The organism is Amycolatopsis eburnea, from assembly GCF_003937945.1.
GTDB lineage: Bacteria > Actinomycetota > Actinomycetes > Mycobacteriales > Pseudonocardiaceae > Amycolatopsis > Amycolatopsis eburnea.
In genome coordinates, this window is the sequence record NZ_RSEC01000021.1 from 283,787 (window position 1) to 339,832 (window position 56,046).

Here is a 56,046-nt window from a genome sequence, read left to right on the forward strand (position 1 = left end):
GGAGGCCGAGTACGAGTCCGTCCACGCCGTCATCCCGCCCGAGCTGGACACCGCGCTGCGCGAAGCCGGCGTCCGGACCTGGCGGATCTGGCGTAACGGTCTCGACCTCTTCCACGTCGTCGAAGTCGACGACTACGCGGCGATGCGGGCGGCGTTGCGGGACCACCCCGCCAACGTCCCCTGGCAGGCGAGGATGGCCGGGCTGCTGGCCGTCGAAGACGACTACTCCGGCGGTGACACCGGCATCGGGCTGGTCTGGGAACTGCCGGCGAAGGAGTGACGCGGTGAACCTGTCCCCGCTGGGTCTCGGCTGCGCGCAGCTGGGCAACCTCTACCACGCGATCACCGACGAGACGGCGGCCGCGACCGTGCACCGCGCCTGGGACGAGGGCATCCGGTACTTCGACACCGCGCCGCACTACGGCCTCGGCCTCTCGGAGACCCGCCTCGGCGCGGCCCTGCGCGCGTACCCGCGCGACGAGTACGTGCTGTCCACGAAGGTCGGCCGCGTGCTCGAACCCGATCCGGACGGCGCCGGGCGGCAGGACGACCAGGGCTTCGCCGTCCCGGCCGCGTACCGGCGCCGGTGGGACTTCAGCCGCGACGGCGTCCTGCGGTCCTTCGAGGACAGCTTGACGCGGCTCGGGCTCGACCGCGTCGACATCGTCTACGTCCACGACCCCGACGACCACTTCGAGGAGGCCCTGCGTGGCGCCTTCCCGGCGTTGCGCGAACTGCGGGAGCAGGGCGTGATCCGCGCGTTCGGCGCCGGGATGAACCAGGCGCCGATGCTCGCCGAGTTCGTCCGCCGCACCGACCTCGACGTCCTGCTCGTGGCCGGCCGCTACACGCTGCTGGACCAGCCTGCCCTCGACGAGCTGCTGCCGCTCTGCCTCGACCGCGGCGTCCGCGTGGTCGCCGGCGGCGCGTTCAACGGCGGCATCCTGGCGACGGCCGAGCCGGGCCGCGTCTACGACTACGCCGAGGCGCCGCCGGAGCTGGTCGAGCGAGCCGGCCGGATCGCGGCGATCTGCGCGCGGCACGGCGTCGAGCTGCCGGAAGCGGCGCTGGCGCTGCCCATGGCGCACCCCGCGGTGGCGTCGGTCGTCGTCGGCGCGCACGATCCCGCCCAGGTCAGCGTCAACGCGCGGCGGGCCGCGGCGGTCGTGCCGCCTCAGCTGTGGACCGAACTGGTCGGCGCGGGCCTGCTGCGCGCCGACGTCGTCATCGCCGAAGGGGTCTCATGATCGACGCGCACCACCACCTCTGGGACCCGGCGCGCCGCGATTACCCCTGGATGGCGGGGGCGGCGCTCGACCCGATCCGCCGTCCGTACACCGTGGACGACCTGCGCGCGGTGACGAAGGCGGCGGGCGTGCACGCGACCGTCCTGGTCCAGACGGTGTCCTCGGCCGAAGAGACGGCGGAGTTCCTGGCGATCGCCGCCGGAGAGCCGGTGATCGCGGGGGTCGTCGGCTGGGTGGACCTCGAAGCCCCGGATGTGGCGGACCGGCTGGCGGTGCCGGGTCCCTTGGTGGGAATCCGGCACCAGGTGGAGACCGAACCGGACGAGCAGTGGCTGCTGCGGCCCGCCGTGCTGGCCGGGCTGGAGGCGGTGGCGTCGGCGGGCCTGGCGTACGACCTGCTCGTGCGCGTCGGCCAGCTGCCCGCGGCCACCGCGCTGGCGGACCGGCTGCCGCAGCTGCGGCTGGTGCTGGACCACGCGGCCAAGCCGCCGATCGCGGCGGGGGAGTGGGAGCCGTGGGCGTCCGGGGTGGCGGAGCTGGCCGCGCGCGAGAACGTCGTGTGCAAGCTTTCGGGCCTGGTCACGGAGGCGGACTGGACCGGCTGGGAGGTCGGGCACCTGCGCCGGTACGTGGACCACGTGCTGGACGTGTTCGGGCCGTCCCGCCTGCTGTTCGGCTCGGACTGGCCGGTGTGCGAGCTGGCAGCGTCCTACGAGCTGGTCGTGGACGCGGCGGTCGCGCTGACGGGCGGGCTGTCGGACGCGGAGCGCCTGGCCGTCTTCGAGCACAACGCCCGGGCGGTCTACGGCTTGGACGCGGGCGGGGAGCCCCCTCCCAGGGGGTAAAAGGGGGTTCCCCGCCCGCCGCTAGGGAAGTTCAGAACTCGTCGTCGCTGATCATGCCGCGCAACCGGGTCAGCGCGCGGTGCTGCGTCACGCGCACGTTGCCGGGGGAGATGCCGAGCGCTTCGGCGGTCTCCTGCGCGGAGAAGCCGACGGCGATGCGCAGCGTCAGGATCTCCTGCTGCACCCGCGGCAGCGAGGCGAGCAGCCGGCCGAGGCGCGCGCCGAGGTCGAGGTGCAGGGCGTGGGACTCCGGCTCGTTGCCGGCGACCAGCGGGCGCTCCGGGAGCTCGGGGACGGGCTCGGAGCGGTCGCGGGCGACGGCGCGGTAGGCGTCGGCGACCTTGTTGGCCGCGATCGCGTGCACGAGGTAGAGGAACGAGCCGCCGCGGTCCTGGTAGTCGGGGAGGGCCTTCAGCACGGCGAGGCAGACTTCCTGGGCGACGTCGTCGGCCGACAGGTAGGAGAGGTCGCGCCCGCCCATGCGCGCGCGGCAGTAGCGGACCACCACCGGCTCGATCATCTGGAGCAGGGAGTGGATGGCCGCGGGGTTCCCCTCACCCGCGTCCTTCACCAGGGGGTCGAGGTCCTCCTTGGTGAGCCGTCCGCTGGGCCGGGGCAATGACTCCGGAGTGCGATAATCGCGAACGGCGCTGGCGGGTTCCCCGGTGGTACTCGGCGGTGCTGTCATGGTCGTCTCCCCGGCCGACCCTCGACCGCCGCTGCCGGGGGGCTCCACTCTCCGTGACTTTCCGGTTGCAGATACTCCGGGAGACCCGGGCTGATCTGCGCTCCGTGCGACGCTGGGTAATCGTAAGCACCTCCGAGGCGGTCAGTCCAGATTTCAACGACCAATACCCCGTTCGCAGCATCGACCGTGATGTTCCCGCGACCAGCCCCCGCACATTGCGATTAATCTGTTTCAGGATGTGCCGAGTTCACTCGTCAGTGGAAGACGAGCACGGAAGCGGCAGTGGTGGTCACGGCGAGCGACGCGATCGCGGGCAGTACGCGCCGCGCGGGCCCCGGTTCGGGCGTGCGCAAGGCCCGTTCGCGCAGCGTTCCGAACGCCGCTAGCAGGGCAGACGTGCTCGCGGCCAGTACGACGGGCACCAGGGTGACACCCCAATGGCGCTGGGCGGCCGAGTGCAGGAGCAGTACCGTGCAGGCGGCGGCCGCCAGCGCCGTCCGCCGCCAGGCGAGCCCGGTGCGCTCGGCCTGCGCCCCGCCCGCCGGATTCACGACCGGCTCCGGGGGCCCATGACGGTATTTCTGACCTGGTGATAATCGCGAGGAAGCGGTATTCGCGGCGTCACGAGACGGCCAGCAGCACCGCGGCGGCGACGATGAGGAGCAGCAGCCCGCCGGTCAGCACGAGGATCATCAGGCTCCGCGGCAGTGGCTCCCCGGCACGCATCGCGACCTGGACCCGCCGCCAGCGGGGGTACGCGGTCGCGGCGAGAACGGCGGCCAGCACGACGCACAACCCCGCGAGGACGGCACTGGCGGCGGCGGGCGAGGGCACCAGCTGGTGCACCGCGACCCCGCCGGCGAGCAGGCCGAGGGCGGTGCGGAGCCAGGCGAGGAAGGTGCGTTCGTTCGCCAGCGTGAACCGGTAGTCCGGCTCGGTGCCGCCGGCGTGGGGCTTGATGTCGTCCGAGGCCACGCCTGCAGACGCTAGCCGCTGTGCGCGGGAGCGGCCGCCCGGTGTGCGGGCGCCCACTCGTGTCGGTGGTGCTTGGGGTCGGCTGTCGTCGCGGGGATGGCTGCCGGTGTGCGGGTGCCGGGCCCGGTGGCGTCAGCTGCTGTGCGCGGGAGCGGCCGCCCGGTGCGCGAACACCCACCACCGCAGCACCGCGAACCGCACGAACCCCCCGACGAAGCTGGCCAGCAGCAGCGTGCCCGTCTCCTCCCACGACGTCGGCCGCTCCACCAGCGCGTCCAGCAGGGCGAGCACCGCCGAGCCGTACCCGGCGTAGAAGGCGAACGTCAGCAGGTCCTGCAGGTGCCGCTTCCCGGCGTTGCTGGGCCGCCCGGCGAAGGTGACGCGGCGGTGGAACTCGGTGTTGCCCACCGTCGTGAGGGCGATCGCGACCAGGTTCGCGACCTGGGAACCGAGTTCGTCGCGGAACAGGAGGAACAGGAGGGCCTGGACACCGGTCGTCACGACGCCGGCGACGACGTACCACGCGGCGTGCGTGCCGAGCTCGTGGTGGCGGTCCGGGTCGGTGGCGAGCAGCCGGCGCTCCGGTGCGCACCTGGTGGTGGCCATGATCCCAACCTACCCCGCGTTCACAAACTTGTGAATGTGTTAAACCGGTTGAAGAAATGTGATCCCCGTGACACCGCCGGGGTTTCGGGCCCCCGACATCCGGGGTAGGTCACCGGGGACGACGAGTTCCCGAGCGCGAGGAGACGACTGGTGAGTGACCGTGACTCGGCCGAACCGGACAGCTTGAGCCCCAGTGAAGCACTGGACGAGGACGAGCTGCGCGTGGATCCGCTCGAGGAGGGCGTCGAGCCGCCGGAACACTGGAGCGCCGCGAACCGCTACGGCACCACGCCGAGCGAGATCCGCGACGGCGAGCCGATGAAGCAGCGCCTGGCCGAGGAAGAGCCGGACACCGAGCCGGAGCGGGTCCCGGAACGTCCCGTCGCGGCGACGCCGGCCGCGGAGCTCGACGAGACGATCGAGGACGCTCCGCCGGACTTCGAGCCGGTGAGCCCGGGAGACGAGGTGCCGCACCGGCACGCGGACCCGGATCCCGGTGAGCGGGCGGACTACGCGGGCGGCTCGGTGGCGGACGCCATCCGCGAGGCCCGGCAGGGCTGATCCGCTCAGACTGCGCGTCCGTTCGGCCGCCTCTAGCGTGGGGCACCAGTGCATCGGACCGCGACGAAGGGAAGGCCGAAAATGCTGACCGTGACCGAAGCCGCCGCCGAGGCGATCACCGCACTGACCAGCCAGGGGGAGGGCGACGCCGGGCTCCGCCTGGCGGTGCAGAACGCCGACGGCGAAAGCGCCCAGCTGGCGCTCTCGGTGGCGCCGGAACCCGCGGAGGGCGACAGCGTGCTGGGCGCCGACGAGGGCCCGAAGGTGTTCCTGGAACCCCAGGCGGCGGCGCTGCTCGACGACAAGGTGCTGGACGTCCAGGAGGACGAAGCGGGCGGAGTCGCTTTCGCGGTGCTGCCCCAGCACACGAGCTGACCCCGGCGGACGGGCCTTTCGCAGTGCCGCGAGAGGTCCGTTCGCCCGGTTGCTAGCGCGACCGCCACTCCCGCACCAGCTCGGCCGCACGGGCCCGCAGTAGCTCCCGGGCGTTCGCCTGCGCGTGTTCGAGGGACGGCGCGTGGTCGATCAACGCGCTGCTCCCCACCACCCCGAGCCGCGCCAGCCCGGCCGGATCGAGCTGGATCCGCCCCGCGAGCGCCAGCAACGGAATCCCGCGAGCCCGCTCCGCGATCCCGGCCGGGGCCTTGCCGTTCAAGCTCTGCTCGTCGAGCGACCCCTCCCCGGTGATCACGAGATCGGCGCCCGCCAACGCGGCGTCCACCCCGGTCAGCCCGGCGATCAGGTCGAACCCCGACTCCACGCTCGCCCCCAGCCCGGCGATCGCCCCGGCCGCGACCCCGCCGCCCGCGCCGGCCCCCGGCACCCGCGAGACGTCCGGGGCCCCGCCGACCTGCAGTGCGTAGGCCCACCGGCCCAGTGCTTCGTCGAGCAGCGCCACCTGCTCCGGCCCCGCGCCCTTCTGCGGCCCGAACACCGCGGCGGCCCCCGACGGGCCCAGCAGCGGGTTGGTGACGTCGGTCGCGACCGCGACGCTCACCCCTTCGACGCGTTCCCGCACCGGGGTCAGCTCGGTGGCCGCGACCCGCGTCAGCGTCCCGCCGCCCAGGCCGACCGGCGCGCCGAACGCGTCCAGCACGCCGGCGCCGAGCGCGCCCAGCATCCCGGCGCCGCCGTCGGTGCTGGCCGTGCCCCCGACGGTCAGGACGAGCCGGCGCGCGCCGTGCACCAGCGCGTCCATCAGCAGCTCGCCGACGCCCCAGGTGTGCGCGGCGAGCGCGGTTTCCGGGGTGGGGTCGACGAATTCGATCCCGCACGCCCGCGCCGATTCGATGTACGCCGTGCCGTCCAGCACCGCGTACCGCGCCTTGACCTGCTCGTCGAGCGGGCCGCGGACGGACAGCCGGACGATCCGGGCCCCTGCCGCTTCGAGCACGTCCAGGGTGCCTTCGCCGCCGTCGGCGACCGGGCACGAGACGACTTCGGCGTCCGGCAGGGCATCCCGGACGCCGAGGGCGATGGCTTCCGCGGCCTCGACCGCGGTGAGACTGCCCTTGAACTTGTCGGGTGCGATCACGACCCGGGTCACGGCTTCACCTCCGTCAGCGGGGTCCGCCCGGCGAGCACGGCCACGACGTTGCGGGCGGCCAGCACGGCCATCGCGGTGCGGGTTTCGACCGTCGCGGACCCGAGGTGCGGGCTCAGCACGACGTCGTCGCGGCCGAGCAGCCGCGGCTCGACTTCGGGTTCCTTCTCGAACACGTCCAGCGCGGCGCCGGCGATCTCCCCGGCTTCGAGCGCGTCCGCGAGCGCGGCTTCGTCGACGACCGGGCCGCGCGTGGTGTTCACCAGGTAGGCGCCCGGTTTCATGGCGCGCAACGCGGCCGCGTCGATGAGGTGCCGGGTTTCCGGCGTCAGCGGGCAGTGCAGCGAGACGACGTCCGAGCGCGCCAGGAGTTCCTCGAAGGGAACGGAACCCCGGTTCGACCGTCCCGAGTGGACGATCTCCATGCCGAACGCCTCGGCGCGTTTCGCCACCGCGCGGCCGATCTGGCCGTACCCGACGATGCCGAGCGTCTTGCCCTGCAGGCCCGAGCCGAGCAGGAAGCCGAGGTGGAACGACCACGGCGTGCGCGACCGCAGCAGCCGTTCGCCCTCGCCGAGCCGCCGCGTGACGGCGAGCAGCAGGCCGAAGGCGAGGTCGGCGGTCGCGTCGGTGAGCACGCCCGGCGTGTTCGTGACGACGATCCCGCGTGCGGCCAGCGCCGGGACGTCGACGTTGTCGTAGCCGACGGCGACGTTCGCGACCACCTTCAGCCCGGGTCCGGCGGCGTCGGCCAGTGCGCCGTCGAGCCGGTCGTGCAGCATCCCGACCACGGCGTCCGCGCCGGCCACGAACTCGTGCAATTCGTCCGGGGTCAGCGGCCGGTCGGCGGGCGACACCACCACGTCGCCCGCTTCGGCGAGGAGCTTCACCGCGTCGTCGGGAATCCATCGGGTTACCACGATCTTGGCCACGCCGACAGCCTAGTACCCCCGGACGGCCCCGTGTCCGAAGTGGACTGCGGGAAGGAGCGATCAGACCCTGGTCAGCCGCACCACCGCGCTCGCGTACCCGCTGCCCGGGAAGTCGACGTCGAGGCCGTGGCTCAGCAGCACCGCGCCGTCGTGCACGACGCCGCCGGAGTCGCGGTAGCGCCCCGCCGGGTCGAGCCCCGCGAGCCGCGGCGGCGTGAACGGCCGCGCGAACTCCGTGGGCCGCCGCCAGAAGAAGACGACCACTTCACGGCCCAGGACGTACTGCACCGCGGTCAGCGCCGACGTCGCCGGGTCCGCCAGCCGGTACAGCTCGCCGTGCTGCACGACCGGCCGGATCTCCTTGTACAGCGCGACGAGTTCCGCCGCCTCCGCCAGTTCGGCGGCGGACCAGCGAGGCAGGTCGCCGCCCAGCCCGAGCACGCCCGCCATGGCGACGTGGAACCGGAAGCTCAGCGGCGCTTCGCGGCCGGTCGTCGGGTTCGGGCTGTCGGTGACCCAGGCCGACATCGTGCCCGCCGGGTAGACCTGCCCGTAGCCGTGCTGGATGGCGATCCGGTCGGCCGCGTCGGTGTTGTCCGACGCCCAGATCTCGTCGGTCCGGGCCAGGATCCCGAGGTCGGTGCGCCCGCCGCCGCCCGCGCAGCCCTGGATCCGCAGCGCGGGGTGGTCGGCCCGCAGCCGGTCCAGGATGGCGTGCACCGCGCGGACGTGGTCGACCCACACGCGCCCGGCCGCCCCGCCGGGCCAGCCGGCTTCGGTGAACGCGCGGTTCATGTCCCACTTGAGGTAGTCGATCCCGTGCTCGCCGACCAGCCGGTCGAGCCACTCGTGCGCCCAGTCCGCGACGTCGGGGCGGGCGAAGTTCAGCACGAGCTGGTTGCGCAACGTCGTCCGCGAGCGGTTCGCCATGTGCAGCACCCAGTCCGGGTGCGCGCGGTAGAGGTCGCTGTCCGGGTTGACCATCTCCGGCTCGACCCACAGCCCGAACTTCATGCCGTGCGCGTGGACGGCGTCGACCAGCGGCCGCAGCCCGGCCGGGAAGCGCTGTTCGCTGGGGGTCCAGTCGCCCAGCCCGGCGGTGTCGCCGGTGCGGGCGCCGAACCAGCCGTCGTCCATGACGAACAGTTCGGCGCCGAGCTTCGCCGCGGCCGCCGCGAGGGACGTCTCGGTGGCCTCGTCGACGTCCCAGCCGGTGGCTTCCCACGAGTTGTAGACGATCGGCCGCAGTTCCCCCGGGTGCGGCTGGACGAACTCGCGGACGTAGGCGTGCCAGCGCCGGCTGGTGCCGCCGAAGCCGTCGGCCGCGTAGAGCCCGGCGAACACCGGCGTCTCCCAGGTTTCGCCCGGCTCCAGCGTCCACGCGACGTTCTCGTGGCCGAACCCGCCGGTCCACGTCACGCGCCCGGTGTGCGTGCGTTCGACGGTGATCCGCCAGCTGCCGCTCCAGGCGAGCGCGGTGCTCCAGACCTCGCCGGACGTCTCGGTGGCGTCGCCGGCGTCGAGCATCACCCACGGGTTGACCTGGTGGCTGGACACGCCGCGCCGGCTGGTCAACGTCGTCTCGCCGACCGGCAGGGCTTCGCGCCGGACGCCGTACTCCGCGCTCCACGCGCCCGACGTCCGGGTCAGCCGGGCGCCGTCGCGGCGGGGGAGTGTCCACGCGGCGGAATCCGTGCGCAGCAGGGAAACCGGCTCGTCCGCGCGCAGCGACGTCCAGCGTTCGACGACGTCGCCCCGGACGCGGTAGTGCAGTGAGAGCCGCAGCGGGTAGTGCCGGTCGGCGAGCCGCACGACCAGCGTTTCGTCTTCGATCGCGAAGCCGTCGTAGCGCCACTCGAGCGCCGATGTCCCGTCTGCGTACCGCACGGCCAGTGCCGCGACGCCGAAGAAGGCGCCGCCTTCGGCCGGGAGTTCCTGCCGCTCGTCGCCCGGCTCGTCGAAGCTGCTGCCGGCCGGGTTGCGGCGCGCGGCGACCTGCGTGGCCTGGGCCAACGTCAGCGGCGGGCCCCAGTGGACGTGCCGCGGCCGGTCGTCGGCGTCGAGCCGGAAGGCGTAGGAGCTCTCGGGGGTGCGCAGCAGCCAGAGCCGGTGCGCGGGGTCGTGTTCGACGAGCGACATGATCCCGAGCGTAGGCATGACCAGGCGAAAAATAAATTCTTGACGAAGTTAATTAATGCTGCCTACCCTTCCGGCCATGCCTCGCAGTGCACCGGCAAGGGCGCCGATCACCAGTCCCGCGGCAGCGACCGTGTTCACCACGGTCCTGACCGAAGGGCCGGTCTCCCGCGTCGACGTCGCCCGGCGCACGGGTCTGTCGTCGGCCGCGGTCACCAAGGCGGCCCGGCCGTTCATCGAAGCCGGTTACCTCGAAGAGCTCGCCTCGGAAGGCCGCACCACGCCCGGGGCGGGCCGTCCCGCGAACCCGCTCGCCATCCGGCCGGACCGCGAGTACTTCGTCGGGGTCAAGATCACCGGTGACGACCTGATCGGCGTCGTCACCGACCTGCGCGCCGACGTCCGCGCCAGTGCCCACCACGCTTTGACGAGCCACGACGTCGAGCACGTCGTCGGCGCGCTGGCCGACCTGGTCGGCGAGCTGCTGACCGGCGACCTCCGCGACCGCGCCTACTGCCTGGGCGTCGCGGTTTCCGGGGACGTCGACCGGGCTTCCGGCGTCGTCCGGTACTCGCCGTTCCTCGGCTGGCGGGACGTCCCCCTGGCTTCCCTGCTGGAAGACGCCACCGGGCTCACGGCGACGCTGGAGAACGACGTCAAGGCGCTCGCCGTCGCCGAGCAGTGGTTCGGCGAAGGGGTCGGGGCGTCGTCGTTCGCGCTGGTCACGGTGGGGACCGGGATCGGCAGCGCGCTCGTCGTGAACGGCGACCTGGTCCGCGGCGCGCACGGCGTCGCGGGCGAGATCGGGCACGTCCCGGTCGCCGACGGCGGCCCGGCCTGCCACTGCGGCGGCCAGGGCTGCGTCGAGGCGATCGCGTCCACCGAAGCGATCCTGACCCTCGCTCGCGAAGTCTCCGGAGAACCCGCGCTGAGCATGGAAGACGCCGTGACGCGCGCTCGGGGCGGCGACGAGCCGCTGCGCGAGGTGTTCGCGGGGGCCGGGCACGCGATCGGCCTCGGCCTGGCCGCGCTGGTCAACCTGTTCGGCCCCGAGCGGGTCGTCGTCTCGGGGGAAGGCGTCGCCACCTACGACCTGTTCGAAGACCAGATCCGCCGGACCTTCGCGGTCCAGGCGTTCGGCAGCGCCGCCCGCTGCGGCCTGGTGATCCGGCCCCTGCCGTTCGAGGAGTGGGCGCGGGGCGCGGCCGCCGTCGCCATCCAAAGTCTTTTCGTCGCCGAGAGCGTCTAAGGAGTCCCTGGTGAGCCCCATGAATCGCAGAAGCTTCCTGGTCGGTTCCGTCCTCTTCGCCGGTGGTGCCGCCCTCGCGGGCTGCACTTCGGACCCGTTGAACAAGAACGCGGGCGCCGCTTCGGGCGCGAAGGTCACCATGCAGCAGTGGTACCACGCGTACGGCGAATCCGGGACGCAGCAGGCGGTCCAGCGCTACGCCCAGGAGTTCACCAAGGCCAACCCGGACATCGCGATCAACGTCAGCTGGATCGCCGGCGACTACGAGACCAAGCTCAACTCGGCGATGCTCACCGCGCAGGCGCCGGACCTGTTCGAGCTGGGCGACTTCCGCTACCAGAACGTCAAGAACGGCCTGCTCGCGCCGCTTGACGACGTTGTCGGCCCGGTCAAGGCCGACTTCAGCCCGGCTGCGCTGGACACGGTGACCGTCGACGGCAGGATCTACGGCGTCAAGATGATCGACGACGTCATGATGCTGTACTACCGCAAGAGCGCGCTGCAGGCCGCGGGCGTCCAGCCGCCGCAGACGTTCGCCGAGCTGCTCGAAGCGACGCGGAAGCTGAACACCGGCAAGCAGAAGGGCCTGTACGTCGGCACCGACGGCGTCGGCGAAGCGGCGACGCTCCTGCTCTGGTCGTCCGGCGGGGACTTCTTCGATTCGAGCGGCAAGAAGGTCGCGTTCGCGTCGCCCGAGGCGATCGCCGCGATCGGCGGGCTCAAGCAGCTGCACGACACCGGCGGCCTGCTCCAGGGCTACCCGACGGACTGGTCCGACCCGGGCGCGTTCACAGCAGGCGCCACCGCGATGCAGTGGGGCGGCCTGTGGTCGCTGCCGGACATCAAGAAGGCACTGGGTGACGACTTCGGCGTCGTCGCGTGGCCGAAGTTCGGCGACGCCGGCAAGCAGGTCGCCCGCGTCGGCGGCTGGTACCAGCTGGCCAACGCGAAGTCGCCCAACCTGGATGCCGTCAAGAAGTTCATCGACTGGCTGTGGATCAAGAACGCCGACCTGCAGAAGGACTGGTGCGTCAAGTACGGCTTCCACATCCCGGCCCGGAAGGAGGTCGCGGCGCGGACGACCGAGTTCTCCAGCGGTCCCGCGAAGGACGCCGTGACGATCTCGCAGCAGAACGGCAAGTCGTATGCGGGCCTGTGGAACAAGGCGTCGGCGACGCTGTTCCTGCAGGCCGCGACGAAGATCGCGAACGGGCAGGCCGACCCGGCCGCCGAACTCGGCGACGCGGCGAAGAAGGCTCAGGCCGAAGTCGACAAGCAGCTGGCATGAAGCATCGCGACTGGCGCGCGATCGGCGCGTTCGCGGTGCTGACCGGGCCGGTCGTGCTCGGGCTGGGGCTGTTCAAGTACGTCGCGATCGGCTGGAGCTTCCTGCTCAGCTTCAACGACGCCCGCGGCACCATCACCATCGGCAACTGGGTCGGCTTCGACAACTACGCGTTCCTGCTGGGCGACGACGCCTTCCTGACGTCGTTGTCGACGATCGCGATCTTCACGCTCTTCATCGTGCCGATCACGTTCGTGGCGTCGCTCGGGCTGGCGGTGCTGGTCAACAGCATCAAGCGCGGCAAGGCGTTCTTCCGGACGGTGTTCCTCATCCCGGCGGCCGTGTCGTACGTCGTCGCGGCGCTGGTGTGGAAGATGGCGCTGTTCAACGGCCTGCCGTCCGGCGTTGCGAACGTCGTCGGGGGGCTGTTCGGCGCCGACCCGGTGCCGTGGCTGTCGGAAACGAGCCCGCCGGTGTACTGGGTCGCGGTCGTGACGCTGCGCCTGTGGCTGCAGGTCGGGTTGTACATGATTCTCTTCCTGGCCGGGCTGCAGGCGATCTCGCCGTCGCTGTACGAGGCAGGCGAACTCGACGGCACGACGAAGTGGCAGGCCTTCCGCTACATCACGGTGCCGCAGCTGCGGAACACGTCGGTGGCGGTGCTGCTGCTCATCCTGATCGCGGCGTTCCAGGCGTTCGACGAGTTCTACAACCTGTTCGGCACCGGCCTTTCCGGCACCGCGACCGCGCCCGTGAAGCCGCCGCTCGTCTACCTGTACGACTCCGCGCTCGGCGACCAGAACTACGGCGTCGGCTCGGCGGGCGCGTTCCTGCTCACCGTGATCATCGTCGTGATCACCCTGCTGCAGGGCCGGTTCGTCGGCTTCGGGAAGAAGGACTGATGGCCGTCCTCGCCGCGCCTCGCAGAGCGCCGAAGTACGTTCTCGCGTCGGTGCTCGCGCTGATCTTCCTGCTGCCGTTCTACATCATGGTGCGCAACGCGCTGATGACGCGGCAGCAGGTCAGCTCGCCGGACTGGTCGTGGCTGCCGGACCCGCTGTCGTGGGTCAACTTCGGCGACCTGTTCGCCGACGCGTCGGTGCCGATGGCGCACGCGCTGGGGAACTCGTTCCTGGTCGCGATCGTCACCGCTCCGGTCGGCACGCTGTTCGGGTCGATGGCCGGGTACGCGCTGGCCCGGATCGACGTCCCGGGCCGCCGTGCCGTGTTCACGTACGTGCTGGTCACGCTGATGATCCCGCAGTCGGTGACGTTCGTGCCGACGTTCGTCGTCGTCGGCTCGATGGGCGGGGTGAACACCGAGTGGGGCATCATCGCGCCGAACCTGTTCAGCGCGTTCACCGTGATCCTGTTCCGCAACTTCTACCTGCGGTTCCCCGCCGAGATCGAGGAGGCCGGGCGGCTCGACGGCCTGGGCTACCTCGGCGTCTACCGGCGGCTCGTCCTGCCGAACTCGGGCAGCATGATCGCCTCGCTCGGCGCGTTGATGTTCATCGAAAGCTGGAACGCGTTCCTGTGGCCGCTCGTCATCGGGCAGGACCCGTCGTCGTGGACCGCGCAGATCGCGCTTTCGACGTTCCTGACCGCGCAGTCGGTCAACCTGCCGGCGCTGTTCGCCGGCGCCCTCGTCACCATCGCGCCGCTGGTCGCGATGTTCCTGGTCGCCCAGCGGTTCATCGTCAGCGGGATCGCGGCGAGCGGGCTCAAGGAGTAGGTCCCTACCGAGGAGTGTTCCGTGAAGCGCCTCCTTTCCGTTTTTCTCGCCGTGCTCGGGCTTTCCGCTCTGGTCGTTTCGCCGGCCGGCGCCCGGACGCCGTTCGTCCGGCCGTTCATGGGCTGGAGCAGCTGGAGCCTGGAGTCCTCGACCCGCGCGGGTTACGGCACTTCGTGGCTGAACGAGTCGCACGTCCGCGACGCGGCTTCGGCGATGGCTTCGAAGCTCAAGTCCGCGGGCTACACCTACGTCAACATCGACTCGGGCTGGAACGCCTCGCTTTCCTGGGTGTTCCACACCGACGTCAACGGCATTCCCGACCCCGATCCGACGCGGTTCCCGTCCGGGATTCCCGAGTTGGCTTCATACGTGCACGGGCTCGGGCTCAAGCTCGGCCTGTACGCCGTGACCGGCCTCGAGAAGGAGGTCTACGACAAGAACGCGCCCATCCTCGGGACGTCGTGCCACGCGCAGGACATCGCGTACCGGCCGCTGACGCCGTCCAACGGCTGGGGCGGCAACTGGAAGGTCGACTTCACCCACCCGTGCGCGCAGAAGTACTACGACTCGATCGTGGCCCGCTTCGCGTCCTGGGGCGTCGACTTCGTCAAGGTCGACGGGACGACCGCGGACAACGTCGCCGACATCAAGGCGTGGTCGGCGGCGATCGACCACGCGCGGCGGCCGATGTGGCTGACGGCGAGCGCGTGGCCGGTGCCGCGGTCCATCGGCTCGTCGCTGGCGCCCTACGCGAACGGCGTGCGGATCGACACCGACGTCGAGTGCTACTGCGAGACGGTGTCCACCTGGGACAGCTCGGTGAAGGCGCGGTGGGCGGACCTGCCGGGCTGGCTGGGCGTGTTCGGGCCCCAGTACCGGCCGGACCTGGACTCGATGCCGATCAGCAACAACACCGGGTCCGGCATCCAGGACGGGATCTCCGACGTCGAACGGCAGAGCGTGATGACGTTCTGGTCGATGGCGTCGTCGCCGCTGTACGTCGGGGGAGACATCTACTTCCTGGACGGCTCCGCCGTGTCGATCCTGACCAACCCCGAGGTCATCGCGGTCGACCACGCCGGCTCGTACCCGACCCGGGTGACCGGCGGGGACCTGCAGGTGTGGCAGAAGAAGGCCCCGGACGGCCGGACGTACGCCGCCGTCTACAACCTGGGTGCCACGCCCGCGGACATCACGGTGGACTTCGCGGGGGCGCGGCCGGTGCGCGACCTCGTCGCCCGACGGGACCTCGGCCGGTTCCGCGGCTCGTGGACGGCGTCTTCGGTGCCCCCGCACGGCTCCCGGCTGGTCCGGATCGGCTGAGCGTTCTCCGTCGAAGGGGACTTTTCCCGCCGCGAACGGCGGGAAAAGTCCCCTTCTTCCTGCGTTGCGTCATCCATTGGGCGGAAGACGTCTGGTCCGGGGTCCGGCGGGCGTGCTATGTTCGGTTTCAGAACGAGTGTGCGTGATGCGAACAGTTTGGAGCACGTGATGGCGGAGCTGCTGTCGCTCGAGGAGGCCGTGGCCCGGCTGGTGCACGACGGGGACACCGTCGCGCTCGAGGGCTTCACGCACCTCATCCCGGTCGCGGCCGGGCAGGAGATCATCCGGCAGCGCAAGCGTGATCTCACGCTGGTGCGGATGACCCCGGACATCGTCTACGACCAGCTGATCGGCGCGGGCTGCGCCCGCAAGCTGATCTTTTCGTGGGGCGGCAACCCGGGAGTGGGTTCGCTGCACCGCTTCCGCGACGCCGTCCAGCACGACTGGCCGGTGCCGCTGGAGATCGAGGAGCACAGCCACGCGGGCATGGCGAACCGCTACGTCGCCGGCGCGTCCGGCCTCCCGTTCGCGGTCCTGCGCGGTTACACGGGAACGGATCTGCCGGCCCAGACCGACACGATCAAGCCGATCACGTGCCCGTTCACCGGCGAGCAGCTGACCGCGGTCCCGGCGCTGAACCCGGACGTCACGATCGTCCACGCCCAGCGCGCGGACCGGGCGGGCAACGTCCAGATGTGGGGCATCACGGGCGTCCAGAAGGAGGCGGTCTTGGCGGCGAAGCGCTCGATCGTGACGGTCGAGGAGGTTGTCGACGAGCTGGAGCCCCGCCCCGGCGCGGTGGTCCTCCCGTCCTGGGCGGTCACGGCGGTCGCCGAGGTCCCGGGCGGCGCGAAGCCGTCCTACGCGGCGGGCTACTACGAGCGGGACAACGCCGCGTACCAGGCCTGGGACGCCGTGGGCCGCGACCGCGAGGAGTTCACGAAGTGGCTGAACGAGCTGACCGGGGTGAAGGCATGACCACCGGGCACACCGTTCCGGCGTCCCGGCGGCCGAGCCACCCCGGCCTCGCGACCCGCCACGCTCGCGCCGGCCGTCCGGCACGTGCCGGAGCCTCGTCACCCGACAGTCGCCGCTTGCCCGCCTGCCATCCCGGCCTCGCGACCCGCCACGCCGGCGCCGGCCGTCCGGCACGTGCCGGAGCCTCGTCACCCGACAGTCGCCGCTTGCCCGCCCGCCATCCCGGCGCCTTCGTGGTCCTTCCCGCGCGGCCTCGGCCCGCCGTCTCCTCGACGCCCCGTCCCCTGCCGACCCACCCGCGCCCCGTCGCGGCCGACCTCGCGGAGGTCCGAGCGTGAGCACCGAGTACACCGCCGACGAGATGATGAGCGTCGCGGCCGCCCGCGCCCTCGCCGGCGGCAAGTCCTGCTTCGTCGGCATCGGCCTCCCCAGCAAGGCGGCCAACCTCGCCCGCCGCACGCACGCCCCGGACCTCAACCTGATCTACGAATCGGGCTGCCTCGGCGCGAAGCCCGCCCGCCTCCCGCTCTCGATCGGCGACGGCGAGCTGGCCGACACCGCCGACGCCGTGGTGAGCGTCCCCGAGGTGTTCAACTACTGGCTCCAGCCGGGCCGCATCGACGTCGGCTTCCTCGGCGCCGCCCAGCTCGACAAGTTCGGCAACATCAACACCACGGTCATCGGCTCGGACTACCACGACCCGAAGGTCCGCCTCCCGGGCGCGGGCGGCGCCCCGGAGATCGCGGCCTCCTGCGGCGAGGTGTTCATCGTCCTGCGCCAGAACCCCCGCGCGTTCGTGGAGAAGGTCGACTTCGTGACCTCGTTCGGCCACGGAACCGGCAAGGGCGACCGCGAGCGCCTCGGCCTCCCCGGCCGCGGCCCGACCCTGGTGGTCACCGACCTGGGCCTCCTGCGCCCCGACCCGGACACCGCCGAACTCACCCTCACCGAACTCCACCCGGGCGTGGAACTGGACCGCGTGGTGGCGGCGACGGGGTGGAAACTGAAGGTCGCGGAGGACCTGAAGACCACCCCCGCCCCGACCGACGAGGAACTGCAGGTGCTCCGCGACCTGGAGAAGGCGAGCGCATGACCATCCCGCCGCCACGTCGAAGCGCCGCACGCGCGGCCCACGCGACCAGCCCGGCTATGAACGGGGGAGCGAGCGCATGACCACCCCGCCCCCGCGTCGCGGCTCCGCACCCGTGGCACCCTCGACCCACGCGACCCCGAACCGGAAGGCGAGCGCATGACCGACGTCTACATCCTCGACGCGATCCGCACCCCGTTCGGCCGCTACGGCGGGGCACTGGCCGGCGTCCGCCCGGACGACCTCGCCGCCGGCGTCCTCAAAGCCCTCCAGGACCGCAACGACCTCGACCCGTCCACAGTGGACGAAGTCACCCTCGGCGACGCGAACGGCGCGGGCGAGGACAACCGCAACGTCGCCCGCATGGCCGCGCTCCTCGCCGGCTGGCCCACCACCGTCCCGGGCAGCACCGTCAACCGCCTCTGCGGCTCCGGCCTCGACGCGGCGATCCAGGCCAGCCGCGCGATCGCGGTCGGGGACGCCTCCCTCGTCGTCGCCGGCGGCGTCGAGTCGATGACCCGCTCGCCGCTGGTCATGCCGAAGCCCGAAAAGGCGTTCCCGGCCGGCAACCAGACCCTCTACAACACCGCCCTCGGCTGGCGCATGGTCAACCCGGCGATGCCGTCGCAGTGGACGATCTCCCTCGGCGAGTCCACCGAACAGCTCGCCGAGCGCTACGGCATCGGCCGCGACGAGCAGGACGCCTTCGCCGCGCGCAGCCACCTCACCGCCGCCAAGGCCTGGGACGAAGGCTTCTACGACGACCTCGTCGTCCCGGTCGAAGGCGTCGACCTGGCCCGCGACGAAGGCATCCGCCCGGACTCCAGCCCCGAGAAGCTCGCCAAGCTGAAGCCCGTCTTCCGCAAGGAAAACGGCACCGTCACAGCGGGCAACGCCTCCCCGCTCAACGACGGTGCCTCGGCCCTCCTGCTCGGCGACGAGGCGTCCGCGAACCGCCTGGACAAAGCGCCGCTGGCGCGCATCGCCGGCCGGGGCGCGGCCGGCGTCGACCCGGACGTCTTCGGCATCGGCCCGGTCCGCGCGGCCGAGATCGCGCTCGAGCGCGCCGGCATCGGCTGGGACGACCTGGCCGCGGTCGAGCTCAACGAGGCCTTCGCCGCCCAGTCGCTGGCCTGCCTGCGCGACTGGAAGGACCTCGACCCGGAGATCGTGAACACCCACGGCGGCGCGATCGCCATCGGGCACCCGCTCGGCGCGTCGGGCGGCCGGATCCTCGGCACCCTGGCCCACGACCTGCACCGCCGCGGCGGGGGCTGGGGACTGGCCGCCATCTGCATCGGCGTCGGCCAGGGCCTGGCCGTCGTCCTCGAAGGCCGGTAGAAGGAGAAGAGACGTGGCCACCCCGACCGAATTCAGGCTGCCGCGCTACGGGCAGGACCCCGAAGGCACGCACCCGCCGCTGGACTCCAGCGGCTACCGCTCCACGGCCCTGCGGCACCCCAAGCAGGACCTGGTGCTGCTCCCGCAGATGCTGACCGAGGTCACCGGCCCGCTGCTCGGCCCGGGCCGCCTCAACGAGCTCGACAACGACCTCACCCGCCAGCACGAGGGCGAACCGCAGGGGCAGCGGATCATCGTCACCGGCCGGCTCCTCGACGGCGACGGCCGTCCGGTGCGCGACTCGCTCATCGAGATCTGGCAGGCGAACGCGGGCGGCCGCTACCGGCACACCGGCGACCGCTGGCCGTCCCCGCTCGACCCGAACTTCGACGGCGTCGGCCGCACCCTGACCGACAGCGACGGCCGCTACACCTTCACCACCATCAAGCCCGGCGCCTACCCGTGGAAGAACCACGACAACGCCTGGCGCCCCGCGCACATCCACTTCTCGGTGTTCGGCTCGGCGTTCACCCAGCGGCTGGTCACCCAGATGTACTTCCCGGACGACCCGCTGTTCTTCCAGGACCCGATCTACAACTCGATCCCGGACGAAAAGGCCCGGCAGCGGATGGTCTCGCGCTACGACCACGAGATCACCCAGTCCGAGTGGGCGCTCGGGTTCCAGTTCGACATCGTGCTGCGCGGGCGCGACGCGTCGGTGTTCGAAGAGGAAGAGGACGAGGACGAATGACCAGGCTGCTCCCCACCCCGTCCCAGACCGTCGGCCCGTACCTGTCGATCGGGCTGCCCTGGCCCGACGGCCCGCACGTCGTGCCGGAGGGCACGCCGGGCGCCTTCTGGATCCGCGGCACCGTCCGCGACGGCAACGGCGACCCGGTCCCGGACGCGATGATCGAGACGTGGCAGGCCGACCCGGACGGCGGCTTCTGCCACCCGGACGACCCGCGCGGCGCGACGAGCGGCGAGTTCCGCGGCTTCGGCCGCTGCCCGACCGAAGCGGACGGCACGTACGGGATCCTCACGCTGCTGCCCGGCGTGGTCCCCGGCGAAGGCGGCACCACGCAGGCCCGGCACATCGACGTGTCGGTGTTCGCGCGCGGCCTGCTCAACCGGGTCGTCACGCGGATCTACTTCGAGGACCAGGACAACTCCGCGGACCCGGTGCTGGCGACCGTCCCGGCGGCGCGGCGCGGCACCCTGATCGCGGCCAGGACGGACGACGGCTACCGCTTCGACGTGCGCTTGCAGGGCGACGGCGAGACGGTGTTCTTCGCGGTATGAACGGAGGAGGCAGCGTGGGTGCCGTACGGGTGCACCGGGTCGTGGAAGGCCCGGAGGACGGGCCGGTCGTGGTGTTCGGCGGGTCGCTCGGCAGCGACCTCCGGATGTGGGAACCCCAGGTGGTGCCGCTGCTCGAACGCGGCTTCCGGGTGGTCCGCTACGACACGAGGGGCCACGGCGCCTCGCCGGTGCCGCCGGGCCCGTACGACATCGACGACCTGGGCGCCGACGTCCTGGCGCTGCTCGACGAGCTCGAGGTCGAGCGGGCGCACCTGGTGGGGCTCTCCCTCGGGGCGATGACCGGCATGTGGCTCGGCGTCCACGCGCCCGGCCGGGTGGCGAGCCTGGTGCTGTGCTGCACGTCCGCGAAGCTCGGCCCGCCGGAGATGTGGGTGGAGCGGGCCGCCAAGGTCCGCGCCGAAGGCACGGCCGCGGTCGCGGCGGCCGGCGTCTCCCGCTGGCTGACCCCGGGCTACGCCGAGCGGCACCCGGACCGCGCCGCCTACCTGCGCTCGATGATCGCCGGCGTCCCCGCCGAGGGGTACGCGGCCTGCTGCGGCGCGATCGAGCGGATGGACCAGCTCGACGCGCTGCCGAAGATCACCGCGCCGACGCTGGTGATCGCGGGCGCGGACGACCCGGCGACCCCACCGGAGGGCCACGCCGACCTGATCGCGGCGGCCATCCCGGGCGCGCGGCTGGAGGTCGTCGCGGACGCGGCGCACCTGGGCAGCTACGAACGGCCGGAGGAGTTCACCCGGCTGATCCTCGACCACTTGGAGCGAGCGTGACGGACCGCCACGAGCAGGGCATGAAGGTGCGGCGCGAGGTGCTCGGCGACGAGCACGTCGACCGCGCGGTCGCGGGCACGACGGACTTCAGCCGCCCGTTCCAGGACTACATCACCGAGGGCGCGTGGGGTTCGGTGTGGTCCCGCGACGGCCTCGACCGCCGGACGCGCAGCTGCGTCACGCTCGCGGCGCTGACGGCGCTGCAGGCGCACAACGAGCTGGCGATGCACGTCCGCGCGGCGGTCCGCAACGGCCTGACGGCGGCGGAGATCAGCGAGGTCCTCCTGCACACGGCCGTCTACGCGGGCGCACCGGCGGCGAACGCGGCGTTCGCCATCGCGCAGCGCACCCTCGCCGAGCTCGGCGAGCCGGGCGCTCGCCCGGCCGGCACCGGATAGGGTGCCGGTCATGGACGCGGGGAGGCCCATCGAAGCCGAGCTGGACAGCGAGCCGGCGCACCGTGGTGCCCACCACGTGCAGTCGCTGGAGCGCGGCCTGGCCGTGATCAAGGCCTTCCACGCGGGCGCGGCGGAGCTGACCCTGAGCGACGTCGCCCGCGCGACCGGCCTCACCCGGGCCGCGGCGCGCCGGTTCCTGCTGACCTTGACCGACCTCGGCTACGTCCGCACCGACGGCAAGTACTTCTCCCTGACGGCCCGCGTGCTGGAGCTGGGATACGCGTACCTGTCGAGCATGACGCTGCCCGAAGTGGCGCAGCCGCACCTCGAGAGCCTGTCCGCGACGGTCCACGAGTCGAGCTCGGTCTCGGTCCTCGAGGGAACGGACATCGTCTACGTGGCGCGCGTGGCGGTGTCGCGGATCATGACGGTCAGCATCAACGTGGGCACCCGCTTCCCGGCGTACGCGACCTCGATGGGCCACGTCCTGCTGGCCGGCCTCAGCAAGGCAGAGCTGGAGGCGTACTTCCTGGTGGCGAGCCTCGACCGCCTGACCGACCACACGGTCACCTCGCCCAACCCCCTGCGCACCGAGCTGGCGAAGGTCGCCGACCAGGGCTGGGCGATGGTCGACCAGGAACTGGAGGAAGGCCTCCGCTCGGTGGCGGCCCCGATCCACGACCGCAAGGGCCGCACGGTGGCGGCGGTGAACCTGTCCACCCACGCCAGCCGCACGACGGCGGAATCGGTCCGCGAGAACCTGGTCCCCCCACTCCTGGAGACCGCCCGCGCGATCGAAGCGGACCTGGCGATCGGAGCCCCGGGCCGAGCCCATGGCTGACCACCCACCCGCCACGCCCGTTGCCGGCGCCCGCTCCGTCACGGCCGGAACTGCGGCTGCCGCCGGGCCCGCCGGCGCCGCAGCCTCCGCCACCGCCACTGGCGCCGCCCCGCGGGTTGCCGGGCTCCTCCTGGCCGCCGGTGCCGGCCGTCGCTTCGGCGGCCCCAAAGCCCTCGCCGAACTCGACGGTGAGCCGCTCGTCCGCCGAGCCCTGCGCACCCTGTCCGAAGCCGGCTGCACCCCCATCCGCGTAGTCCTCGGCGCAGCCGCGGACCAGGTCCGCCCCCTCCTCCCAGACCCCACGGCAGCGGTCTACGCCGAAGACTGGCAAACCGGCATGGGCGCCTCCCTCCGCGCCGGCCTGACCGCCCTCACCGAAACCGGAACCGAAACCGACTCAGAAACCGACGGCCCGGTGGCCGCGCTGGTCCACCTGGTCGACCTCCCCTGGATCGGCCCCGAAATCCTCACCCGCGTCACCGCCGACGCAACCCCGCGATCCATCGCCCGCGCGGCCTACGACGGAACCCCAGGCCACCCCGTCCTCCTCGGCCGCGACTGGTGGCCGGAGATCGCCGCCACCGCGCAAGGTGACCGGGGCGCGCGCGACTGGCTGGCCACCCGCGCGGACCTGACCCTGATCGAGTGCGCCGACCTCGGCAGCGGCCACGACGTCGACCGGCCCACCGACCTCCCCGGACAGTCGCCGTCCTGACGGCCGTCCCGCCGCCGCCTACGATCGACTGCGTGACCGACTTGCTCGCCTCGCCCGAAGAACTCGCCGTCGCGCTCGACGGGACCGGTTACCTCGCCGATGACGGGCTGGCGACCGCCGGGTTCCTCGCGCTCAAGATGGGGCGGCCGCTCTTCTGCGAAGGCGAGCCCGGCACCGGCAAGACTTCGCTCGCCATCGCCCTCGCCACCGCGCTCGAACGGCCGCTCGTCCGGCTCCAATGCCACGAAGGCATCGACGCCGCCCAGGCGCTCTACGAGTGGGACTTCCCGCGCCAGCTCCTGCACCTGCGGGCCCTCGAAGCCGCCGGGGACGGGCACCTCGACGTCGAGGCCGCCGAGCGGTCGCTCTACACCGAACGGTTCCTGCTCGCCCGGCCGCTCCTGCAGGCCCTCAAGGCGCCGTGCGTCCTGCTCGTCGACGAGATCGACCGCGCCGACGACGAGTTCGAAGCGTTCCTCCTGCAGCTGCTCGACGAGAACGCCGTCACCATCCCCGAGTACGGCGAAGTCCGCGCCGCGCGGCCGCCGCTCGTGGTGCTCACCTCCAACCGGACGCGGGAGGTGCACGACGCGCTGAAGCGCCGGTGCCTCTACCACTGGCTGGAACACCCGGACCTGGTGCGGGAGGTCCTGATCCTGCGCCGTAGGATCCCTCGAATAGGTGAAGTTCTGGCTCGGCAGATCGCTGAAGCGGTGCATCGGCTCCGCGAGATGGACCTGCTCAAGCCACCCGGAGTAGCAGAGTCGCTCGATTGGGCGAGAGCTCTGCTGACTCTTGAGCGCGACGAGCTGGACGCGGCCACCGCGGCGCGGACGCTCGGGGCCGTCCTGAAGTACAGCGAAGACCTCGACCGGGTACGGGCGAAACTCGACGCCCTGTTCGCCTGACCCGAGGGCCGAGACGGGGGAGAACCTGCGGATGAGCGTGGCGGAGACGACCGAGACGAGACCGACGGCGGACACCGCGCCGGAACCGCCCCGGCCGGTCGGCACCACGACCGGGACGAGCACCTGGCGGGCCAAGCTCGCCGCCGTCGCCGCGGTGCTCGGCGGGACCGCGCTGATCGCCGTGCACGCCTCCTTCTACGGGCACTGGCTGATCGACGACGCCGCCATCACCTTCGCCTACTCGCGCAACGTCGCCGACGGCTTCGGACCGGTTCTGCAGCCTGGCGCCTCGCCGGTCGAGGGGTACTCCAACCCGACCTGGATGGTGCTGCTCGCGCTCGGCAAGCTCGTCGGCCTGTTCGACCACGGGACGCTGTTCGGGGTCAACGACCAGATCCTCTTCCCGAAGGCGCTCGCGCTGGCGTGCTGCCTGGGCGTCCTCGTCCTGTTCTACTTCGGCGCCAAGACGCTCACCCGCCGCCCGGCGCTGGTCACCTTCCTGACCGGGGCCGTGCTCGCCGCGATCCCGTCGTTCGTGATCTGGTGCTTCTCCGGGCTGGAGAACTCCTTCTACGCGCTGACCGTCGCCGCGCTCGCGGTGCTGATCCTGCGCGCGGTCCAGGGCGGCCGGCTGCTCGGCACCCAGGTCGCGGTCGGTACCGGGCTGATCGCGATGCTCGCCGCGCTGACCCGGCCCGACGGCATCATCTACGCCGGCGCGTACCCGATCGTCGTCCTGCTCTTCCTCAAGCGGGAACTGCTCGGGCGCAGCGTCCGCGCGGTCGTCCTCTCCGTCGCCGGGTTCGCCGTGCCGTACGGCGCCTACGTCGTCTTCCGCTGGTTCGAGTTCGGCCGGCTGGTGCCCAACACCGCCGTCGCGAAGGGGCAGGAGCCGCCGACCCTCGACGACCTCGCGCGGCCCGGGGAGATCGTCTCCTACGTCGGCTGGCTGGTCGTCGCGATCGCCGTCGCGTGCCTGGTCATGCTGATGATCCGGCCGTCGAAGCTGCGCACCGGCCTGATCGCGCTGCTGGCGCCGTTCGGGCTGACCGTCGTCGCCTACATCGTCCTCGAGTACGACTGGATGGGGCAGCTGCGCTTCGCCACCCCGGTCTGGACGCTCGGCGCGTTCGGCGCCGCGGTCGTGGTCGTCGAGGCGCTGGCCGCGGCCCGGCTGCGCGGCCGGATCGTGCTCGCCTGCCTGCTGGTCGTGGCCGCGATCAGCTCGGTGAGCGGCTTCTACACCCAGGGCACGACCTACCGCGCCAACGTCAAGACCGCGTTCTGCATCGTCGCCGAGCGCGACGCCCAGGCCGTCAACGGCTTCGCCGACATCCTCAAGCTGCCGGACACCGCGCAGGTCGGGCTGATCGACCTCGGCGGGACGTCGCTGGGCAGCCGCATCCGGGTGCTCGACCTGGCCGGCCTCGGCGACAAGCCGATCGCCGACTACCTGCACCGCGCCGACATGCAGGGCCTGCGCGACTACGTCTTCACGAAGGCCAAGCCGGAGCTGATCACGTTCATCGGCTCGTGGATCACGACGCTGCAGTTCGACAAGGACCCGCGGTTCGACCAGGACTACGTGACGATCTTCGTCAACCAGCCGATCGGGAACATGACCGTCGACTCGCGCAACTGGGTCAGCTACCACGTGCGGCGCGACCTGGTCGACCCGGCGAAACTCGCGGAACTGCAGGCGTACGCGCAGAAGACGCTGCCGCCGATCCTGGAGCTGAACAAGGCGGCCGGGTTGCGCGGCTGCGCGAACATCCAGCCCGGCATGAAGGTTTCCTGACCCCGGAACGCACCACGCCCGCTCGGTCCACAAAGGACCGGGCGGGCGTTTTTAATTGCGTTGCCCCACCGGCACCGCTCGGGCATCCTTTTTCCAGCACAGCAGAGAGGAGGAGATCGTGAACCGGCAACCGAACCACCGCGGCGCGATCTCCTGCGCCGTTCGCTGAAAACTTTCCGAAGGCTCTTCGCGCCCACCCGCCGCTACCTTGGGTCGGCCGCGGCGAAGAGCGCGGTCTGCGTACCCACCCGGGGAGGGGTGCGCGCGCAGACCGCCCCGTCCCGGTAGCTCAGCAGGACAGAGCGCGGCGCTACGAACGCCGAGGTCCGAGGTTCGACTCCTCGCCGGGACACCGAAGAAGCGCACAATGGGGGCATGACCACCGCCGCCGACCCCGTCGCCGGGTACGCCGGGTTCGCCGCCGCGCTGCGCGAAGCCGGGGTTGCCTGCGACGCCCACCGCGTGCAGGCCTACCTGGCGGCCGTCGCGGAGATCGACGTCGCCGAGCCCACGCAGCTGTACTGGGCCGGGCGGCTGACGCTGTGCTCCAGCCCGGACGATCTCCCGAGCTACGAAGAAGCCTTCAGCCAGTGGTTTTCCATCGAGACGCCGGCCCCGCAACGCGCCAAGACCGCCGTGCCGAAGCAGGCCCGGATCGCGCCGCTCGTCGACGCCGAAGGCGGGGACGCCGAGGGCGGTGACGGCCACGACCAGCTGAAAGTCGCCGCGAGCGCCCAAGAAGTCCTGCGCCACCGCGACCTCGCCGCCCTGACCGCGGCCGAGCGCGAACACCTCCGCGAACTGCTGGCCACGCTCCACCCCGCGCTCCCGCGGCGCCCGGCCGCCCGGCGGACGCCGTCGCGGCGCGGCCGGCTCGACCCGTCGCGCACGCTGCGCGCCATGCTGGCCAGCGGCGGCGAGCCCCTCACGCTCGTGCACGCCCGCCGGGGCACGCGCCCGCGCCGGGTGGTGCTGCTCATCGACGTCTCCGGCTCGATGAGTCCCTACGCCGACGCGCTGCTGCGGTTCGCCCACGTCCTGACGCGGTCCGCACCCCAGGCCGTCGAGGTCTTCACCCTCGGCACGCGCCTCACGCGGGTGTCGCGCCAGCTGCGCCAGCGCGACCCGGAACGCGCCATGCTCTCGGCGGGTTCGGCAGTGCCGGACTTCGCCGGCGGCACCCGGCTCGGCGAGACGCTGCAGGCGTTCCTCGACCGCTGGGGCCGCCGCGGGGTGGCCCGTCGCGCGGTGGTCACCGTCTTCTCCGACGGCTGGGAGCGCGGCGACACCGGCCTGCTCGGCGAGCAGCTCGCCCACCTGCGCCGGCTCGCGCACGCCGTATTCTGGGTGAATCCCCACGCCGGGAGGGCGGGGTACGCTCCGGTCCAGTCGGGCATCGTGGCCGCGCTGCCCCACATCGACCGGCTGCTGGCCGGGCACACCCTGGCCACTTTGGAACGACTGCTCCGGGAGATTGCCGATGCGTGACGTACTGGACGACGTGTTCCGCCGCTGGACCGAGGGCGAAACCGTCGGGCTCGGCACCGTGGTCGCCACCTTCTCGTCGGCGCCGCGCGCGCCCGGCGCCGCGATGGTCGTCGCACCCGACGGCACGGTCGCCGGCAGCGTGTCCGGCGGCTGCGTCGAAGGCGCGGTCTACGAGCTCGCGCAGGAGGTCGTCGCCGAGCGCAAGCCGGTGCTGCAGCGCTACGGCGTCACCGACGACGACGCGTTCGCGGTCGGCCTGACCTGCGGCGGGATCATCGACATCTACGTCGAGCACGTCGACCGCCAGTCCATGCCGGAACTCGGCGACGTCGTCGCGTCCGTGCGCTCGGGCGAGCCCGTCGCGGTCGTCACGATCATCGAACACGAGCGGGAAGGCCTGGTCGGCGAGCACATGATCGTCTGGCCGGACCGCACCGCGGGTTCGCTGGGGTCGTCGCGGATGGACGACGCGGTGGCCGACGACGCGCGCGGCCTGCTGGCCAGCGGCCGCACCGGCACCTTGCACTACGGCCCGGACGGGCAGCGCCGCGGCGAGGGCATGGCCGTGTTCGTCAACTCCTTCGAGCCGCCGCCCCGGCTGCTGGTCTTCGGCGCGATCGACTTCGCCGCCGCGATGGCCCGCATGGGCGCCTACCTCGGTTACCAGGTCACGGTCTGCGACGCGCGGCCGGTGTTCGCCACCACCAGCCGCTTCCCGGACGCGCACGACGTCGTCGTCGACTGGCCGCACCGCTACCTGAAGGCCGAAGCCGACGCGGGCCGGATCGACCAGCGCACGGCGATCGCGGTGCTGACCCACGACCCCAAGTTCGACGTCCCGCTGCTGGAGGTCGCGCTGCGCCTGGACGTCGGCTACGTCGGCGCGATGGGCTCCCGCAAGACCCACGACGACCGCTTCGCCCGCCTTCGCGAAGCCGGGATCACCGAGGCGGAGCTGGACCGGCTGTCCTCGCCGATCGGCCTCGACCTCGGCGCGCGCACGCCGGAGGAAACGGCCGTGTCGATCGCCGCGGAGATCATCGCGTTGCGGTGGGGTGGCGGCGGAAAACGGCTTGCTGAGCTGTCGGGACGCATTCACGGCTGACTACTCCGGGTGGCCCACAAAAGTTCACCCATCCGGATATCCGCACTTACGGAGTTGCGTGACGTTTCCAGGCGCAGCTGCGGAACAAGTAGTTGAACGTGTGACATCAGGGCTTGTCCGCGCCAAGGTCGCGTAGCACGCTCGGGAGTCTGTGAGCCCGATCACGGTCGGGCGGGCCGTTCCCGAACCGGCTTTTGGAGGCCTGATGCGCATCACCGTCACCGTCGACGGGACGAAGTACACCGACGAAGTCGAGCCCCGCACCCTGCTCGTGCACCACCTACGCGAAAAACTCGGGAAGGTCGGCACCGTCGTCGGCTGCGACACCAGCAACTGCGGCGCGTGCACCGTCCACCTCGACGGGCACAGCGTGAAGTCCTGCTCCGTGCTGGCCGTGCAGGCCGACGGCTGCGAGGTCACCACCATCGAAGGCCTGGCCCGCGACGGGCAGCTGCACCCGGTGCAGAAAGCCTTCCACGACAACCACGCGCTCCAGTGCGGGTTCTGCACGCCCGGCATGATCATGCAGTCGATCGACCTCCTGGCCGACAACCCGGACCCGGACGAACAGGCCGTCCGCGAAGGCCTCGAAGGCAACCTCTGCCGCTGCACCGGCTACCAGAACATCGTCCGCGCGGTCCGCGACGCCGCGCAGAACATGAGTCCCGGCGCGGGCCCCGAAGCGGAACGCATCACCGAGAACAAGCACGTCGGCGTGGGTGGTGACTGATGACCGCGACGCTCGAGCCGGAGGTCGGGAAGTCCCGCCGTCGCAAGGAGGACGAGCGGCTGATCACCGGCCGCACCCGCTGGACCGACAACATCGCGCTGCCCGGGATGCTGCACATGGCCGTGCTGCGCAGCCCGTTCGCGCACGCCAAGATCGTCTCGATCGACACCTCGGCGGCGAAGAGCGCCCCCGGCGTCGTCGCCGTGTTCACCGCGAAGGACCTCGATCCGGACAGCTCGATCGGCATGCCTTGCGCGTGGCCGATCACGCCGGACATGAAGGCGCCGCGCCGTCCGGTGCTCGCCGCCGACCAGGTCAACTTCGCCGGTGAAGGCGTCGCGGTCGTCGTCGCGCGGTCGTCGGCCGAAGCGCACGACGCGCTCGAAGAGATCGACGTCGAGTACGACGAGCTGCCGGTCATCCTCGACATGGAAGCCGCGATCGCCGAGGGCGCCCCGCTGGTGCACGAGGACCAGGGGAGCAACACCAGCGCCGTCTGGAAGTTCGACTCCGCCGAGGCGGGCACGGGCGGCAACGTCGAGGAGGCCATCAGCTCGGCGGAGGTCGTCGTCAAGCGCCGCTTCCGCCAGCAGCGCCTGGTCCCCGCGTTCATGGAGCCGCGTGCCTGCGTCGTCGACCCGACCGGCACCCAGATCACCATGTGGTCGGCCACGCAGATCCCGCACATCCTGCGCGTGATGTCGGCGCTGACGCTCGGCATCCCCGAGCACAAGCTGCGCGTGATCGCCCCGGACGTCGGCGGCGGCTTCGGCGGCAAGATCGGCGTCCTGCCCGAAGAGATGATGTCGCTGCTGGTCGCGCAGAAGCTCGGCAAGCCGGTCAAGTGGAACGAATCGCGGTCGGAGACCATGCTCGCCGCGCACCACGGCCGCGACCAGATCCAGGACATCACCATCTCCGCCACCCGCGACGGGCAGGTGACCGGCCTCAAGGTCGAGCTGCTCGCCAACCTCGGCGCGTACAACGGCCTGGTCGGCACCGGCGTGCCGATCCTCGGCGCGTTCATGTTCAACGCGATCTACAAGATCCCGGCGTACCACTTCGCGTGCACCAACGTGTACACGACGACGACGCTGACCGACGCCTACCGCGGCGCCGGCCGGCCGGAGGCGACGTTCGCGATCGAGCGGATCATGGACGAGCTCGCCGTCGAGCTCGGCATGGACCCCCTGGAGCTGCGCGAGAAGAACTGGATCAAGCACGAGGAGTTCCCGTTCACCACGGTGTGCGGGCTGACCTACGACTCCGGCAACTACGAGGCCGCGACGGCGAAGGCCAAGCAGCTCTTCGACTACGACGGCCTGCGCGCCGAGCAGGAGAAGCGCCGCGCGTCCGGTGACAAGGTCCAGCTCGGCATCGGCATCTCGACGTTCACCGAGATGTGCGGGCTCGCGCCGTCGCGGGTGCTCGGCTCGCTCGACTACGGCGCCGGCGGCTGGGAGCACGCCTCGATCCGGATGCTCCCGACCGGCAAGGTCGAGGTCATCACCGGCGCCTCCGCGCACGGCCAGGGCCACGAGACGGCGTGGAGCCAGATCGTCGCCGACCAGCTGGGCGTCGCGTTCGAGGACGTCGAGATCATCCACGGCGACACCCAGTCCTCGCACAAGGGCATGGACACCTACGGCTCGCGGTCGCTGGTCGTCGGCGGGATCGCGATCGTCAAGGCGGCGGAGAAGGTCGTCGCGAAGGCCAAGCCGATCGCGGCGCACCTGCTCGAATGCGCCGAGGACGACCTCGAATTCGCGAACGGCAAGTTCACCGTCAAGGGCACCGACTCCTCGACGGGCATCGCCGACATCGCGCTCGCGGTGTTCGCGGCGCACAACCTGCCCGACGGGATCGAGCCGTCGCTGGACTCGGACGCCACGTTCGACCCGGAGAACTTCTCCTACCCGCACGGCACGCACCTGTGCGCCGCCGAGGTGGACACGGAGACGGGCCGGATCAAGCTGCGGTCCTACGTCTGCGTCGACGACGTCGGCGTCGCGGTGAACCCGCTGATCGTCGAGGGCCAGGTGCACGGCGGGCTCGCGCAGGGCATCGCGCAGGCGCTGTTCGAAGGCACCGAGCACGACGAGAGCGGCACGCTCACCACCGGCACGTTCGCCGACTACCTGCTGCCGTCGGCGGCCGACCTGCCGTCGTTCACCACCGACCGCACGGAAACGCCGTCGACGACCAACCCGCTCGGCGCCAAGGGCGTCGGCGAGGCGGGCACCATCGCCTCGACCCCGGCGGTGGTCAACGCGGTGATCGACGCCGTGCGCCACTTCGGGGTGAACGACATCGAGATGCCGCTGACCCCGATGCGGGTCTGGCACGCGATGCGGCACGGCACCACCGGCGCGGGCGGCCCCGGCCGCGACGGAGCCGGTGGCGGACTCGGTTCGATCGACGCCTCCGGAGGTGCGCAGTGATCCCGGCCCCCTTCGAGTACGTCCGCCCGTCCACAGTGGACGAAGCGGTGCAGGCACTGGCGTCGGCGGGCGAGGACGCCAAGGTGCTGGCCGGCGGGCAGAGCCTGCTGCCGGTGCTGCGGATGCGCCTCGCCGCGCCGACGACGCTGGTCGACCTCGGGCGCGTCGCGGAGCTGCGCGGCGTGCGCGAGGACGGCGACGCCCTGGTGATCGGCTCGATGACGACGCACTACGACGTGCAGCGCGACCCGCTGGTCGCCGAGCACGCGGCGTTGCTCAAGGCCGCGACCGACACGGTCGCCGACCCGCAGATCCGCCACCGCGGCACGTTCGGCGGCGCGATCGCCCACGCCGACCCGGCGGGCGATCTGCTGGCGCCGGTGCTCGCGCTGGAAGCGTCGCTGGTGGTGGCCGGGCCGTCGGGCCGCCGGACGGTACCGGCCGCGGAGTTCTTCCAGGACCTGTTCACCACGGCGCTCGGGCCGGACGAGCTGCTCGTGGAGGTCCGCGTACCCAAGCACACCGGGTGGCGGGCGCACTACGAGAAGTTCAACCGGGTCGCCCAGGCGTGGTCGATGGTCGCGGTCGCGGTCACCGTCCGCACCGAAGCGGGGGTCATCGAGGAGGCCAGGGTCGCGCTGACGAACATGGGCTCCACGCCGGTCCGCGCTTCGGGCGTCGAAGCGGCGCTGGTCGGCGTCCAGGCCGCGGCGGACTCGATCCGCGCGGCGGCGGAGCACGCGGCCGAGGGCACGAACCCGCCGGTCGACGGCAACGCCGACGTCGAATACCGCCGCCACCTGGCGAAGGTGCTCACGGGTCGGGCCATCGCGGCGGCGGCCGGCGCCTGAGGATCCCGGTCGCCCACCCGGCCGCCGCCCGCGCGGCGGCTAGGGTGGGCACCGGACACCCCAGGTCTGGCAGAGAGGAGGTCGGCCCGTGCGGCTCGACCACGAATTCACCGTCCCGGCCCCGATCGGCGAGGTCTGGCAGGCGGTCGTCGACCCCGAGCGCGTCGCCCCGTGCATGCCGGGAGCCACGCTGACCAAGGTCGAGGGGGACGCCTTCAGCGGCACGGTGAAGGTCAAGCTCGGGCCGATTTCGCTGCTGTACAAGGGCAACGGCGAGTTCCTCGAGAAGGACGAGGCCGCGCACAAGGTCACGATCAAGGCCTCGGGCAAGGACGCGCGGGGGGCCGGCACGGCGTCCGCGACGGTGACCTTGACGTTGACCGAGAGCGACGGCGGAACCCACGGCGCGGTGGCGACCGATCTGGCGATCACCGGCAAGCCCGCGCAGTTCGGGCGCGGCCTGATCAGCGAGGTGGGCGGCAAGATCCTGGACACGTTCGCGGGCTGCCTGTCGGGCAAGCTCGCCCCGGAGCCGGCCGCCGCGCCGTCCCCGGAGCCCGCCCCCGAACCGGCGGTCAAGCCCGCGCCGACGACCGCGGAGATCAACACCGAACCCCGCCCCTCGGCCCCGCAGTCGGACCGTCCGCCGCTGCACAGCGTCCCGGCGGCCCCGGAAACCGAAGCGATCGACCTGCTCGACTACGCGGGGCAGTCGGTGCTGAAGCGGCTGGCGCCGGTGCTGCTCGGTGTCGCCGTGGTGGCCGGTGTGGTGGCGATCGTTCGCGCATTGCGGAAGTAGCAGTGAGCTGAAGGGGACCTTCTCGAGCGGAAGGTCCCCTTCAGCGTGTCCGGGCGATCTACTGTGCGCGGGTGTTCGGGCAAACCGGCGCCGGCAATTCGTCCGGACCGGCGACGTGGCTCGTCCGAACGGCTACGCTGGGCTACCTGGTCGGCCGAACTTCGCGCAAGGGGTACGTCACGATGCCGGTTCGTCACACCCGTGGCCTCGGCTCTTGAGAGCCCAGGCCGCCGTGCGCCGGGAAGCGCTTTCCGACTGGCCCGGGTGGCCCGCGCGGTGGGAGATGTGGACCGGGGCGAAAGCCCGATGGATCGCGTACGCCCTCGGCTGCGAGCTGCTCGCCGTCGGCGCGACGGCGGTGGCGCTGGGCACCGGGTTCGGCGAGCCGGTGCGCCCGGTCTGGTTCGCGGTGCTGGTCGGGCTCGGGGTGGCGCAGGCCGAGATGTCGCGCCGCATCGAACGGCTGCGGCGGTGGATGAGCGGGCAGACGCACATCAACGTCACCTCGGTCTGGTACCTCGCCGGCGTCGTCCTGCTGCCGCCCGCCTGGGTGGCGCTGCTCGCCCTCGTGCTTTACGCCCACCTGTGGGTGCGCGTGTGGCGCCAGGTGCGCACGCGCCCAGCGCACCGCTTCGTCGCGAGCACGGCGTGGGCGATGCTCTCCTGCTTCGCGGCTTCGTCCGTGCTCGCCGTGCTGGGGTTGCACGGGACGCCGTTGCAGACACCGCGCGGGCTGTTCGCGCTCTGCCTCGCGGCCGTGGTGTTCGAGCTGGTGAACATCGGTCTCGTGGCCGCCGGCATCTACCTCTACACGAGCCAGCGCTCGGCCGCCGACCTGATCGGGACCTGGGAGGACAACGCCTTCGAGCTGGCGACCCTCTGCCTCGGCGGGCTGGCGGCGCTGGCGCTGGTCGAGCAGCCGGTGCTGGTGGTGTTCGTGGTCGCGCCGTTGCTGCTGCTGCACCGGTACCTGCTGTTGAAGCAGCAGCTGCAGGTCGCCGCCGTCACCGACGAGAAGACGGGACTGCTCAACACCGCCGGGTGGCACGACTCCGCGGTCCGGGAACACGCCCGCGCACAGCGCCGCGGCGACGGCTTCGCGGTGCTGATGATCGACCTCGACCACTTCAAGAAGATCAACGACACCTACGGCCACCTGACCGGCGATGACGTCCTGGCCGCCGTCGCGGTGGCGATCTCCGGCTCGGTGCGCCAGGGCGACACGGTCGGGCGGTTCGGCGGCGAGGAGTTCGTGGTGCTGCTGCCCGGCATCGGCCACGCCGACGTGCTCGCCATCGCCGAGCGGGTGCGGCTGGCGGTGGGCGAGCTGAACGTGGTCATCTCGACCGGGAGCGGGACGGTCCGGGTGAGCGGCCTGTCGGTGTCGATCGGGGTCGCGCGCCACCCCGGCACCGGGATGCCGCTCGACGACGTGCTGCGCTCGGCCGACGCGGCGTTGTACCGGGCGAAGGAAGCCGGCCGCAACCGCGTCGCCGTGTGACGAACGGCGCGAAATAGCCGCTCCGGCATGCCGTTGAACCCGGTATGAGCGGCGCGGACCACGAGACGGACGTGGTGGTGATCGGGGCGGGCCAGGCGGGCCTGTCCGCGGCGTACCACCTGCGGCGTGCCGGGTTCGCCAACCGGACCGGTTTCGTCGTGCTGGACCACGGGAAGCGCGCCGGGGGAGCGTGGCAGTACCGCTGGCCGTCGCTGGTGCTCGGCAAGGTGCACGGCATCCACGACCTGCCCGGGATGGCCTTCGGCACCCCGGACGTGACGCGGCCGGCCTCCGAGGTCGTTTCCGAGTACTTCGCGCGTTTCGAGAGCGTGTACGACCTCCCGGTGCTGCGGCCCGTCGACGTCCGGTCGGTGACGCGCGCGGGGGAGCGGCTCGTGGTTTCGAGCCCGGCGGAATCCTGGTCCGCGCGGGCGGTGATCAGCGCGACCGGCACCTGGGACCGGCCGTTCTGGCCGCACTACCCCGGCCAGGAGACCTTCGCCGGCCGCCAGGTGCACACCGCGGACTACCGCGGCCCCGAAGACTTCCGCGGCGCGCGGGTGGTCGTGGTCGGCGGCGGGGCGTCGGCCGTGCAGCTGCTGATGGAGTTCGCCCCGCTCGCCCGCGCGACGGCCTGGGTGACGCGCCGCCCGCCGGTCTGGCGGGACGAGCCGTTCAGCGAGAACTGGGGACGCACGGCCGTCGCGAAGGTCGACGAGCGGGTGCGGGCCGGGCTGCCGCCCGAGAGCGTGGTGAGCGTGACCGATCTGGCCGTGACGCCGGAGGTGCGCGCCGCCCGCGCGGCCGGGATCCTGGACCGGCGGCCGATGTTCGCCCGGATCGTGCCGTCCGGCGTCGAGTGGGCGGACGGCACCCGCTTCGACGCCGACGTGATCCTCTGGGCCACCGGCTTCCGCGCGGCGATCGACCACCTCGCCCCGCTGCACATCCGCGAGCCGGGCGGCGGCATCCGCGTGGACGGCACGCGGGTGGCCCTCGAGCCGCGCCTGCACCTGGTGGGGTACGGGCCGTCGGCGAGCACGGTCGGAGCCAACCGGGCGGGCCGGGCCGCGGTGGCGGAGATCCGGAAACTGCTGCAGCGCTGAGCCGGGCGGCCCCACACGTCATGAAAGGGTCGTTCATCTCACCAGACGCCATGAACGACCCTTTCATGGCATCTCTGCGGCGCCGGGCAAGCCGCCGTCCTTGGCCGCATCCCGGCGCACGGGGCAGTATCCCGGTCACCGAAACATCCGCTGATCAGCGGAAACCGCCAAAAACTCACCCTCTTGACCGATTCAACGCCAAGACAAGTCTTGTCAGCCGAACCCGCTCCTCGTTAAAGTCCGCTTAGTTAGGAAACTTTCCTAACTGTTTGCCCCGACGCCGCAACCCCGTCAAGCCACCGCCAAGGCCCTTAAGGAGTGCGACGTGCCGTCCACCCGATTACGCCCCCTCGCCCGGCTCGCCCCGGTGCTCGCCGCCGTGGTCCTGCTGCCCTCCGCGATCACCGCGGCCGCCAGTGCCGAGGCCGCCGATGTGCTGCTCTCGCAAGGCAAGCCCGTGGCCACCTCCACCATCGAAAGCTCCTCCTACACCGGGGCGAAGGCCGTCGACGGCAGCACCACCACGCGGTGGGCCAGCGCCGAAGGGTCCGACCCGCAGTGGCTGCGGATCGACCTCGGCCAGCCCGCCACCATCCACCGCGTGCTGCTCAACTGGGAAGCCGCGTACGCCAAGAAGTACCGGATCGAGGTCTCCGACGACGGCTCGACGTTCACCACCGCCGCCAGCGTCGACACCGGGGACGGCAAGATCGACGACCTGACCGGGCTGTCGGCCCACGGCCGGTTCGTGCGGTTCGTCGGCCTCACCCGCGGCACCAGCTACGGCTACTCCTTCTGGGAGATGCAGGTCTTCGGCAGCACCGACTCCTCCGGCGACACCCAGCCGCCGACCGTCCCGGCCGGGCTCACCGCCGGGACCGCGACCGCCACCAGCGTCCCGCTCACCTGGAGCGCCGCCACCGACAACACCGGCGTCGCCGGGTACGACATCCTGCGCAACGGCACCGCCGTCGCCACCAGCGCGACGACGTCCTACACCGACACCGGGCTCACGCCGGACACCAGCTACACCTACGCCGTCCGCGCGCGCGACAACGCGGGCAACGTCTCGGCCGCCGGCACGCCGATCACCGTGAAGACCGCCGCCGGGAGCGCGGGGTTCGTGCTCGCCGCGGCCGGTGACATCGCCGAACGGTGCACCGCCAGCAGTTCCAGCTGTGCCCACGTCAAGACCGCGAAGCTCGTGGAAACCATGAACCCCGCGGCCGTGATCACCATGGGCGACAACCAGTACGACGACGCCCACCTGTCGGACTTCAAGTCCTACTACGACACGACCTGGGGCAAGTTCAAGAGCAAGACCAAGCCCATCCCCGGCAACCACGAGACCTACGACGACACGCCGTACAAGGGCTACGACAGCTACTTCGGCGCCATCGCGAAGCCCAACGGCCAGCGCTACTACAGCTGGGAAATGGGCAACTGGCACTTCATCGCCCTGGACTCCAACGACTTCGCCACCCACGAGTTCGGCCCGGACGAGCAGATGGCGTGGCTGAAGCAGGATCTCGCCGCCAACAAGAAGGGCTGCGTCGCCGCCTACTGGCACCACCCGCGGTGGAGCTCCGGTGACCACGGCGACAACCCCGACAGCATCGAGCTGTGGAACCTGATGGTGGCCAGCAAGGTCGACCTGGTCCTCAACGGGCACGACCACGACTACGAGCGGTTCGTTCCGCAGAACGCCGACGGCAAGGCCGACGCCGGCGGCCCGGTCGAGATCGTCGGCGGCTCCGGCGGCGCGAGCCTCTACAACCTGAGCTCGCCGCACGCCACGACCGCCAAGCTGCTCAAGACCTACGGCGTGCTGAAGCTGTCCATGACCGACACCAGCTTCCAGTCGCAGCTCATCGGCGTCGACGGCAAGGTCCTGGACAGCAGCCCGACCTACACCTGCCACTAGGGGGGGCGAGCATGTACATCGCGGCAAGCCGGACCTCGGACCTGGCGGCGGGCACCGACCGGAAACCCGCGCTGAAGCGGGTGTCGGCCAACGTCGTCGCCCTCGGCGCGGTCAGCCTGGTCACCGACGTCTCCTCGGAGATGGTGACCGCCGTCCTCCCGCTCTACCTGGTGCTCGGCCTCGGCCTGAACCCGCTGCAGTTCGGGCTGCTCGACGGGCTCTACGCGGGCGCCACCGCGGTGGTGCGGGTGCTCGGCGGGCACCTCGCCGACCGGTGGCGGCGGCTCAAGGCGGTCGCCGGGTTCGGGTACGGCTTGTCCGCGGTGTGCAAGCTCGGGCTGGTCGCGGCCGGCTCGTCGGTCGCGGCGATCGGCGTCGTCCTCGCCGCCGACCGCACCGGCAAGGGGCTGCGCACCGGCCCGCGCGACGCGCTGATCTCGCTGTCCAGCGAGCCGGACACGCTCGGCCGGTCGTTCGGGGTGCACCGGGCGATGGACACCGTCGGCGCGTTCCTCGGCCCGCTCGTGGCCATGGCCGTGCTGGCGGTGAGCCTCGGCAGCTACACGAGCGTCTTCTTCACCAGCTTCTGCATCGCGGCCATTGCGGTGCTGCTGCTTGCCCTGTTCGTCCACGACCGGCCCGGCGCGGTCGACCGGGCGGCCGTCTCGCTGCGGGCCGCGTTCGGCCTGCTGCGGCAGCAGGACTTCCGGCGCGTCGCGCTCTGGGCGGCGCTGCTGGGACTGGTGACGGTCGGGGATTCGTTCGTCTACCTCGTCCTGCAACGGCGGTGGGAGATCGCGGCGACGTGGTTCCCGCTGCTGCCGCTCGGCACCGCCGGCGTCTACCTCGTGCTGGCCGTGCCGCTCGGCAAGCTCGCCGACCGCGTCGGGCGCTGGCCCGTCTTCCTCGGCGGGCACGCCGCGCTGTGCCTGGCCCTGGTGCTGCTCTGCGGCCCACAGGCCGGGCTCTGGCTCGGGATCGTCGCGCTCGGCCTGCACGGCGTGTTCTACGCGGCCACCGACGGCGTCCTGATGGCCGCCGCCGGGCCGCTCATCCCGCGTGACCTGCGGGCCACCGGGATGGCCGTGGTGCAGACCGGGCAGGCCGTCGCCCGGATGCTCTCGTCCGTCCTCTTCGGACTGGCGTGGACGCTGTGGGACCTGCGGCCCGCGGTGCTCGTCGCCGCGGCCTGCCTGGCCGCCGTCGCCCTCGCCGCCGCCCTCGTGAAACCGGTGCGCCCGTGAAGAAACTCGTCCTCGCCCTCGCCGGGACCGCGCTCCTGGTCGCCGCGGCCGTCGCGTACACGGTCACCTCGCGGCACGACACCGCCGAAGCCGGCCCGGCCGCGCAGCTCACCCTCGCCCCCGGGCAGCTGTTCTTCCGCGACACCGCCAGCGGCCGCGTCGGCGCTGTCCCGCTCGCCGACCCGGGCGCGAAACCGCAGCTCAGTGCCCTGAAGTGTGACCGGTTCGCGGTCGCCGGGCAGACGGCGGTGTGCCTGGCCGTCCAGCCGGGGACGCTCCCGGCGGTCACCGACGTCCTCGTCCTCGACGGCAGGCTCGGTGTCCGCCACACCGAAACCCTGCCCGGCACCCCGAGCCGCGCGCGCGTCTCGCCGGACGGCAAGCGCGTCTACTGGACGTTGTTCGTCACCGGCGACTCCTACGCGCAGACCGGGTTCTCCACCCGCGCGGGACTGTACGAAGTGGACACCGGGCGGCTGGTCAAGACGATCGAGGAGCTGCCCGTCTTCGTCGGCGGCAAGCGCTACTTCGCGGCCGACGTCAACTACTGGGGCATCACGTTCGCCCCCGACGGCAACCGCTTCTACGCCACGCTCGGCAGCAAGGGCACGACGTACCTCGTCGAAGCCGACTACGGGCGCTACCGCGGGAAGGCGCTGCGGGAGAACGTCGAGTGCCCGTCGCTGTCGCCGGACGGCAAGCGGGTGGCGTTCAAGAAGAAGGTCGGCGAAGGCGTCTGGCGGCTTTCCGTGCTCGACCTCGCGAGCCTGGCGGAAACCGAGCCGGCGGAAACCCGCAGCGTCGACGACCAGGCGCTCTGGCAGGACGACCACACCGTGCTCTACGGCCTCGAAAACGCGGTCTGGGCGGTGCCGGCCGACGGCTCCGGTGCGCCGCGCCGGCTGGTCGGCGGCGCCGCGTCGCCCGCCGTCACGGGGTGACGTCCACCGCCGAAAACAGCGTCCGCACGCAGAGGTCGCGCAGCTCGGCCTGGGTGATCTTCGGCTGGTCGAGCCAGTCGAGGATGACGGTGGCGACGAACGCCAGCCAGCCGCGGACGGCCACCCGGGTCGTCTCGGTGACGGTGGTCAGCGCGCCGAGCGCGGTCAGGATGCGCTCGGCGTTCGCGGCCATCCCGGCCTCGCGGATCCGCAGGACCTCGCGGTCGGCGCCCGCGGCGGCGCGGTGCACGACGCGGTAGCCGTCGGGGTGCGTGCGCGCGAACTCGAGGTACACGTCGAGCCCGGCCCGCAGCTGCTCCGCGACGGGCAGCGCCGGGTCGGGCTCGCTCATCTCCAGCAGCTGGTCGCGCTGGCTCCGGACGATCTCGAGGAAGAACTCCTTCTTCGTCGGGAAGTAGTGGTACAGCAAGCCGCGCGAGACCTGCGCGATCTCCGCGACCTCTTCGATCCACACCTCGTCGTACGGCCGCGACGCGAACAGCCCGGCGCCGATGGTCAGCAGCTGCTCCCGCCGCTCCTGCGTGCTCAGCCTGGTCCGCATCCCCCGAGCTTACTTGACACGGGTTCAGTAGCGGGGGATCGTGAGCTTATTGGATCCGGGTTCAACAAGGAGCTGCCGTGGACACCAGCGGGATTCCGCACCGGCCGGGCCGCCTGCCGGTGATCGGCGACCTGATCGGGGCGAACCCGCGCACGCCGTTGCAGGACACCGTGCGCATCGGCAAGCGGCTCGGCCCGATCTTCACGCGCAAGGTGTTCGGCTTCGAGATCGTCCTCGTCGGCGGCGTCGACCTGGTCACCGAGCTGAACGACGAGACGAAGTTCGGCAAGCACGTCGGCCTGGGCGTGGAGAACCTGCGCGCCCTCGGCGGCGACGGCCTCTTCACCGCGCACACCCACGAACCGAACTGGCGGCTGGCGCACGACATCCTGCAGCCGGCGTTCTCCGCCGAGGCGATGCGCCGCTACCACCCGATCATGCTGGACGTCGCCCGCGAGCTCGTGGCGGCGTGGGACGCGGCGAGCGGGCCGGTCGACGTCTCCGCCGACATGACCCGGCTGACCCTGGAGACCATCGGCCGGGCCGGCTTCGGCTACCGGTTCGGCTCGTTCGAGCGCCCCGAACCGCACCCGTTCGTCACGGCGATGATCCGCGCGCTGCGGTACGCGCAGCTGCAGAACGTCAAGCTGCCGTTCGTCCGGCGCGCGTTCGCCGGGACGCCGGAGCAGAACCGCGCCGACATCGCGGTGATGACGGACCTCGTCGACGAGGTCATCGCCGAGCGGCGGGGCAGCGGCGAGGAGAGCCGCGACCTGCTCGGCCTGATGCTCACCGAGGGCCACCCGATGACGGGGGAGCGCCTGGACCCGGTGAACATCCGCAACCAGGCGATCACGTTCGTCGTCGCCGGCCACGAAACGACGTCCGGCGCGCTGTCGTTCGCGCTGTACTATCTGACCCGCCACCCCGAGCTGCTGGCGAAGGCCCGCGCGGAGGTCGACGCGGTGTGGGGCGGCCGCGAGCCCGCGTTCGCCGACGTCGCGAAGCTGCGGTACGTGCGCCGCGTGCTGGACGAGGCGATGCGGCTCTGGCCGACCGCGCCCGGCTACTCCCGCGAAGCACGCGAAGACGTCGTGCTCGGCGGAAAGTACCGGATGCGCAAGGGCGACTGGGTGGTCGTCCCGCTCCCGCTGGTGCACCGCGACCCCGCGGCCTGGGGCGACGACCCGGAGGCGTTCGACCCGGACCGGTTCGAGCCCGCGGCGGTGCGGAAGCGGCCGGCGCAGGCGTACAAGCCGTTCGGGACGGGCGAGCGTGCCTGCATCGGCCGCCAGTTCGCGCTGCACGAAGCCGTGCTGGCGCTGGGCGTGGTGCTGCAGCGCTACGACTTCGACATCGACCCCGCGTACGAGCTGAAGATCGTCGAGTCGCTGACGCTGAAGCCGAGCGGCTTCACCCTGCGTCCCCGGGTCCGGCTCAGGACTTCAGATAGCGCACCTGCCCCGGCTTGACCCGCTCGTACCCTTCCCGGCCCGCGAGGTGCTCGGGCACGCCGACCTCCCACCAGGCCCCGGCTTCCGTCCACGTCGACGGCTGCGTCTTCACCACGACCACGGCGGGCCGCTGTTCGGCCACCGACGCCTCCCGGGCAGCCGCGTAGGCCGCCCGCAAGGAGTCCACTGTGGACGCTTCGAACACCAGGCAGCCCAGCGATTCCGCGTGCCGCGCGAAGTCCACTCGCGGCGGGGACGCGTGCGAAGTCGTGCAGTCGGCGTAGAAGTTGTTGAACGGCTTCCCACCCTGCCCTTCCTGGAGCCGCGCGATCACCGCGTAGCCGTCGTTGTCGCACACGACCGCGACGAACGGGTGCCCGGCGAACGCCGCGGAGAACAGCTCCGAGTTCAGCATCAGGTACGAGCCGTCGCCGAGGAGCGTCGTCACCAGGCCGGGCCACGCGATCGCCGCGCCCCACGCGCCGGACAGCTCGTAGCCCATGCACGAGAACCCGTACTCGACGTCCATCGACACCGAGCCGGACCCGCGCCAGCCGCCGATCAGCTCGCCCGGCAGCCCGCCCGACGCCGTCATGACGTAGTCGTCGGCGGCCGAGAGATCGTTCACGACGCCGACGACCTGCGCGTACGACGGAATTTCCGAGCCGGACCGCAGCTTGTCGACGTGCGCGTCCCAGACCGCGCGTTCGCTCGCGGCCCGCGCGGTCCACGACGGGTCCACGCGCCAGCTTTCGAGCTGGGCGGCCAGGTCCGCCAGGCCCGCGTCGGCGTCCCCGGTCACGGCCAGGGCGCCGTGCTTCACCGCGTCGAAGCGGGCCGCGTTGAGCGACACCAGGCGGACGTCGGGGGAGAACACCGTCCACGACGCCGTCGTGAAGTCCTGCAGCCGCGTGCCCACGGCCAGCACCACGTCCGCCGCGGCCGCGAGGACGTTCGCCGACGACGAGCCCGTGATGCCGAGCGGTCCGGCGTGCAGCGGGTGGTCGTGCGGGACGAGCGTGCGGCCCGCCGTGGTCTCCACGACCGGGATCCCGTGCCGCTCGGCGAAGTCCAGCGCCCGCCGCGCGGCACCCGAGTACCGGACGCCGCCGCCGAGCACCAGCAGCGGGCGGCGCGACGCCCGCAGGACGCCCGCCGCCTCGGTGACCGAACGCCGGTCCGGGCGCGGGCGGGGCGGGCGGTGCGTGACCGGCGCGAACAGCGCGTCCGGGAAGTCGTACGTCTCCGCCTGGACGTCCTGCGGCAGCGCCAGGACCACCGGCCCGCTGTCCGCCGGGTCCGTGAGCACCCGCGTGACCTGCGGCAACGTCGAGATCAGCTGCTCGGGCCGGGTGATCCGGTCGAAGTAGCGCGAGACCGCGCGGAAAGCGTCGTTCACCGTCGCGGTCGCGTCGCCGAAGGGCTCGATCTGCTGCAGCACCGGGTCCGGCGCGCGGCCGGTGAACGTGTCGCCGGGCAGCAGCAGCACCGGCAGCCGGTTCGCGTGCGCGACCCCGGCGGCGGTGACCATGTTCAGCGCGCCCGGCCCGATCGACGACGTCGCGACGCCGACCTGCCGCCGGTGCGTGGCCTTCGCCAGCCCGACCGCGGCCAGCGCCATGCCCTGCTCGGTGTGCCCGCGCCAGACCGGGATCTCGCCGCGGTGCTCCTCCAGCGCCGTCCCGAGACCGAGCACGTTGCCGTGCCCGAAGATCGCGAAGACGCCGGGGAAGAGCGGGACTTCCGCGCCGTCCAGGGTTTCCGAGCGCTGGGCGAGGAGCCAGCGGACCAGCGCCTGAGCCGTCGTCAGCTTCACCGGACCCGCCCTTCGTGGCTCGTGACGGGGCAGCGCGGGTCGAGGTCCTGCGCGGCCCAGGTGTCGCGGACCCAGCCGTGCGCCGGGTCGTCGCAGAACGCCATCGACCGCTCTTCGGCGGGCCCGGCCAGGACGTTCAGGTAGTACATCGGGTAGCCGGGCGCGGCCACGCACGGGCCGTGGTAGCCGCGCGGGATCAGGAAGACGTCGTGGTCGCGCACGGCGACGTCCTCGTCCAGCTCGCCGTCGGCGGTGTAGGTCCGGTGCAGGCCGAAACCCTCGCGAGACGGTGTCACGCCGTCGCGGCCGGCGATCCGGAAGTAGTAGATCTCCTCGTTGACGACTTCGCACCCGGTGGCTTCGTCGTGCTTGTGCGGCGGGTACGACGACCAGTTGCCGCCCGGCGTGATCAGCTCGCACGCGTTGAGCTTGTCGGCGTGGTCCCAGACCCCGGGCACGCCGAAGTTGGTGACCTGCCGGGTCGCCTGCCCCGCACCGCGGACCTCGACCGGGACCTCCTCGGCCGGTCCGTACCTCGCGGCGAGGCGGCGGGTGCAGCGCGCCATCGGCAGCGCCACTTCGAGACCGTCCGTTGTCGACAACTCGACTTCGGCTTCCCGGGGCACGTACGCGAAGTCCGTCACGCGCGCGAAGACCGACGAACGGCCGCGCAGCTCGAAGACCTGCCCGTCGACGCGGACGGTCGCGGACCCGGACAGCGGCAGCACGAACGCCTCGAACTCGCCGGTGTGCAGGACCCGCGTCTCGCCGGCGGCCAGGGACAGCACCCGCAGCCCGGTGTAGGTCCAGCCCGCGCTGTCCGGGGTGAGCCGGACCGGGTCGGTGTCGTCCGACAGTGTCCCGAGTGGACGGTGGAGCTTGCTCACTTCGCGGCCTCCAGTGCTTTCGCGGCGGCTTCGACGGCAGTGCGGGTGGTTCCGCTGGGCGGGTTGAGCAGCGGGCGGCCGATGACCAGGCCGCGGACGACCCCGTGCGACAGCGTCCAGTCCGACGGCACGCCGCTCAGCACCACCGGCAGCGTCGTGGCGTCCAAGGCGGCGGCCGGGCACGTCGGCGGCAGCTTCAGCCAGGTGTGCGCCGACGTCGTCCCGAGGCCGGACGCGACCGTGACCGCCGGCGATGCGGGGTTCTCCCGCAGGTCGATCAGGGCGACCAGGCCGTACGCGGCGAGTTCGGTGACGGCGTCGGCGCAGGCCTGCCGGGACGGGTCGGCCTCGCTCAGCAGCAGCTCGCCGCCGTCCAGCCCGCAGTCGACCAGCGTCCGGGCGTCGTAGCCGGTGAACCGGTCGTCGGGGTTCATCGACCCGAAAACGACCTTGTCGTGCAGCGCGCCGAGCAGGAGCAGCTCCTCGACGACGTCCGGGGTGGCGACGACGCCGGCGACCGCCGGGTTCTCCAGCGCGACCAGCAACCGCTCCAGCAGCGTCCGCCGGTCGAACGGGTCGTCGCCGGGTCCCGGCGCCTCGGCGGCGACCAGGAACAGGGTTCCGTTGTCGGACAGCAGTTCCGAACGCCGTTTGCGGGTCGCGTACGCCTGCCGGACCGCGCCCGGGTTCGTGGCCCGGGTGTGCAGGAGGTCGCGCCAGCGGTCGTCGGTGAGCATCACAGCAGCTCCTCGATCTCCCCGGCGGACGGCATGGCGTCGGCGCAGGCCAGCCGGGACGCCACCAGCGCGCCCGCCGCGTTCGCGTACTCGGCGATCCGGACCGGGTCCCAGCCGGACAGCAGCCCGTGGATCAGGGCGCCGCCGAAGCCGTCTCCGGCACCTAGGCCGCAGACGACCTCGACCCGTTGCGGCGGCACGGTCCAGCGCCCGTCCGGGGTCGCCACGAGCACGCCCTCGGCGCCCTTCTTGATCACCGCGAGCCGCAGCCCGCGGTCGAGCATCCGGTCCGCGGCGGCGTCCGGATCCGCCGTGCCGACGGCGACCTCCACCTCGGCGCGGTTGCCGACCGCGACGGTGACGTGGTCGAGCATCGCGCCGATCTCCTCCCGGGCCTGCTCCACCGACGACCAGAACATCGGCCGGTAATCGAGGTCCAGGACGGTGTGCTCACGGCGTTCCCGCGCCTCGAGGATCTTCCGCTGGGTGGCTCGCGCCGGCTCGGCGGAGACGCCGGTGCCGGTGACCCACAGCAGCGGCACCGACGTGACGACGTCCCAGGGCACGTCTTCGTCGGTCAGCGTGAGGTCGGGGGCGATGGGGGAGCGGTAGAACAGCAGCGGCGGGTCCGCCGGCGGGTTCAGCTCGCAGAACACCACCGGCGTCTGCAGGTCTTCGGCGGTGCCCACGAAAGCCGGTGAGACGCCGAAGCCGTCGAGGGCCTGCCGGACGTAGTCGCCGAAGCCGTCCGGGCCGACCTTGGTGAGCACCGCCGCCGACCGGCCGAGCCGCGCGGCGGCGACCGCGACGTTGGTCGCGGTGCCGCCGAGCGACTTGGCGAAAGTGCTGACGCCGGCCAGGGGGACACCGCTCTGCTCCGGGTAGAGGTCGACACCCACCCGGCCGATCGTCAGCGCTTCGAGACTCACGCCTTCTCCACCTGCCGCAGCTCGTGTTCGAGGGCTTCCAGTTCCGCGCCGCCCGCCATCTGCCGGGTCAGCTCGTTGATGTCGATGTCCTTCTTCTCGTACGACCCGAGCGGCGCGCCCCGCTTGAGCAGCAGGAACCGGTCGGCGACCGGGTAGGCGTGGTGCGGGTTGTGCGTGATCAGCACGACGCCGAGCCCGCGGTCGCGGGCCTGGGCGACGTACTTGAGCACCACCCCGGCCTGCTTGACGCCGAGCGCGGCGGTCGGCTCGTCGAGGATCAGCACCTTCGCGCCGAAGTACACCGCCCGCGCGATCGCCACGCACTGGCGCTCACCACCGGAGAGCGTGCCGACCGGCTGCTCGACGTCCCGCAGGTCGATGCCCATGTCGGACAACGCCTTCTTGGTCGTCTCGCGGCCCTTCTTCCGGTCCAGGAACCGGAACGGGCCGAAGCCGACGCGCGGCTCCGAGCCGAGGAAGAAGTTCCGCCAGACGCTCATCAGCGGCACCACCGCGAGGTCCTGGTACACGGTCGCGATGCCGCGATCGAGGGCCTCGCGCGGCGAAGCGAACCGCACGGGCTCGCCTTCCACGAGGAACTCGCCCTGGTCGTGCTGGTGCACCCCGGCCAGGACCTTGATCAGCGTGGACTTGCCGGCGCCGTTGTCGCCGAGCACGCAGGTGACCTCGCCCGCGTTGACCACAGTGGACACCTCGCGCAGCGCGATCACGCTGCCGTAGGTCTTCCCGATGTCACGGACTTCGAGCAGCGGGCTCATCGGCGTACCCTTTCCGCGCGGCGCCGGAAGGCGTTGTTCACCAGGACCGCGGCCAGCAGCATGATGCCGAGGAACAGCATGAACCAGTCGCTGTTCCACTGCGCGAACACGATGCCCTGGCGCGCCATGCCGAAGATCAGCGCGCCGATCGCCGCGCCCACCGCCGAGCCGAACCCGCCGGTGAGCAGGCAGCCGCCGATCACGGCCGCGATGATGTACTGGAACTCCAGCCCGATGCCCTGGTTCGCCTGCACGCTCGCGAAGCGCAGGATGTTGATCGAGCCGACCAGCCACGCGCCGAACGCGGTGCCCATGAACAGCAGGATCTTCGTGCGCACCACCGGCACGCCGACCGAGCGGGCCGACACCTGCGACCCGCCGACCGCGAAGATCCAGTTGCCGAACCGGGTGCGCACGAGCAGCACCGCCGCGACCACCGTGACGAGGATCCACCAGATGATCGACGACTGGAACTCGGTGCCGCCGATCGCGAACGTGGAGGCGAACAGCCCGCCCGCCGATTCGTAGCCGCTGGTCGAGCGCATCCCCGACACCTGGACGGTGTTGGTGACCAGCCGCGTGACGCCGAGATTGAGGCCCTGCAGCGCCAGGAACGAGCCCAGGGTGACGATGAAGCTCGGCAGCCCGGTCTTCATCACCAGCCAGCCGTTGAAGGCGCCGACCCCGAGCGCGAAGACGAGCGAGACCGCCAGCGCGACCCAGACGTTCCAGCCCGCCTGCGTCGCCAGGATCGCCGTGACCAGCGACGTCGACGCCGTCATGACACCGGCCGAGAGGTCGAATTCGCCGCCGACCATCAGCAGCGCGACCACGACGGCCATGATGCCCAGCGTCGAGGAGTCGTCGAGCCAGGTCGCCACGCCCAGCGGGCTGAGGAACTGGCCGGTGACGACGGAGAAGAAGACGAACACCAGCACGGCCCCGAGCAGCGCGCCGATCTCCGGGCGCACCACCAGCCGATCGGTCAGGCTCTTCTTCCCGACGCGTTCGTCGGGTTGCGCTTGGATCGCCGCGGTCATCGCGTGCCGCGCTCCGCGTACGGGGCCACGGTGTCGATGTTGGTCTTGTCGACGAAGCCCGGGCCGGTCTGGACCGGCTTGCCGCCGCCGATGGTGTTGCCGTTTTCCTTGTACAGCTTGAGGAACACGATCGGCAGGTAGCCCTGCTCGTACTGCTGCTGGTCGACGGCGAAGAGGATGGTGCCCGCCTTGATGGCCGCGACGACGTCGGCGTTCAGGTCGAACGTCGCCACCTGCGCCTTCGAGCTCGCCTCCTTCGCCGCGTCGACCGCGCGCGCCGCGACCTGCGAGTTCAGCGCCAGCACGGCGTCGATCGACGGGTCGGACTGCAGGGCGCCGCGGATGCGGGCCTGCGCGTCGGTCGGGTTGGAGATGTCGACCTGCAGCGTGGAGACGTTGCCGAAGGTCTGCTTCGCGCCGTCGCAGCGCTGGTTCTGGCCGATGTTGCCCGCTTCGTGGATGACGCAGAGCAGCTTCGTCTTGCCTGCTGCCTTGAGCCGCTGCCCGGCGCCCTGGCCCGCGAGGCCTTCGCTCTGGCCGACGTGCGCGATCGCGCCGAAGGCGGCGCTGGAGTCCTCGCCGGAGTTGATGGTGACGACCGGGATGCCTGCCTTGACCGCGTTCTGGATCGACGTCTGCAGTGCCTGCGGGTTCGCCATCGAGACGACCAGGCCGCTCACCTTCTGCGCGACCGCGTTGTCGATCAGCTTGGCCTGGTTGCCCGGGTCGCCGTCGGCGAAGTAGTCGACACCGACGTTCAGGTCCTTGCCCGCCTGCTCGGCGCCGTTCTTGACGACGTTCCAGAAGGCGTCGCCGGCGGTGCCGTGCGTGACCACGGCGACCTTCAGCGGGCCGCCCGAGCTGGGCGCCGCCGCGGACGGCGCGCTGGAGCTGCTCGAGTTGTCGGCGGACGGGCCGCTGCAGGCGGACAGGACCAGCCCGGCGGCGGCGATCGCCGCCACGCCGGCCAGCTTCTTGAGAGAAAGCACAGTCACTCCTTTGGGACCAGGGGTTACAGGGAGTCGATGATCTTCGCGAGGTGGGCCAGGCTGCGCTCGGTGTCCCGCCGGGGTACGTCGTCGGGGCTCTCCGCGCCGAGAGCGGTGTCCTGTTCGAGGACGTACCAGCCGTCGTAGCCGGCCGCCTGGACGGAGCGCACCATCGACGCCACGTCCACGTCCCCCTCGCCGAGCGGGGTGTAGATGCCCCGCCCGACCGCGTCGGTGTAGCCGAGCCGCCCCGCGCGGACTTCGGCCGCCAGGTCCGCCCGGACGTCCTTCAAGTGCACGTGCTTCACCCGCTCGGGATACCGCTTCGCCAGCTCGACCGGATCGGTCCCGCCGATCATCAGGTGCCCGGTGTCGAGGCACAACCCGAGCGGGGAATCGGCGAGGAAGCGCTCGACCTCGGCCTGCTGCTCCACGTGCGTCCCCACGTGCGGGTGCAGCACGGTGCGCAGGCCGTGGGCGGCGGCGATGTCGTGGATCTTGCCCGCGGTCTCGACGAGCGTCGCCCATTCGGCGTCGGTGAGCTTCGGGCGTTCGTCGTAGCCGTCGAGCCCGGTCGCGGCGGCGAGCACCAGGACGTCGCCCCCGCACGCGGCGAACAGCGCGGCGGACTCTTCGGCTTCCTTCAGCGCGTTTTCCTGGTTTTCGTGCAGGACCACGGCGAGGAAGCCGCCGACGAGCGTCAGGTCGTACCGCCCGAGCAGCTCCCGCAGCTCGGCCGGGTCGCGCGGGAGGTAGCCGGGCGGGCCCAGCTCGGTCGCCTGGACGCCGAGCGCCGCCATTTCGCCGAGCACGGTTCCCGCGTCCAGCACCCGGCCCCAGCCCGGGACTTCGCAGACACCCCAGGAAATCGGCGCGGCGGCTACTCGGATCGTCGCTGTCACAAGGGGCCTCCGGTGGTCCGTTGGAGCGCTCTATTGATTAGAGCGCTCTAATCTTGTAGCGTCGGTCACAGCAAGTCAAGGCCGAGTTTTCCGAGATCAGGGGGTGTCGCGTGCGTCCGACCATGGAGGACGTCGCCGCCAGGGCGGGCGTTTCGCGCGCGCTGGTGTCCCTCGTGATGCGGAATTCGCCGAAGGTCTCCGACGCCCGGCGTGCCGCGGTCCTGCGTGCCGCCGAAGAACTCGGCTACCAGCCGCACGTGATGGCGCGGTCGCTGGCCAGCCGCACGTCCACCGTGCTCGGCGTGATGGTGAACGACCTGCGCAACGCCTTCTTCGCCGACATCGTCGAGGAGCTGGACAGCGCCGCGCAGGCCGCGGGCTTCGACCTGATCCTCAACACGGGCGGCCGCAGTCCCACGCGCGAGTGGAACGCCCTGCACAACCTCCTTTCCTTCCGTCCGGCGGGGATCATCCTGCTCTCGCCGGTCGTCCCGGCGGCGTCGATCCAGATCGCGGCGAAGCAGTGCCCGGTGGTGCTGGTGTCGCGGACCATCCGGTCGTCCACAGTGGACACCGTGAACGACGACGGCGAGGCGGGCTCCGCGCTGGCGGTCGACCACCTGGCCGGCCTCGGGCACCGCCGCATCGCCCACCTCGACGGCGGTGGCGCGGCCGGCGCGGCCCAGCGGCGGCGCGGCTTCGAAGCCGCCATGCGGAAGCACGGCCTGGAGCCGATCGTCGTGCGCAGCGAGCACACCGACATCGGGGGCGAGACGGCCGTGCGGGAGCTGCTCGCCACGTACTCGCGCGCCGACCTGCCGACCGGTTTGGTCTCCGGCAACGACTTCAACGCCGTGGGCGCGATTTCGGCCCTGGAAGAAGCCGGGCTGCGCGTGCCGGAGGACGTGTCGGTCGTCGGCTACGACAACACGTCGCTCGCCGCGCTGCGGCACCTTTCGCTGACCACAGTGGACCAGTCGCGCACCGACATGGCCAGGCTGGCTTTCGCGGCGCTGCTCGAGCGCGTCCGCGGGGAGCGCACGGAGCCGGTCCGGCACCTGCTGCACCCGTCTCTCGTGGTCCGCGCGACCACCACCGAAGTTTCCGCTGCTACAGGAGGAGCACCACGATGAGGTTGGGACTGGCGGGCACCGGCCGGATCGGCACCGCGCACGCGGAGACGCTGAAGGGCTTCGAGGAGGTCGAGTCGGTCGTGGTGGCCGACGTCGACCCGGCGCGGGCCGCCGCGGCCGCCGCGAAACTGGGCGTGGAGACGGCTTCTCTCGACGACCTGTTCACCGCGGGGATCGACGGACTGGTCGTCACGGCGGCGACGGACGCGCACCCGGGCCTGATCATCGCGGCGGTCGACGCGGGCATCCCGGTGTTCTGCGAAAAGCCGGTGGCCGCGGACATCCCCGGCACGCTGGCCGTCATCGACCGCATCGGCGCTTCGGACGTCCCGGTGCAGATCGGCTTCCAGCGCCGGTTCGACGCGGGCTACGCGGCGGCGCGGGCCGCGGTCGCGTCGGGCGAGCTGGGCTGGCTGCACACGCTGCGCGCGACGACGTTCGACCCGGCGCCCCCGCCGGCGGAGTACGTCGCCCACTCGGGTGGCCTGTTCCGCGACTGCGGCGTCCACGACTTCGACGTCGTCCGCTGGGTCAGCGGCCGCGAGGTCGAGGAGGTGTACGCGATCGGCGCCAACCGCGGCGAGCGCTTCTTCGCGGACGCGGGCGACGTCGACACGGCGGCGGCGACGCTCACCCTGGACGACGGCACCCTGGCGACGGTGTCCCTGACCCGCTACAACGGCGCGGGCTACGACGTGCGCCTGGACGTGCTGGGTTCGGTGTCGGGCGTGGTGGTCGGCCTGGACGACCGCGCGCCGCTGCGCTCGGTGGAGCCGGGGGTGCCCCCGCTGCCGGGCCCGGCGTACCCGGGCTTCATGGAGCGCTTCCGCCCGGCGTACACGACCGAGCTGCGCGCGTTCCTGGACGTCGTCGCGGGCCGCGCGCCCTCGCCGTGCGTGGCGGCGGACGCGCTGGAGGCGTTCTACATCGCGGAGGCGTGCGAGGTGTCGCGCCGCGAACGGCGTCCGGTGAAGCTGGCGGAGGTCCGGCGCTGAAACCCGGTCGCGCGCCGGGCGGCCCCGCGGGCAGACTCCGGGCGTGCTCGCCCTGACCCCGCTCGACGAGGCCGCCCTCGCGCGGCTGCTCGACGCCGCCGTCGCCGGAGCCGACCCGCTGGACGTCATGCCCCCGGTCGAGGGCCCGCCCGGCTGGACACCCGCGCGCCGGACGGCGTTCCTCGACTTCCACCGCGGCCGCTGCCTCGACCCGGCCACGGCGGTCGAGCGCACGTGGGTGGTCGACGCGGACGGCACCGCGGTGGGCGCGGCCCGCCTGGAACGCCACGGCGACGCGGTGGAGGCGGGGATCTGGCTCAGCCGCGACGCCCGGGGCCGCGGGATCGGCCGCGAGGTGATGAAGCTGCTGCTGGCCGAGGCCCGCTCGACCGGAGCAGCCCGCATGATCGCGTCGACGACGGCGGGCAACGGCGGCGCCCGAGCGGTGCTGACCGGGCTCGGCGCGGCGCTCACGATCGAGGGTGACGAGGTGCGGGCAGTGCTCAGGCTGTGACGCGCCAGTGCTCCACGATCCGCCCGTCGCGCAGGCGCTCGATCTGCATCTGCCGCACCGGTTCCGGGCCGAAGCCGTGTACCAGCAGGTGCGCGGCCACCAGATCGCCGTCTTCCAGGAGGTGGACCTCCTCGAAACGCAGGTCCGGCGCCTGCCGCCGGAGGTCCTCGACGATCGGCTTGAGGCCCTCGGGCCCGCGCGGCGGGTCCGGCAGGCTCGGGCTGTGGTTGACGTACGCGGGGTCGATGAGCTCGTCGAACGCGTCGAGGTCACCGCGGTTGAAGGCGGCCAGGTAGCGGCGGACGACATCGGTGTTGGTCATGCCCGCCAGGCAACCAGCGTCCGGGCCGGACCGGAAATACGTCATTTATGCTGAAGCCGTATGAATGGGTTCGAGGCTTTCGTCGCGGTCGCCGAGGAGCTCCACTTCGGCCGCGCCGCCGATCGGCTGGGCGTCAGCCAGCCGACGCTCTCGCGAGCGGTCGGCGGGCTCGAACGCGCGCTCGGCGTCACGCTCTTCGACCGCACCACCCGCCGCGTCGCGCTGACGCCCGAAGGCGAGGCGATGCTGCCGGATGCCCGCACCGCCGTCGACGCCACCCAGGCCGCGCGGCGCCGGGCCCGGCGGGCCGGGGCGCTGGTCGTGGTGTCCAAACCGGACGGTGACGGTGGGCTCCTGCCCGGCATCCTCGCGGAATTGGCCGAGCCCGCGGAGCTGCTGTTCGCGACCACGGGCGACGAAGCCGCGAACATGCTCCGCGACGGCCGCGGCGACGTCGCGCTGGTGGCCGCCCCCTTCGACCGCACCGGCCTGGACGTCGAGCAGGTCCGGGCCGAGCCCCGCGTCGCCGCCCAGCCGCGGGGACGGGAAGCGACGACGCTGACCGAAGTCCTCGCTCGCCCGGCCGTCACGTGGCCCGGCGTCGACGAGCGTCTCGACGCCTACTACCGCGCCAGAGACCGCGAAACCGCCGGTTCGCCGCCCGCGCGGTACGGGCCGCCGGCGAAGGACCTGGCCGAGGCGCTGCGGCTGGTGGAACTCGGCCAGGCGGTGACGTTCCTGCCGGAGTCGGTCGCCCGCCGCTACCCGCGCGACGGGATCGCCTACCGGCGCATCGAGGGCCTCAGCGACGCCCGGCTGCAGGTGGCGTGGCCGGAGACGTCCCGCTCACCGCGGGTGGCGGCGTTCGTGCGGGCCGCGCTCCGCCAGTAGCGGCAGGATCTCCGTCTGCACGTACTCCAGCGCGTCCCGCGAAGGCTCGATGTGCGGCCCCTGCACCCAAACCACCCCGTGCCGGACCGCCGCGCCCGTGACCCGCTCTCGCAGCGGACCCACCACCCCCGCGCCCAGCACCAGCGCGTCCACGACACCCAGCCGGGACAGCACCGCTTCTTCCGAAGCGACGCCGTCCGCGGCGAGACCCGCCGCGGACAGCGCCGCCGTCACCCTCGAGACCGTGGCCGGGTTGCGGCCGAACAGCAGCACCTTCATGCCCCGAGCCTCACACCTCAAGCGCACCTGAGGTCAAGTGCCGTGAAGGCCTCCTTGCCGGGCAAAAAAGCCGGTAAGGAGGCCTTCACGGACTTCAAGACAGCTCGAGCGTGGGGGAGTACATCTCGATCCAGTGGTACAGGTCGAGCACCCGGTCCAGGCCGATGCGCATGGCCGGGTCCATGGTCGCCGGGTCCACTTCGGACGCCCGGTGCGCCCACGCCCGGTCGACCAGGCCGAACACCTCGTGCTTCGGCTCCGCCAGTACTTCCTTGACCTGCTGCTGCAGCGCCGCCGCGTAGCCCGGGTCCTGCGTCGACGGGTACGGGCTCTTCACCCGCTGCGCCACCGATTCCGGGAGCACGTGCTTGGTCGCGTGCCGCAGCAGGCTCTTCTCCCGGCCGTCGAACGTCTTCAGCGACCACGGCGTGTTGTAGACGTACTCGACCAGCCGGTGGTCGCAGAACGGCACGCGGACCTCCAGGCCCACCGCCATCGACGCGCGGTCCTTGCGGTCGAGCAGCATCCGCACGAACCGGGTCAGGTGGAGGTTGCAGATGGTCCGCATCCGCGCCTCCTGCGCGGACTCGCCGTCGAGGTGCTCCACCGCGGAAACCGCCGATGCGTACTGGTCGGCGATGTAGGTCTCGACGTCGAGGTTCTTCACCAGCTCCGGCGTGTACAGCGACGCCCGCTCGTCCATCATCGACGTCCGGAACGCCAGCCACGGGAACGTGTCGGCGTTGACGGCCTTTTCGTCGTGGAACCAGCGGTAGCCGCCGAACACCTCGTCGGCCGACTCGCCCGACAGGGCCACCGTCGACTGGCCGCGGATCGCCTTGAACAGCAGGTACAGCGACGTGTCCATGTCGCCGAGGCCGGCCGGGATGTCGCGGGCCCGCAGCACCGCGCGCCGGACCTCGGGGTCGGTCAGGTCGCCCGGGTTGAGCATGACGTCTTCGTGCGCGGAGTTGACCAGCTGGGCGACGTCCCGCACGAACGGCGAGTCCGCGGTGTCGCGCATCTCGTCCGGCTTGAAGTTCTCCTCCTGGCCGAAGAAGTCGACGGAGAACGTCCGCAGCTGCTCGCCCTGCTCGGCCAGCCGCGCGGCGGCGAGCCCGGTGACGGCGCTGGAGTCGAGCCCGCCGGAGAGCAGCACGCACCGCGGGACGTCCGCGACGAGCTGGCGGTTGACGATGTCGGTCATCAGCTCGCGCACGCGCGCGACCGTCGTCTCCTGGTCGTCGGTGTGCTTCTTCGCGTCCAGCTTCCAGTACGTGCGGGTCTTGATGCCCTCGCGGGACACGGTGACGATCGTGCCCGGCTGGACCTCTTCCATGTCCTTCCACAGCGACCAGCCCGGCCGCTTGGTGAAGCCGGCCAGCTCGCGGAAGCCGTCGAGGTCGACGACCTTCTTGGCCAGCGGGTTGGCCAGGATCGCCTTGGGCTCGGAGCCGAACAGGACGCCGTCGCGGGTCGGGTAGTAGTAGAACGGCTTGATGCCCATCCGGTCGCGGATCATGACGAGCCGGTCGTCGCGCTCGTCCCAGATCGCGAAGGCGTACATGCCGTTGAGGTGGTCGACGACCTCGTCGCCCCACTGCAGGTAGCCGTGCAGCACGACCTCGGTGTCGCTGTCGGTCTCCCACTGGTGGCCGAGCTTGGTCAGCTCTTCCTTCAGCTCGGTGAAGTTGTAGGCCTCACCGCTGTAGACCATCGCGACGTCGCCGTTCGGCGTGCGCACCGACATCGGCTGACGGCCGCCGGGCAGGTCGATGATGGCCAGCCGCCGGTGGCCGAGCGCGACGTTGCGGCGCACCCAGGTGCCTTCGTCGTCCGGGCCGCGGCAGGACATGGTCGCGGTCATCGCGTCGACCACTTCCTGGCGGCGGGTGAGGTCGGCGTCGTAGGAAACCCAGCCGGCGATACCGCACATAGGTGATCCCCTCTCCCAAAGATTTGCTTAGCCGATACAACTATCGGTAACACAGGTGTAACACGCGCTGTAGATCTTGTCTGCCCGAATTGCACGTTCCGCACTTGTTCGGTCACGCGTTGTGTCGTGAGTCACTGGCCAACTGCATGCAGTCACATCAGGGCAAACGTTTGCGTGACCGCCGCCACCAGCCATAAAGACCGCGTAAATGCGTGTCAGGAACGCATCAAGGCGCCATCAGCCGCGGGTCCGGGCGGGCCGGGGGAGCCGCACAGTGAACGGCGTCCGGTCACCGAACCCGGTGGCCCGTCTTGAGAGGTGCCTGTGGCCGACTTGCTCTACGCCGTCCTGCTGATCGGCGTGTTCGTGGTGCTCGCGCTGGCACTGCGCGGGATGGAAAAGCTGTGAGCGCGGCCAACGTCGCCGGCGGAGTGCTGGCGCTCGGCCTCCTCGTGTACCTCTTC

57 protein-coding genes and 1 tRNA gene (2 of these 58 only partly in view) are annotated in these 56,046 nt (G+C 71.8%); 39 read left to right on the forward strand and 19 right to left on the reverse strand.

All coding sequences use genetic code 11. The annotated features are described in order from the left end of the window. The 3 genes in view from EIY87_RS05180 to EIY87_RS05190 are tightly spaced (at most 4 nt apart) and all read left to right on the forward strand, a layout consistent with a single transcriptional unit that may run on beyond the window. Nucleotides 1–280, forward strand: the 3' portion of a protein-coding gene (locus EIY87_RS05180) for an L-rhamnose mutarotase (RefSeq protein WP_125306476.1). The gene continues 59 nt to the left of window position 1, outside the view; the window shows 280 of its 339 coding nt (coding positions 60–339); the start codon falls outside the window, past its left edge; the stop codon is at nt 278–280. A gap of 4 nt (nt 281–284) precedes the next feature. After that, nucleotides 285–1,247 carry an aldo/keto reductase gene (locus EIY87_RS05185; RefSeq protein WP_125306477.1) on the forward strand — a complete coding sequence of 321 codons (963 nt, stop codon included), beginning with the start codon at nt 285–287 and terminating at the stop codon, nt 1,245–1,247. Next, nucleotides 1,244–2,092 (forward strand): amidohydrolase family protein, encoded by an 849-nt coding sequence (locus EIY87_RS05190; RefSeq protein ID WP_125306478.1) that lies wholly within the window; start codon nt 1,244–1,246, stop codon nt 2,090–2,092. The genes EIY87_RS05185 and EIY87_RS05190 overlap by 4 nt, the downstream gene beginning before the upstream one ends. A gap of 31 nt (nt 2,093–2,123) precedes the next feature. On the opposite strand, the gene shbA is transcribed toward EIY87_RS05190, so the two are convergent. The 4 genes from shbA to EIY87_RS05210 form a co-directional block, all read right to left on the reverse strand. Further along, a complete protein-coding gene (gene shbA, locus EIY87_RS05195) occupies nt 2,124–2,780 on the reverse strand; it encodes an RNA polymerase sigma factor ShbA (protein ID WP_449657931.1) in 657 nt (218 codons plus the stop codon). A 254-nt stretch (nt 2,781–3,034) separates the two neighbouring features. Continuing rightward, a complete protein-coding gene (locus tag EIY87_RS05200; RefSeq protein WP_125306480.1) occupies nt 3,035–3,331 on the reverse strand; it encodes a DUF202 domain-containing protein in 297 nt (98 codons plus the stop codon). Nucleotides 3,332–3,401: 70 nt separating this feature from the next. Next, nucleotides 3,402–3,755 (reverse strand): YidH family protein, encoded by a 354-nt coding sequence (locus tag EIY87_RS05205; protein ID WP_125306481.1) that lies wholly within the window; start codon nt 3,753–3,755, stop codon nt 3,402–3,404. 132 nt (nt 3,756–3,887) lie between these two features. Next, entirely contained in the window at nt 3,888–4,361 is a 474-nt protein-coding gene (locus tag EIY87_RS05210; protein WP_125306482.1) for a GtrA family protein, read from the reverse strand. 150 nt (nt 4,362–4,511) lie between these two features. Here EIY87_RS05210 and EIY87_RS05215 point away from each other — a divergent pair, with 150 nt between their 5' ends. Together EIY87_RS05215 and EIY87_RS05220 are read left to right on the forward strand one after the other, a co-directional pair. Next, entirely contained in the window at nt 4,512–4,922 is a 411-nt protein-coding gene (locus EIY87_RS05215) for a hypothetical protein (RefSeq protein WP_125306483.1), read from the forward strand. A gap of 81 nt (nt 4,923–5,003) precedes the next feature. Next, the gene (locus tag EIY87_RS05220; RefSeq protein WP_086859505.1) at nt 5,004–5,297 is read left to right on the forward strand and encodes an iron-sulfur cluster biosynthesis family protein; all 294 of its coding nucleotides are present in this window, start codon (nt 5,004–5,006) and stop codon (nt 5,295–5,297) included. Nucleotides 5,298–5,349: 52 nt separating this feature from the next. On the opposite strand, the gene EIY87_RS05225 is transcribed toward EIY87_RS05220, so the two are convergent. From EIY87_RS05225 to EIY87_RS05235, 3 genes are read right to left on the reverse strand one after another with little or no spacing between them, the layout of a single operon-like run. Beyond that, nucleotides 5,350–6,468 (reverse strand): glycerate kinase, encoded by a 1,119-nt coding sequence (locus EIY87_RS05225; RefSeq protein WP_125306484.1) that lies wholly within the window; start codon nt 6,466–6,468, stop codon nt 5,350–5,352. Further along, nucleotides 6,465–7,397 (reverse strand): 2-hydroxyacid dehydrogenase, encoded by a 933-nt coding sequence (locus EIY87_RS05230; RefSeq protein WP_125306485.1) that lies wholly within the window; start codon nt 7,395–7,397, stop codon nt 6,465–6,467. Before EIY87_RS05230 ends, EIY87_RS05225 begins: the two co-directional genes overlap by 4 nt. Nucleotides 7,398–7,457: 60 nt before the next feature. Next, the gene (locus tag EIY87_RS05235) at nt 7,458–9,536 is read right to left on the reverse strand and encodes an alpha-galactosidase (protein WP_125306486.1); all 2,079 of its coding nucleotides are present in this window, start codon (nt 9,534–9,536) and stop codon (nt 7,458–7,460) included. Nucleotides 9,537–9,612: 76 nt separating this feature from the next. Here EIY87_RS05235 and EIY87_RS05240 point away from each other — a divergent pair, with 76 nt between their 5' ends. The 28 genes from EIY87_RS05240 (at nt 9,613) to EIY87_RS05375 (ending at nt 39,417) form a co-directional block, all read left to right on the forward strand. Beyond that, on the forward strand, nt 9,613–10,782 hold the full coding sequence (locus EIY87_RS05240) for an ROK family protein (RefSeq protein ID WP_225439728.1): 1,170 nt from the start codon (nt 9,613–9,615) through the stop codon (nt 10,780–10,782). Between the two features lie 19 nt (nt 10,783–10,801). After that, complete coding sequence (locus tag EIY87_RS05245; protein WP_125306487.1) at nt 10,802–12,070, forward strand: ABC transporter substrate-binding protein; 1,269 nt, start codon at nt 10,802–10,804, stop codon at nt 12,068–12,070. Continuing rightward, nucleotides 12,067–12,969, forward strand: a complete 903-nt coding sequence (locus EIY87_RS05250) for a carbohydrate ABC transporter permease (RefSeq protein ID WP_125306488.1) — start codon at nt 12,067–12,069, stop codon at nt 12,967–12,969. Before EIY87_RS05245 ends, EIY87_RS05250 begins: the two co-directional genes overlap by 4 nt. Then, nucleotides 12,969–13,802 (forward strand): carbohydrate ABC transporter permease, encoded by an 834-nt coding sequence (locus EIY87_RS05255; RefSeq protein WP_125306489.1) that lies wholly within the window; start codon nt 12,969–12,971, stop codon nt 13,800–13,802. The genes EIY87_RS05250 and EIY87_RS05255 overlap by 1 nt, the downstream gene beginning before the upstream one ends. A gap of 21 nt (nt 13,803–13,823) precedes the next feature. Next, nucleotides 13,824–15,125 carry a glycoside hydrolase family 27 protein gene (locus tag EIY87_RS05260; RefSeq protein WP_225439730.1) on the forward strand — a complete coding sequence of 434 codons (1,302 nt, stop codon included), beginning with the start codon at nt 13,824–13,826 and terminating at the stop codon, nt 15,123–15,125. 168 nt (nt 15,126–15,293) lie between these two features. Next, on the forward strand, nt 15,294–16,103 hold the full coding sequence (locus EIY87_RS05265) for a CoA transferase subunit A (protein ID WP_125306490.1): 810 nt from the start codon (nt 15,294–15,296) through the stop codon (nt 16,101–16,103). A 361-nt stretch (nt 16,104–16,464) separates the two neighbouring features. Beyond that, nucleotides 16,465–17,196: a CoA-transferase subunit beta gene (locus tag EIY87_RS05270; protein WP_191983976.1), complete on the forward strand. Its 732-nt coding sequence runs from the start codon at nt 16,465–16,467 to the stop codon at nt 17,194–17,196. A 156-nt stretch (nt 17,197–17,352) separates the two neighbouring features. Continuing rightward, the gene (locus EIY87_RS05275; RefSeq protein WP_125306492.1) at nt 17,353–18,534 is read left to right on the forward strand and encodes a thiolase family protein; all 1,182 of its coding nucleotides are present in this window, start codon (nt 17,353–17,355) and stop codon (nt 18,532–18,534) included. Between the two features lie 13 nt (nt 18,535–18,547). Beyond that, nucleotides 18,548–19,285 carry a protocatechuate 3,4-dioxygenase subunit beta gene (pcaH, locus tag EIY87_RS05280; protein ID WP_125306493.1) on the forward strand — a complete coding sequence of 246 codons (738 nt, stop codon included), beginning with the start codon at nt 18,548–18,550 and terminating at the stop codon, nt 19,283–19,285. Continuing rightward, complete coding sequence (pcaG, locus tag EIY87_RS05285) at nt 19,282–19,836, forward strand: protocatechuate 3,4-dioxygenase subunit alpha (protein ID WP_125306494.1); 555 nt, start codon at nt 19,282–19,284, stop codon at nt 19,834–19,836. The genes pcaH and pcaG overlap by 4 nt, the downstream gene beginning before the upstream one ends. Beyond that, nucleotides 19,833–20,627: a 3-oxoadipate enol-lactonase gene (pcaD, locus tag EIY87_RS05290; RefSeq protein WP_125306495.1), complete on the forward strand. Its 795-nt coding sequence runs from the start codon at nt 19,833–19,835 to the stop codon at nt 20,625–20,627. Before pcaG ends, pcaD begins: the two co-directional genes overlap by 4 nt. After that, complete coding sequence (gene pcaC, locus EIY87_RS05295) at nt 20,624–21,025, forward strand: 4-carboxymuconolactone decarboxylase (protein ID WP_125306496.1); 402 nt, start codon at nt 20,624–20,626, stop codon at nt 21,023–21,025. The genes pcaD and pcaC overlap by 4 nt, the downstream gene beginning before the upstream one ends. 10 nt (nt 21,026–21,035) lie before the next feature. After that, nucleotides 21,036–21,866, forward strand: coding sequence for an IclR family transcriptional regulator domain-containing protein (locus EIY87_RS05300; RefSeq protein WP_125306497.1), 831 nt, complete (start codon nt 21,036–21,038; stop codon nt 21,864–21,866). Next, nucleotides 21,859–22,581: a nucleotidyltransferase family protein gene (locus tag EIY87_RS05305; protein ID WP_125306498.1), complete on the forward strand. Its 723-nt coding sequence runs from the start codon at nt 21,859–21,861 to the stop codon at nt 22,579–22,581. Before EIY87_RS05300 ends, EIY87_RS05305 begins: the two co-directional genes overlap by 8 nt. A gap of 32 nt (nt 22,582–22,613) precedes the next feature. Beyond that, nucleotides 22,614–23,489, forward strand: a complete 876-nt coding sequence (locus tag EIY87_RS05310) for an AAA family ATPase (protein ID WP_191983959.1) — start codon at nt 22,614–22,616, stop codon at nt 23,487–23,489. Nucleotides 23,490–23,520: 31 nt separating this feature from the next. Next, nucleotides 23,521–25,287 (forward strand): hypothetical protein, encoded by a 1,767-nt coding sequence (locus EIY87_RS05315; RefSeq protein ID WP_125306499.1) that lies wholly within the window; start codon nt 23,521–23,523, stop codon nt 25,285–25,287. Nucleotides 25,288–25,565: 278 nt separating this feature from the next. Then, nucleotides 25,566–25,639: transfer RNA gene (locus EIY87_RS05320), tRNA-Arg, on the forward strand. Between the two features lie 23 nt (nt 25,640–25,662). Next, nucleotides 25,663–26,775 (forward strand): vWA domain-containing protein, encoded by a 1,113-nt coding sequence (locus EIY87_RS05325; RefSeq protein ID WP_125306500.1) that lies wholly within the window; start codon nt 25,663–25,665, stop codon nt 26,773–26,775. Next, a complete protein-coding gene (locus tag EIY87_RS05330; RefSeq protein ID WP_125306501.1) occupies nt 26,768–27,880 on the forward strand; it encodes an XdhC family protein in 1,113 nt (370 codons plus the stop codon). The genes EIY87_RS05325 and EIY87_RS05330 overlap by 8 nt, the downstream gene beginning before the upstream one ends. 205 nt (nt 27,881–28,085) lie before the next feature. Then, complete coding sequence (locus tag EIY87_RS05335) at nt 28,086–28,610, forward strand: (2Fe-2S)-binding protein (RefSeq protein WP_086865549.1); 525 nt, start codon at nt 28,086–28,088, stop codon at nt 28,608–28,610. Continuing rightward, nucleotides 28,610–31,051, forward strand: a complete 2,442-nt coding sequence (locus tag EIY87_RS05340; protein ID WP_125306502.1) for a xanthine dehydrogenase family protein molybdopterin-binding subunit — start codon at nt 28,610–28,612, stop codon at nt 31,049–31,051. The genes EIY87_RS05335 and EIY87_RS05340 overlap by 1 nt, the downstream gene beginning before the upstream one ends. Continuing rightward, on the forward strand, nt 31,048–31,902 hold the full coding sequence (locus EIY87_RS05345) for an FAD binding domain-containing protein (protein WP_125306503.1): 855 nt from the start codon (nt 31,048–31,050) through the stop codon (nt 31,900–31,902). Before EIY87_RS05340 ends, EIY87_RS05345 begins: the two co-directional genes overlap by 4 nt. Nucleotides 31,903–31,990: 88 nt before the next feature. Beyond that, the gene (locus EIY87_RS05350; protein WP_125306504.1) at nt 31,991–32,701 is read left to right on the forward strand and encodes an SRPBCC family protein; all 711 of its coding nucleotides are present in this window, start codon (nt 31,991–31,993) and stop codon (nt 32,699–32,701) included. Nucleotides 32,702–32,984: 283 nt separating this feature from the next. Beyond that, nucleotides 32,985–34,202, forward strand: coding sequence for a GGDEF domain-containing protein (locus EIY87_RS05355; protein WP_125306684.1), 1,218 nt, complete (start codon nt 32,985–32,987; stop codon nt 34,200–34,202). A gap of 44 nt (nt 34,203–34,246) precedes the next feature. Next, entirely contained in the window at nt 34,247–35,308 is a 1,062-nt protein-coding gene (locus EIY87_RS05360; RefSeq protein WP_125306505.1) for an NAD(P)-binding domain-containing protein, read from the forward strand. A gap of 367 nt (nt 35,309–35,675) precedes the next feature. Then, nucleotides 35,676–37,232, forward strand: a complete 1,557-nt coding sequence (locus EIY87_RS05365; protein ID WP_125306685.1) for a discoidin domain-containing protein — start codon at nt 35,676–35,678, stop codon at nt 37,230–37,232. A gap of 11 nt (nt 37,233–37,243) precedes the next feature. After that, a complete protein-coding gene (locus EIY87_RS05370) occupies nt 37,244–38,476 on the forward strand; it encodes an MFS transporter (RefSeq protein ID WP_125306506.1) in 1,233 nt (410 codons plus the stop codon). Then, nucleotides 38,473–39,417 (forward strand): TolB family protein, encoded by a 945-nt coding sequence (locus EIY87_RS05375; RefSeq protein ID WP_125306507.1) that lies wholly within the window; start codon nt 38,473–38,475, stop codon nt 39,415–39,417. The genes EIY87_RS05370 and EIY87_RS05375 overlap by 4 nt, the downstream gene beginning before the upstream one ends. Here EIY87_RS05375 and EIY87_RS05380 read toward each other — a convergent pair. Continuing rightward, a complete protein-coding gene (locus EIY87_RS05380; RefSeq protein ID WP_125306508.1) occupies nt 39,407–39,979 on the reverse strand; it encodes a TetR/AcrR family transcriptional regulator in 573 nt (190 codons plus the stop codon). The genes EIY87_RS05375 and EIY87_RS05380 overlap by 11 nt on opposite strands. A 77-nt stretch (nt 39,980–40,056) precedes the next feature. Between EIY87_RS05380 and EIY87_RS05385 the strand changes: the two genes are divergently transcribed. Then, on the forward strand, nt 40,057–41,451 hold the full coding sequence (locus EIY87_RS05385) for a cytochrome P450 (RefSeq protein WP_125306509.1): 1,395 nt from the start codon (nt 40,057–40,059) through the stop codon (nt 41,449–41,451). Here EIY87_RS05385 and iolD read toward each other — a convergent pair. From iolD to EIY87_RS05425, 8 genes are read right to left on the reverse strand one after another with little or no spacing between them, the layout of a single operon-like run. Then, nucleotides 41,417–43,249, reverse strand: coding sequence for a 3D-(3,5/4)-trihydroxycyclohexane-1,2-dione acylhydrolase (decyclizing) (iolD, locus tag EIY87_RS05390; RefSeq protein ID WP_125306510.1), 1,833 nt, complete (start codon nt 43,247–43,249; stop codon nt 41,417–41,419). The two genes, EIY87_RS05385 and iolD, sit on opposite strands and share 35 nt — an antisense overlap. Then, nucleotides 43,246–44,136, reverse strand: coding sequence for a 5-deoxy-glucuronate isomerase (gene iolB / locus EIY87_RS05395; protein ID WP_125306511.1), 891 nt, complete (start codon nt 44,134–44,136; stop codon nt 43,246–43,248). Before iolB ends, iolD begins: the two co-directional genes overlap by 4 nt. Further along, on the reverse strand, nt 44,133–44,873 hold the full coding sequence (locus tag EIY87_RS05400) for a Cgl0159 family (beta/alpha)8-fold protein (RefSeq protein ID WP_125306512.1): 741 nt from the start codon (nt 44,871–44,873) through the stop codon (nt 44,133–44,135). Before EIY87_RS05400 ends, iolB begins: the two co-directional genes overlap by 4 nt. Continuing rightward, nucleotides 44,873–45,802: a 5-dehydro-2-deoxygluconokinase gene (gene iolC / locus EIY87_RS05405; protein WP_125306513.1), complete on the reverse strand. Its 930-nt coding sequence runs from the start codon at nt 45,800–45,802 to the stop codon at nt 44,873–44,875. The genes EIY87_RS05400 and iolC overlap by 1 nt, the downstream gene beginning before the upstream one ends. After that, nucleotides 45,799–46,581 (reverse strand): ATP-binding cassette domain-containing protein, encoded by a 783-nt coding sequence (locus EIY87_RS05410; RefSeq protein WP_125306514.1) that lies wholly within the window; start codon nt 46,579–46,581, stop codon nt 45,799–45,801. Before EIY87_RS05410 ends, iolC begins: the two co-directional genes overlap by 4 nt. After that, nucleotides 46,578–47,621, reverse strand: a complete 1,044-nt coding sequence (locus EIY87_RS05415; RefSeq protein ID WP_125306515.1) for an ABC transporter permease — start codon at nt 47,619–47,621, stop codon at nt 46,578–46,580. The genes EIY87_RS05410 and EIY87_RS05415 overlap by 4 nt, the downstream gene beginning before the upstream one ends. Beyond that, nucleotides 47,618–48,610, reverse strand: a complete 993-nt coding sequence (locus tag EIY87_RS05420) for a sugar ABC transporter substrate-binding protein (protein WP_125306516.1) — start codon at nt 48,608–48,610, stop codon at nt 47,618–47,620. Before EIY87_RS05420 ends, EIY87_RS05415 begins: the two co-directional genes overlap by 4 nt. 23 nt (nt 48,611–48,633) lie before the next feature. Beyond that, a complete protein-coding gene (locus EIY87_RS05425) occupies nt 48,634–49,512 on the reverse strand; it encodes a TIM barrel protein (RefSeq protein WP_125306517.1) in 879 nt (292 codons plus the stop codon). Between the two features lie 122 nt (nt 49,513–49,634). Here EIY87_RS05425 and EIY87_RS05430 point away from each other — a divergent pair, with 122 nt between their 5' ends. The 3 genes from EIY87_RS05430 to EIY87_RS05440 are packed head-to-tail and all read left to right on the forward strand — an operon-like array spanning nt 49,635 to nt 52,154. Continuing rightward, the gene (locus tag EIY87_RS05430) at nt 49,635–50,645 is read left to right on the forward strand and encodes a LacI family DNA-binding transcriptional regulator (protein ID WP_125306686.1); all 1,011 of its coding nucleotides are present in this window, start codon (nt 49,635–49,637) and stop codon (nt 50,643–50,645) included. After that, entirely contained in the window at nt 50,642–51,640 is a 999-nt protein-coding gene (locus tag EIY87_RS05435; RefSeq protein ID WP_191983960.1) for a Gfo/Idh/MocA family protein, read from the forward strand. Before EIY87_RS05430 ends, EIY87_RS05435 begins: the two co-directional genes overlap by 4 nt. Nucleotides 51,641–51,683: 43 nt before the next feature. Next, nucleotides 51,684–52,154, forward strand: a complete 471-nt coding sequence (locus EIY87_RS05440; protein WP_225439736.1) for a GNAT family N-acetyltransferase — start codon at nt 51,684–51,686, stop codon at nt 52,152–52,154. On the opposite strand, the gene EIY87_RS05445 is transcribed toward EIY87_RS05440, so the two are convergent. After that, complete coding sequence (locus EIY87_RS05445; RefSeq protein ID WP_125306518.1) at nt 52,144–52,476, reverse strand: ester cyclase; 333 nt, start codon at nt 52,474–52,476, stop codon at nt 52,144–52,146. The two genes, EIY87_RS05440 and EIY87_RS05445, sit on opposite strands and share 11 nt — an antisense overlap. Before the next feature lie 60 nt (nt 52,477–52,536). Here EIY87_RS05445 and EIY87_RS05450 point away from each other — a divergent pair, with 60 nt between their 5' ends. Beyond that, nucleotides 52,537–53,367 carry a LysR family transcriptional regulator gene (locus tag EIY87_RS05450; protein ID WP_125306519.1) on the forward strand — a complete coding sequence of 277 codons (831 nt, stop codon included), beginning with the start codon at nt 52,537–52,539 and terminating at the stop codon, nt 53,365–53,367. Here EIY87_RS05450 and EIY87_RS05455 read toward each other — a convergent pair. Then, nucleotides 53,323–53,646: a hypothetical protein gene (locus tag EIY87_RS05455; protein WP_125306520.1), complete on the reverse strand. Its 324-nt coding sequence runs from the start codon at nt 53,644–53,646 to the stop codon at nt 53,323–53,325. The genes EIY87_RS05450 and EIY87_RS05455 overlap by 45 nt on opposite strands. Nucleotides 53,647–53,740: 94 nt before the next feature. Continuing rightward, complete coding sequence (gene asnB, locus EIY87_RS05460) at nt 53,741–55,582, reverse strand: asparagine synthase (glutamine-hydrolyzing) (RefSeq protein ID WP_125306521.1); 1,842 nt, start codon at nt 55,580–55,582, stop codon at nt 53,741–53,743. 404 nt (nt 55,583–55,986) lie between these two features. Here asnB and kdpF point away from each other — a divergent pair, with 404 nt between their 5' ends. Then, nucleotides 55,987–56,046: the 5' portion of a K(+)-transporting ATPase subunit F gene (gene kdpF / locus EIY87_RS05465; RefSeq protein ID WP_125306522.1), read on the forward strand. The gene runs 30 nt beyond the window's last position; only the first 60 of its 90 coding nucleotides appear in the window; it begins with the start codon at nt 55,987–55,989; the stop codon falls past the right edge of the window.

Excerpts from the sequence above, each read along its gene's own strand:
- EIY87_RS05190 (WP_125306478.1), top strand. The coding sequence starts at position 1,244 with ATGATCGACGCGCACCACCACCTCTGGGACCCGGCGCGCCGCGATTAC.
- shbA (WP_449657931.1), bottom strand. The coding sequence starts at position 2,780 with ATGACAGCACCGCCGAGTACCACCGGGGAACCCGCCAGCGCCGTTCGC.
- EIY87_RS05210 (WP_125306482.1), bottom strand. The coding sequence starts at position 4,361 with ATGGCCACCACCAGGTGCGCACCGGAGCGCCGGCTGCTCGCCACCGAC.
- EIY87_RS05220 (WP_086859505.1), top strand. The coding sequence starts at position 5,004 with ATGCTGACCGTGACCGAAGCCGCCGCCGAGGCGATCACCGCACTGACC.
- EIY87_RS05235 (WP_125306486.1), bottom strand. The coding sequence starts at position 9,536 with ATGTCGCTCGTCGAACACGACCCCGCGCACCGGCTCTGGCTGCTGCGC.
- EIY87_RS05240 (WP_225439728.1), top strand. The coding sequence starts at position 9,613 with ATGCCTCGCAGTGCACCGGCAAGGGCGCCGATCACCAGTCCCGCGGCA.
- EIY87_RS05245 (WP_125306487.1), top strand. The coding sequence starts at position 10,802 with ATGAATCGCAGAAGCTTCCTGGTCGGTTCCGTCCTCTTCGCCGGTGGT.
- EIY87_RS05250 (WP_125306488.1), top strand. The coding sequence starts at position 12,067 with ATGAAGCATCGCGACTGGCGCGCGATCGGCGCGTTCGCGGTGCTGACC.
- EIY87_RS05255 (WP_125306489.1), top strand. The coding sequence starts at position 12,969 with ATGGCCGTCCTCGCCGCGCCTCGCAGAGCGCCGAAGTACGTTCTCGCG.
- EIY87_RS05265 (WP_125306490.1), top strand. The coding sequence starts at position 15,294 with ATGGCGGAGCTGCTGTCGCTCGAGGAGGCCGTGGCCCGGCTGGTGCAC.
- EIY87_RS05270 (WP_191983976.1), top strand. The coding sequence starts at position 16,465 with ATGATGAGCGTCGCGGCCGCCCGCGCCCTCGCCGGCGGCAAGTCCTGC.
- EIY87_RS05275 (WP_125306492.1), top strand. The coding sequence starts at position 17,353 with ATGACCGACGTCTACATCCTCGACGCGATCCGCACCCCGTTCGGCCGC.
- pcaG (WP_125306494.1), top strand. The coding sequence starts at position 19,282 with ATGACCAGGCTGCTCCCCACCCCGTCCCAGACCGTCGGCCCGTACCTG.
- pcaD (WP_125306495.1), top strand. The coding sequence starts at position 19,833 with ATGAACGGAGGAGGCAGCGTGGGTGCCGTACGGGTGCACCGGGTCGTG.
- EIY87_RS05300 (WP_125306497.1), top strand. The coding sequence starts at position 21,036 with ATGGACGCGGGGAGGCCCATCGAAGCCGAGCTGGACAGCGAGCCGGCG.
- EIY87_RS05305 (WP_125306498.1), top strand. The coding sequence starts at position 21,859 with ATGGCTGACCACCCACCCGCCACGCCCGTTGCCGGCGCCCGCTCCGTC.
- EIY87_RS05315 (WP_125306499.1), top strand. The coding sequence starts at position 23,521 with ATGAGCGTGGCGGAGACGACCGAGACGAGACCGACGGCGGACACCGCG.
- EIY87_RS05325 (WP_125306500.1), top strand. The coding sequence starts at position 25,663 with ATGACCACCGCCGCCGACCCCGTCGCCGGGTACGCCGGGTTCGCCGCC.
- EIY87_RS05330 (WP_125306501.1), top strand. The coding sequence starts at position 26,768 with ATGCGTGACGTACTGGACGACGTGTTCCGCCGCTGGACCGAGGGCGAA.
- EIY87_RS05335 (WP_086865549.1), top strand. The coding sequence starts at position 28,086 with ATGCGCATCACCGTCACCGTCGACGGGACGAAGTACACCGACGAAGTC.
- EIY87_RS05340 (WP_125306502.1), top strand. The coding sequence starts at position 28,610 with ATGACCGCGACGCTCGAGCCGGAGGTCGGGAAGTCCCGCCGTCGCAAG.
- EIY87_RS05355 (WP_125306684.1), top strand. The coding sequence starts at position 32,985 with ATGTGGACCGGGGCGAAAGCCCGATGGATCGCGTACGCCCTCGGCTGC.
- EIY87_RS05360 (WP_125306505.1), top strand. The coding sequence starts at position 34,247 with ATGAGCGGCGCGGACCACGAGACGGACGTGGTGGTGATCGGGGCGGGC.
- EIY87_RS05370 (WP_125306506.1), top strand. The coding sequence starts at position 37,244 with ATGTACATCGCGGCAAGCCGGACCTCGGACCTGGCGGCGGGCACCGAC.
- EIY87_RS05380 (WP_125306508.1), bottom strand. The coding sequence starts at position 39,979 with ATGCGGACCAGGCTGAGCACGCAGGAGCGGCGGGAGCAGCTGCTGACC.
- EIY87_RS05400 (WP_125306512.1), bottom strand. The coding sequence starts at position 44,873 with ATGCTCACCGACGACCGCTGGCGCGACCTCCTGCACACCCGGGCCACG.
- EIY87_RS05410 (WP_125306514.1), bottom strand. The coding sequence starts at position 46,581 with ATGAGCCCGCTGCTCGAAGTCCGTGACATCGGGAAGACCTACGGCAGC.
- EIY87_RS05415 (WP_125306515.1), bottom strand. The coding sequence starts at position 47,621 with ATGACCGCGGCGATCCAAGCGCAACCCGACGAACGCGTCGGGAAGAAG.
- EIY87_RS05430 (WP_125306686.1), top strand. The coding sequence starts at position 49,635 with ATGGAGGACGTCGCCGCCAGGGCGGGCGTTTCGCGCGCGCTGGTGTCC.
- EIY87_RS05435 (WP_191983960.1), top strand. The coding sequence starts at position 50,642 with ATGAGGTTGGGACTGGCGGGCACCGGCCGGATCGGCACCGCGCACGCG.
- EIY87_RS05445 (WP_125306518.1), bottom strand. The coding sequence starts at position 52,476 with ATGACCAACACCGATGTCGTCCGCCGCTACCTGGCCGCCTTCAACCGC.
- EIY87_RS05450 (WP_125306519.1), top strand. The coding sequence starts at position 52,537 with ATGAATGGGTTCGAGGCTTTCGTCGCGGTCGCCGAGGAGCTCCACTTC.
- EIY87_RS05455 (WP_125306520.1), bottom strand. The coding sequence starts at position 53,646 with ATGAAGGTGCTGCTGTTCGGCCGCAACCCGGCCACGGTCTCGAGGGTG.
- asnB (WP_125306521.1), bottom strand. The coding sequence starts at position 55,582 with ATGTGCGGTATCGCCGGCTGGGTTTCCTACGACGCCGACCTCACCCGC.